Annotated in this window: 37 protein-coding genes; 23 read left to right on the forward strand and 14 right to left on the reverse strand. The window is 33.0% G+C overall.

The genetic code is table 11. The annotated features are described in order from the left end of the window. The first annotated feature begins 302 nt into the window (after nucleotides 1-302). The 6 genes from ileS (at nucleotide 303) to F0000_RS19980 (ending at nucleotide 7072) form a co-directional block, all read left to right on the forward strand. A complete protein-coding gene (gene ileS, locus F0000_RS19955; RefSeq protein WP_149626491.1) occupies nucleotides 303-3707 on the forward strand; it encodes an isoleucine--tRNA ligase in 3405 nt (1134 codons plus the stop codon). Nucleotides 3708-3711: 4 nt separating this feature from the next. Next, entirely contained in the window at nucleotides 3712-4095 is a 384-nt protein-coding gene (locus F0000_RS19960) for a TraR/DksA C4-type zinc finger protein (protein ID WP_149626492.1), read from the forward strand. 124 nt (nucleotides 4096-4219) lie between these two features. Further along, the gene (locus tag F0000_RS19965; RefSeq protein WP_149626493.1) at nucleotides 4220-4753 is read left to right on the forward strand and encodes an RNA polymerase sigma factor; all 534 of its coding nucleotides are present in this window, start codon (nucleotides 4220-4222) and stop codon (nucleotides 4751-4753) included. A gap of 7 nt (nucleotides 4754-4760) precedes the next feature. Next, nucleotides 4761-5552 (forward strand): zf-HC2 domain-containing protein, encoded by a 792-nt coding sequence (locus tag F0000_RS19970; protein ID WP_149626527.1) that lies wholly within the window; start codon nucleotides 4761-4763, stop codon nucleotides 5550-5552. A gap of 20 nt (nucleotides 5553-5572) precedes the next feature. Continuing rightward, nucleotides 5573-6334, forward strand: coding sequence for a DUF4097 family beta strand repeat-containing protein (locus F0000_RS19975; RefSeq protein ID WP_149626494.1), 762 nt, complete (start codon nucleotides 5573-5575; stop codon nucleotides 6332-6334). 33 nt (nucleotides 6335-6367) lie between these two features. Further along, on the forward strand, nucleotides 6368-7072 hold the full coding sequence (locus F0000_RS19980; protein WP_149626495.1) for a DUF4097 family beta strand repeat-containing protein: 705 nt from the start codon (nucleotides 6368-6370) through the stop codon (nucleotides 7070-7072). Between the two features lie 220 nt (nucleotides 7073-7292). Here the strand turns inward: F0000_RS19980 and F0000_RS19985 are convergent, their stop codons facing one another. The 5 genes from F0000_RS19985 to F0000_RS20005 form a co-directional block, all read right to left on the reverse strand. Then, nucleotides 7293-7730, reverse strand: coding sequence for a hypothetical protein (locus tag F0000_RS19985; protein ID WP_149626496.1), 438 nt, complete (start codon nucleotides 7728-7730; stop codon nucleotides 7293-7295). Nucleotides 7731-8110: 380 nt separating this feature from the next. Continuing rightward, nucleotides 8111-10681: a TonB-dependent receptor plug domain-containing protein gene (locus tag F0000_RS19990; RefSeq protein ID WP_149626497.1), complete on the reverse strand. Its 2571-nt coding sequence runs from the start codon at nucleotides 10679-10681 to the stop codon at nucleotides 8111-8113. Between the two features lie 6 nt (nucleotides 10682-10687). Beyond that, a complete protein-coding gene (locus F0000_RS19995) occupies nucleotides 10688-11575 on the reverse strand; it encodes a FecR family protein (protein ID WP_149626498.1) in 888 nt (295 codons plus the stop codon). Nucleotides 11576-11675: 100 nt separating this feature from the next. Beyond that, a complete protein-coding gene (locus F0000_RS20000; protein ID WP_149626499.1) occupies nucleotides 11676-12197 on the reverse strand; it encodes an RNA polymerase sigma factor in 522 nt (173 codons plus the stop codon). A gap of 867 nt (nucleotides 12198-13064) precedes the next feature. Then, the gene (locus F0000_RS20005) at nucleotides 13065-13316 is read right to left on the reverse strand and encodes a hypothetical protein (RefSeq protein ID WP_149626500.1); all 252 of its coding nucleotides are present in this window, start codon (nucleotides 13314-13316) and stop codon (nucleotides 13065-13067) included. A gap of 515 nt (nucleotides 13317-13831) precedes the next feature. Between F0000_RS20005 and F0000_RS20010 the strand changes: the two genes are divergently transcribed. Further along, a complete protein-coding gene (locus F0000_RS20010; protein WP_149626501.1) occupies nucleotides 13832-14533 on the forward strand; it encodes a hypothetical protein in 702 nt (233 codons plus the stop codon). A 979-nt stretch (nucleotides 14534-15512) separates the two neighbouring features. After that, nucleotides 15513-16118 carry a lipoprotein signal peptidase gene (locus F0000_RS20015; protein WP_149626502.1) on the forward strand — a complete coding sequence of 202 codons (606 nt, stop codon included), beginning with the start codon at nucleotides 15513-15515 and terminating at the stop codon, nucleotides 16116-16118. Nucleotides 16119-16129: 11 nt separating this feature from the next. Here F0000_RS20015 and F0000_RS20020 read toward each other — a convergent pair whose 3' ends face one another. The 5 genes from F0000_RS20020 to F0000_RS20040 all read right to left on the reverse strand — a co-directional run bounded on the left by F0000_RS20020 (nucleotide 16130) and on the right by F0000_RS20040 (nucleotide 19447). Beyond that, nucleotides 16130-16522 (reverse strand): response regulator, encoded by a 393-nt coding sequence (locus F0000_RS20020; RefSeq protein ID WP_149626503.1) that lies wholly within the window; start codon nucleotides 16520-16522, stop codon nucleotides 16130-16132. A 67-nt stretch (nucleotides 16523-16589) separates the two neighbouring features. Beyond that, on the reverse strand, nucleotides 16590-17159 hold the full coding sequence (locus F0000_RS20025; protein WP_149626504.1) for a 5-formyltetrahydrofolate cyclo-ligase: 570 nt from the start codon (nucleotides 17157-17159) through the stop codon (nucleotides 16590-16592). Between the two features lie 6 nt (nucleotides 17160-17165). Beyond that, the gene (locus tag F0000_RS20030; RefSeq protein WP_149626505.1) at nucleotides 17166-18140 is read right to left on the reverse strand and encodes a succinylglutamate desuccinylase/aspartoacylase family protein; all 975 of its coding nucleotides are present in this window, start codon (nucleotides 18138-18140) and stop codon (nucleotides 17166-17168) included. Nucleotides 18141-18146: 6 nt separating this feature from the next. After that, nucleotides 18147-19019: a 30S ribosomal protein S6--L-glutamate ligase gene (rimK, locus tag F0000_RS20035; protein ID WP_149626506.1), complete on the reverse strand. Its 873-nt coding sequence runs from the start codon at nucleotides 19017-19019 to the stop codon at nucleotides 18147-18149. Then, on the reverse strand, nucleotides 19016-19447 hold the full coding sequence (locus F0000_RS20040; protein ID WP_149626507.1) for a RimK/LysX family protein: 432 nt from the start codon (nucleotides 19445-19447) through the stop codon (nucleotides 19016-19018). Before F0000_RS20040 ends, rimK begins: the two co-directional genes overlap by 4 nt. A 163-nt stretch (nucleotides 19448-19610) precedes the next feature. Here F0000_RS20040 and uvrC point away from each other — a divergent pair, with 163 nt between their 5' ends. The 10 genes from uvrC (at nucleotide 19611) to F0000_RS20090 (ending at nucleotide 35377) form a co-directional block, all read left to right on the forward strand. Then, nucleotides 19611-21410 carry an excinuclease ABC subunit UvrC gene (uvrC, locus tag F0000_RS20045; protein WP_149626508.1) on the forward strand — a complete coding sequence of 600 codons (1800 nt, stop codon included), beginning with the start codon at nucleotides 19611-19613 and terminating at the stop codon, nucleotides 21408-21410. 7 nt (nucleotides 21411-21417) lie between these two features. Further along, nucleotides 21418-23697, forward strand: a complete 2280-nt coding sequence (locus tag F0000_RS20050; RefSeq protein WP_149626509.1) for a patatin-like phospholipase family protein — start codon at nucleotides 21418-21420, stop codon at nucleotides 23695-23697. A 181-nt stretch (nucleotides 23698-23878) separates the two neighbouring features. Further along, the gene (locus F0000_RS20055) at nucleotides 23879-25039 is read left to right on the forward strand and encodes a homogentisate 1,2-dioxygenase (RefSeq protein ID WP_149626510.1); all 1161 of its coding nucleotides are present in this window, start codon (nucleotides 23879-23881) and stop codon (nucleotides 25037-25039) included. A 210-nt stretch (nucleotides 25040-25249) separates the two neighbouring features. Continuing rightward, the gene (hppD, locus tag F0000_RS20060; protein WP_149626511.1) at nucleotides 25250-26389 is read left to right on the forward strand and encodes a 4-hydroxyphenylpyruvate dioxygenase; all 1140 of its coding nucleotides are present in this window, start codon (nucleotides 25250-25252) and stop codon (nucleotides 26387-26389) included. A 397-nt stretch (nucleotides 26390-26786) separates the two neighbouring features. After that, entirely contained in the window at nucleotides 26787-27563 is a 777-nt protein-coding gene (locus F0000_RS20065; protein WP_149626512.1) for a DUF3108 domain-containing protein, read from the forward strand. After that, nucleotides 27563-28528, forward strand: coding sequence for a tryptophan 2,3-dioxygenase family protein (locus F0000_RS20070; RefSeq protein WP_149626513.1), 966 nt, complete (start codon nucleotides 27563-27565; stop codon nucleotides 28526-28528). Before F0000_RS20065 ends, F0000_RS20070 begins: the two co-directional genes overlap by 1 nt. 6 nt (nucleotides 28529-28534) lie before the next feature. After that, nucleotides 28535-29791: a peptidoglycan DD-metalloendopeptidase family protein gene (locus F0000_RS20075; protein ID WP_368668121.1), complete on the forward strand. Its 1257-nt coding sequence runs from the start codon at nucleotides 28535-28537 to the stop codon at nucleotides 29789-29791. 3 nt (nucleotides 29792-29794) lie between these two features. Continuing rightward, a complete protein-coding gene (gene pgi / locus F0000_RS20080) occupies nucleotides 29795-31432 on the forward strand; it encodes a glucose-6-phosphate isomerase (protein ID WP_149626514.1) in 1638 nt (545 codons plus the stop codon). Nucleotides 31433-31608: 176 nt separating this feature from the next. After that, the gene (locus F0000_RS20085; RefSeq protein ID WP_149626515.1) at nucleotides 31609-34845 is read left to right on the forward strand and encodes a carboxypeptidase regulatory-like domain-containing protein; all 3237 of its coding nucleotides are present in this window, start codon (nucleotides 31609-31611) and stop codon (nucleotides 34843-34845) included. Between the two features lie 91 nt (nucleotides 34846-34936). Further along, a complete protein-coding gene (locus tag F0000_RS20090; RefSeq protein WP_149626516.1) occupies nucleotides 34937-35377 on the forward strand; it encodes a hypothetical protein in 441 nt (146 codons plus the stop codon). Here F0000_RS20090 and F0000_RS20095 read toward each other — a convergent pair. Continuing rightward, nucleotides 35374-35796, reverse strand: coding sequence for a secondary thiamine-phosphate synthase enzyme YjbQ (locus tag F0000_RS20095; protein WP_149626517.1), 423 nt, complete (start codon nucleotides 35794-35796; stop codon nucleotides 35374-35376). The genes F0000_RS20090 and F0000_RS20095 overlap by 4 nt on opposite strands. A gap of 563 nt (nucleotides 35797-36359) precedes the next feature. On the opposite strand from F0000_RS20095, the gene F0000_RS20100 reads away from it, so the two are divergent. Next, nucleotides 36360-37178 carry an HAD family hydrolase gene (locus F0000_RS20100; protein ID WP_149626518.1) on the forward strand — a complete coding sequence of 273 codons (819 nt, stop codon included), beginning with the start codon at nucleotides 36360-36362 and terminating at the stop codon, nucleotides 37176-37178. 39 nt (nucleotides 37179-37217) lie between these two features. Here F0000_RS20100 and lepA read toward each other — a convergent pair whose 3' ends face one another. Next, the gene (gene lepA / locus F0000_RS20105) at nucleotides 37218-39014 is read right to left on the reverse strand and encodes a translation elongation factor 4 (protein WP_149626519.1); all 1797 of its coding nucleotides are present in this window, start codon (nucleotides 39012-39014) and stop codon (nucleotides 37218-37220) included. A gap of 689 nt (nucleotides 39015-39703) precedes the next feature. On the opposite strand from lepA, the gene dusB reads away from it, so the two are divergent. The 3 genes from dusB to F0000_RS20120 all read left to right on the forward strand — a co-directional run bounded on the left by dusB (nucleotide 39704) and on the right by F0000_RS20120 (nucleotide 41615). Further along, nucleotides 39704-40696, forward strand: coding sequence for a tRNA dihydrouridine synthase DusB (gene dusB, locus F0000_RS20110; protein WP_149626520.1), 993 nt, complete (start codon nucleotides 39704-39706; stop codon nucleotides 40694-40696). A gap of 24 nt (nucleotides 40697-40720) precedes the next feature. After that, nucleotides 40721-41206: a YqjF family protein gene (locus F0000_RS20115; protein WP_149626521.1), complete on the forward strand. Its 486-nt coding sequence runs from the start codon at nucleotides 40721-40723 to the stop codon at nucleotides 41204-41206. A gap of 142 nt (nucleotides 41207-41348) precedes the next feature. Then, nucleotides 41349-41615 (forward strand): DUF2071 domain-containing protein, encoded by a 267-nt coding sequence (locus F0000_RS20120; RefSeq protein WP_255452818.1) that lies wholly within the window; start codon nucleotides 41349-41351, stop codon nucleotides 41613-41615. Here F0000_RS20120 and F0000_RS20125 read toward each other — a convergent pair. Beyond that, on the reverse strand, nucleotides 41593-42795 hold the full coding sequence (locus tag F0000_RS20125; RefSeq protein WP_149626523.1) for an ABC transporter permease: 1203 nt from the start codon (nucleotides 42793-42795) through the stop codon (nucleotides 41593-41595). The two genes, F0000_RS20120 and F0000_RS20125, sit on opposite strands and share 23 nt — an antisense overlap. A gap of 127 nt (nucleotides 42796-42922) precedes the next feature. Continuing rightward, the gene (gene rbfA / locus F0000_RS20130) at nucleotides 42923-43315 is read right to left on the reverse strand and encodes a 30S ribosome-binding factor RbfA (RefSeq protein WP_149626524.1); all 393 of its coding nucleotides are present in this window, start codon (nucleotides 43313-43315) and stop codon (nucleotides 42923-42925) included. Nucleotides 43316-43419: 104 nt separating this feature from the next. Here rbfA and mce point away from each other — a divergent pair, with 104 nt between their 5' ends. Further along, on the forward strand, nucleotides 43420-43854 hold the full coding sequence (gene mce, locus F0000_RS20135; protein WP_149626525.1) for a methylmalonyl-CoA epimerase: 435 nt from the start codon (nucleotides 43420-43422) through the stop codon (nucleotides 43852-43854). Nucleotides 43855-44056 lie beyond the last annotated feature (202 nt).

Here is a 44056-nt window from a genome sequence, read left to right on the forward strand (position 1 = left end):
TAATCGATAACTTTCTGAAAATAAAGAAGTTGTTCCTGTGCGTTTGTAACTATTCATCTCACCTGTGTTTAGTCAGTAAAATACTATAACTATTTGATTAAAAATAAATTAATTTTAGAGGTAACCTTCATTTGTGAAATTATATTATAGTGTCAGCTATCATACATTTGTTATCAAAAAAAATGAAATAAAAAAAATATTTTTGAAAACACTGATTTAAGTAAACGGATTATTAGCTGTAATCCCTCGACATTTTTATAGAAAATCCTTATTTTCGCAGACTTAACAGAAAGAACGATCCAATGAGCACTAAGTTTCCTGAATACAAAGGACTTGACTTGCCAAAAGTGGCAGACGATATACTAGAATTCTGGCAGCAGAATAATATTTTCGAAAAGAGTATTTCTGAGCGAGAAGGTGCAACTCCTTTTGTCTTTTTTGAAGGACCACCATCTGCAAATGGATTGCCAGGAATTCACCACGTAATGGCTCGTGCTATTAAAGATATCTTTTGTCGTTATAAAACTCAAAAAGGTTATCAAGTAAAGCGTAAAGCTGGATGGGATACGCACGGACTTCCTGTAGAATTAGGAGTCGAGAAAGAATTAGGCATCACAAAAGAAGACATCGGCAAAAAAATTACCGTAGAAGAATATAACGAAGCTTGTAAAAAAGCGGTAATGCGTTATACAGATATCTGGAATGATCTTACAGAAAAAATCGGGTACTGGGTGGATATGGAAGATCCGTATGTTACTTATAAGGCCAAATATATGGAAACGGTATGGTGGTTATTGAAGCAGATTTATAATAAAAATTTATTATACAAAGGGTATACTATTCAGCCTTATTCTCCCAAAGCTGGAACTGGACTTAGTTCTCATGAATTGAATCAACCAGGAACCTATCAGGATGTTACAGATACTACCGTTGTTGCTCAGTTTAAAGCCATAAAAGAAACACTACCATCATTTTTTGCAGATGTAACAGGTGCTATTTATTTCTTAGCCTGGACAACCACTCCCTGGACATTACCTTCTAATACGGCATTAACTGTTGGACCAAAGATTGAGTATGTATTAATAAAAACATTTAATCAATATACGTTTGAACCTATTCAGGTGATTCTTGCTAAAAATCTGGTAGGAAAGCAATTTTCCGGAAAATTTATTTTAGCAGAAAATAAAGAAATGCTTGATTCTTTTAAAGAAGGTGACAAGAAAATTCCTTATCTCGTTCTAAAGGAATTTAAAGGGATCGATCTTGTAGAATCAAGATATGAACAATTACTGGAGTATGTACAACCATACCACACTCCAGAAAATGCATTTAGAGTAATTTCTGGTGATTTTGTAACCACAGAAGATGGAACCGGTATTGTACATACTTCTCCAACATTTGGTGCAGATGATGCCTTTGTAGCAAAACAGGCAAAACCAGAAGTTCCAGCATTACTAGTACTTGACAAGAATGAAAACTTAGTACCTACAGTAGACCTGCAAGGTAAATTCATAGAAGAATTAGGAGAACTGGGAGGCAAATATGTAAAAAATGAATATTATGATGATGGTGAAGCTCCAGAGAAATCTGTGGATGTAGAAATTGCTATCAAACTAAAGATAGAAAATAAAGCTTTTAAAGTAGAAAAATATGTACATAGTTACCCGAACTGCTGGCGTACAGATAAACCTGTACTCTATTACCCATTAGACTCATGGTTTATTAAAGTTACAGACTTTAAGGATCGCATGCACGAACTTAATTTAGGTATTAATTGGAAACCAAAATCCACTGGAGAAGGTCGTTTCGGCAATTGGCTCGCCAATGCTAATGACTGGAACTTATCCAGATCACGTTTCTGGGGAATTCCATTACCGATATGGCGCACAGAAGATGGTAAAGAAGAGATTATCATAGGATCAGTAGAAGAATTGAAAGCTGAAATGAAAAAAGCCGTAGATGCAGGCATTCTGGAAGCTGATATTTTTGCTGATTTTATTGTTGGTGATATGAGTGAAGAAAACTATGACAAAATAGATCTTCATAAAAATGTAGTAGATAAAATCACTTTAGTTTCTGATTCTGGTAAGCCTATGAAACGTGAAACTGATCTTATTGATGTTTGGTTTGACTCTGGCTCTATGCCATATGCACAATGGCATTATCCTTTTGAAAATAAAGAAAAAGTAGAATCCGGGGAGAAAAAAGCTGATTTTATTGCTGAAGGAGTAGATCAAACCCGTGGGTGGTTCTATACCTTACATGCTATCGGAACTATGATTTTTGATGATGTAGCATACAAAAATGTAGTATCTAATGGTCTGGTATTAGATAAAAATGGGCAAAAAATGTCTAAACGATTGGGTAATGCAGCTGATCCATTCGAAACTTTAAAAACATACGGACCTGATGCTACCAGGTGGTATATGATTAGCAATGCAAACCCCTGGGATAACCTAAAATTTGATGCAGAGGGAATTGCAGAAGTACGTCGCAAGTTTTTTGGCACATTATATAATACATATTCCTTTTTTACATTGTACGCTAACATTGATAATTTCTTATATACAGAAACTGATATTCCATTGGCTGAACGTCCAGAGATTGATCGATGGATTCTCAGCGAATTACATACATTAATTAAAAATGTAGATCAATGCTATAATGAGTACGAACCAACCAAAGCTACCAGAGCAATTTCTGATTTTGTTCAGGAAAACCTAAGCAACTGGTTTGTTCGCCTGAGCAGAAGGAGGTTTTGGAAAGGAGATTATCAGCAGGATAAAATTTCTGCCTATCAGACATTATATACTTGTATGCTCACCGTAGCAAAATTAGGAGCTCCTGTTTCACCATTTTTTATGGATCGATTGTATAAAGACCTCGTGTCTAATTCTGGAAAAGAAAACTTTGAAAGTGTTCATTTATCAAACTTCCCGGAATATGATGCTTCATGTGTAGACAAAGAATTAGAGCAGAAGATGCAAAAAGCACAAACCATATGCTCTTTGGCACTTTCATTACGCCAAAAAGAGAAAATAAAAGTTCGCCAGCCACTGCAGCGCATTATGATACCTATTCTGGATAGTGCCGAAGAATCTGAAATCAATGACATTGCTGCACTGATAAAGAGTGAAATAAATGTTAAAGAAATTGAACTTATTGATGATGCATCTGGTATCTTAGTAAAACAAATTAAACCTAATTTCAAAAATTTAGGCCCTCGTTTTGGGAAAGATATGAAACTGATAACCAGTAAGATACAGTCTTTTAATCAAGAAACAATTAAAATTCTTGAGCAAACTGGGAATTTTGATATAGAAATTAATGATAAAATTATTACTTTAGATACCGATGATGTAGAAATCAGTTCTCAGGATATTGAGGGTTGGTTAGTTGCTAATTCGGGATCTCTTACAGTAGCACTGGATATAACCATAACCCCAGAACTTAAAAAAGAAGGTATTGCCAGAGAACTTGTAAATCGAATCCAGAATATGCGTAAGGATAGCGGATTAGAAGTGACTGATCGAATTGGAGTTGTTTTTCAGGAAAATAAAATTGTACGAGAAGCGATTGTAACTAATGAAACATACATCAAGAATGAAACCTTAACCGAAACAATTGAATTTGCAACAGATGTAATAAATGGAACAGAAATTGCGTTTGACGACATTGCAACCCAATTGGTAATTAAAAAACAATAAGAGTATGGCAGAAGATGTAAAAGTAAGGTACAGCGACGCTGATTTAGCAACATTCAAGGAGATTATCCTTGAAAAAGTTGAAAAAGCAAACAAAGATTTAGAATTATTACAAAGTGCTTACAAAAATGATGGTAATAATGGTACAGATGATACCTCTCCCACATTTAAAGCTTTTGAAGAAGGCAGCGAAACCATGTCTAAAGAAGCAAATACACAACTTGCTATTAGACAAGAGAAGTTTGTGCGTGATTTAAAAAATGCACTTTTACGTATCGAAAACAAAACGTACGGTATATGTCGTGTTACTGGAAAGCTAATTAATCCAGAAAGATTAAAGCTCGTTCCTCACGCTACATTAAGTATCGAAGCTAAAAATATGCAAAGTTAACAACTATAAAATATTGTACATTTAAAGTGCTTTCCTTATCGGGAAGCACTTTTTTTATTTCTATATGTAACCTTTTTTTAAAATTCAGGTATTAGTAATAGAGCGTAACCAAAAAGAATGCATCTTGAAAAATTTAACTGATGAGGAAGTAATGATTCTGGTATCTGAAGGAAATTTGGATATGATGGGTGTTTTATTTGATAGATATCATAATAAGATATTTAATTTTCTAATAAAAATGACTCGAGATCGCAATAGCAGTCAGGATATCACTCAAGAAGTGTTCTATAAAGTTATAAAGTATAGAAAATCGTATAAAAAAGGTAAATTTTCTTCCTGGATTTATACAATAGCCAGAAATACGTTTGCTGATCATTATCAAAACAACAAACACAAAGATGAAAGATTAGATAATGTCACATATAAAATTAAGGAAAGTGAACATAATAGCATAGAAAATCAAGAAATTACAGAGCAATTAAATCGTGCATTACTTACCCTTGCTCAAAGTGATAAAGAATTAATAATCATGAATAGGTATCAAGGGATTAAATATCAAGAAATAGCTGAGATCATAGGTTCTACCCCCGGAGCGGTAAAAACAAAAATCCATAGAGCAATACATAAACTAAAGAGTAATTACTTTCAAAATATATAAAGATATCATGGACTGTAATGAGATAAGAAATCAATTGATCGATTATATAGATCGTACACTGGATGAAAAAACACTTCGGGATATACATAAGCATATTAGAGGATGTAAAAATTGTACCAAAGAAGCAGAAGAGCTAAAGAATATTTTTTTAGCTATTAACGATACTCCTCAGGAGTTTCCTGATCAAGATCTGAAAATCAACTTTGATAAAATGCTGGAAAAAGAAAAAGCACTTCTTAGCGATACCAAATTAGTAACATTACATCAGGAATCTAAAAAATATTGGAAGACAGCACTACAATTTGCTGCTACCATCGCATTGATTATCTGTAGTTTCTTCTATGGAAAATATCAAAATGATGCTACTGCAATTGAAAAATTAGCAGTACTCAAAAAAGAAAAAATACAATTAAAGCAACAAATGACCATGGCTATGATAGAAAATGAATCTGCAAGCAAACGTTTACAAGCTGTAAACTATGCAGAGGAATTCAAAAACCCGGGAAATGATATTTTGAATGCTTTAATAAATAAAATGCATTATGACAATCATATCAACGTGCGACTAGCTGCAGCAGAAGCATTAGCTAAATTCTCAGATTTAGAAATGATACGTAAAGCATTTATAAATGCACTGGATATGGAACAAGATCCAGATATGCAATTAGAATTAATTCAAATATTAGTGTCCATTCAGGAAAAACGCGCAGTTCCTCCTATGGAAAAATTACTTCAGAAAGAAGAAACATTAAAGTATGTAAAAGATCAGGTAAAGATTGATCTTCCAAAATTAATTTAAAAATCAAAAAACGAATACTCATGAAAAATATAATAATAGTAACCATATTGTTCATATCGCTTAGTCAGATATCAGCTCAGGATTATACTAAATCCTTACAAGGCATTAAAAAAGTTAAAATATATTCTGCCACAGAAGTAACTCTAAAAGCCCACAATAAGAATGATCTACGTATCATAGGTGGGGAACACATCAAAACTCCCGAAAAAGCAAAAGGACTTAAAGCCGTATATTCCGGTGGGTCTGATAATACCGGACTTGGAGTATCTGTAGAAAGAGAAGGAGATGTCTTAACAGTTACTAATCTCAGAAATATACACGGCCCTCATTTAGATATTTTTGTATCAAAAAGTGTAAATATCCTTATAGAAAATACCCGGATTGGTAGTGTCAACATTGCTGGGTTCTCATCAGAAATAGAAGCAAAAACAAATGTTGGTCATATCATAATCAAAGACGTTACTGGTCCTATTGTTGCCAAAAGTTCTACCGGAGAGATTAATATAATCTTTAATACAATAAGCCAATCCTCTCCTATATCCATAGTCTCTTCTACCGGAGATGTAGATGTCAGTATGCCTTCTAGTACTCCTGCCAATCTCAACTTAAAAACTGCTATGGGAGAAATCTATACAGATTTTGATATAAAATTTCCTGAAGAGGCAAAAAACAATATGAAAATTATAGGCGGTAAAAGGTCTATATCCACTAAGCTCAATAACGGAGGCGTAGATATTACATTACGTTCTTCTACAGGAAGTATATATTTAAGAAAAAAGTAAGAGGTCAAACATCAATCAAAAACAATCAACATCATGAAAATTTTAGCACAACTAATCGTAGTATTTTTTTTAACTTTTCAGATTAATGCTCAGAAAATAATTGAAAAAGAGTTGAGTACTTCTGCAAATCAAATTCTGGTGGAGTTTAAATTCGCTGAACAAATTATTTTAAAAACCTGGGATAAAGATGAAGTATATATCAAAGCTGAAGCAAGCATTAATAATGGAGAATTTGATGAGTATTTCAATCTGAAAATCGATAATACCTCATCAATTCTAGAAATAGAATCAGACTATGGCGACCTATTCAAAAAACGAAAAAAAGATTGGGGAAGCAAGCAAAAATGGGATCCATGTGATCATACTAATATAGAGAGTTTCTATACCTTATATATACCTAAAACAGCTCAATTAAGAGTAAAAAGTATCTCTGGCAATGTAACATCAGAGAATTATATTGGAAATCTGGAGGTAGATATTATAAGCGGAGATATTGACATTAAAAAATATGGAGGCAAGCTTGATCTGAAAACCATTAGTGGTGATATTGATATCAATATTTCTCAATCAAGACTATCAGCAGAAACTATTTCTGGTTTAATTTACTCTGATAAAGAAATGGAATTTGATCGTAGTAAAAATAGTATGGTAGGCAGTAAGGTAACAGGGACTTTTGGGAATGCAAAAAGTAATTTACATTTAAAAACTATTAGCGGAAGCATCTTTCTGAGAAAGTAATACTACCATTTGCCCTTTGAATTTACTGGAATAAAATGGAAAAATGATATAAGCATTTTTTGAAACAGATATGCAAATACAGCCCTGATCAAAACAGGGCTATATTTACATATCCAACTCCTGATTATTGTTTCCAGATTATTGAGTATATCTTATATCACATCTATAGAATATGATACATGACTCATCCTCTATCATCAATATTCTAAAAATTTATTTACTATTCTTCTGATTCTAATGCTTCCTCAGCACACACATCTTCCTGTACATAGTACTCCTCTTCAGAATTCAATACTTTTTGTGCGCCATCTTCTAATGTAGCATTTATAGGATAATTAATTTCTAAGAAAGTAACATCTGAATTGAATAAAGCGATAAAATCTTCATCATTCGCTACTGATTCTGTATCACCACTATCTCCTAGTGCAAATGAAACAGGATAGTTAATTGAAAAACAATCTTCTGATCCATATGCAATATCAATCAATGTTGCTTCTTCATTTATTGATTTAATCTCTAAATATTTAGCTAACTCAGTCTTCAAACTATTAGAGTTTTCAGAAGTTGCTTCTGGAGCGACTTCATCATTGTCTTTGGTACAGGACACTGCTAAAACAGCGATGAATACTATTATGTATACTTTTAATAAATTTTTCATTTTTAATTTAGTTTTATTGTTTATAAATTGTCTTTGTGTTGCAACACATTATATACACAATTCATTACTAAAAAACCCTATGTTTTTTTATACTTTTATTTAAAAAAATAAATAAAAAACTGTAATTCAGTATTTTAAAAAATAAATTTTGTTTCAAAAAATACAATTACTATATAAAGTTTCCCTAAGAATCAAGGTGCAAAAGTCAAAATTTCCCAACTCAAAATCACTCCATTGGATGAGTTCGCCATGCTATTATGAAGAAAAAAAGTAAACTACCTCGTGGCAATCCCACGAGGCATTTATTAGAAAAAAATATTTCGATTTCGAGACAAGCCTCCTTTACATATCGATTGTCAGGTAAAACAAGAATCCGTTTATTAAAACTTAACCCTTACAGAAAAATTGGGTGCTCTACCGAGTGAAAATCTATTCTTTTCCCTAAGCTGAAAAAATGCTTCATCGCTATTTAATACTGCCCTATATGTTCTATTCAAAATATTTTTTTGATTGTAAACATTCACTAGAGAGAATCCATAGGTTGCACTTACATTTTTAAATATTCTTGCCGTATAATTAATAGAAAAATCAAGTCTATGATAATCACTTAAACGATCAGCATTAATTTCTCCATAATTTATGCTGATATTATCTGCATTATCTCCTATTAAACCTAAAGCCCGAGTATAAGGTCGGGCTGTTCTATATTTCCAGGCAAGGGCAACTTTTATATTTTTATAACTATATGAATTAATAAAGGAAAAATAATGTCTAATATCAAAATTTCCAGAGAATGATTGCCCGTTATTCAGGCTAGGGAATATAAATCTATTTTCTGTCAATGAATAACTTATCAAGCTATAAAAATTACGAAATCTTTTTTTTAATAATATATCCAATCCATAAACAGAACGGTCTCCAATCAACAATCGATCGGTTTCTCTATTGAAACCATTCATGAGCGATGATAGGTTCTCATTTTTTTTATAATACGTTTCGGCATCTATAAACCAATTGTTTTTGCTGTAATTTGCTCCAATACTAATTTGCTTACCTTTTAATATCGAAGTTTCTGCACCACCTCCATTGCTCCAGACCTGACTTTCTAACCCAAAATTCTCGGTTTTGAACTCTGTAATCTGATTAATGGACTGGTATCGTAGTTCTGTTGATATATTAAGCCGTATAAGATCATTGATTTTTGTTTCCAGATTAATTTTTGGTTGCGCATACGCTTTAGACAATCTGGGAAAATAATCAGTTCTTAATCCAATAGTAAGTTTCCATTTTGGAGAGACAAAATAATAATCATTATAAAGCGATATGATGGAACTGTCTGTAAAATTGGATTGAATAGATAAATCATCTTCAAACTCAAAATCTGATGTATCTGATATATTATAAAATAGATCTATAAAACTGTAGCTTATCCCGTTTACGAATTGATGCGAAGTATTTAAATTATACTGGGTAAAAAGATCAAAATTAAATTCTGTTATGTAATTTTCCTTAAATATTTCACGCTCAAAAAAATCAACAGTCAGTTCTTTACCATTATACCTGAATGAATATTTTGACATATTGATTTTAAAGTTGGACGTCAGCCTGGAACTCCAATTTTTTTTCCAGGTACCATTTAACCCCAAATTTTCTGTGCGTAACAAATCATCTGTGCGTTGATCAATTTCTTCTAGTTTTGAAATAAAATTTAAATTATTATTAAAATAGATCGTACTAAATGACAGCGTATTTGTCTCATTTACTTTAGATAATACTTTGGTAGTAAAATCGATAAAATAAAAAGTATTATTGGTTTTAGAATTAGAATTATCTATTGCTTCATTAATAACATTATCTGTGATTATTCTTGTGTTTTGCAAAATATGTTCAGAAAACTTATCAAAGGTCTCCGTTTCCAGAATATCTGCATAGGATCTTCTCAGAGACAAGAAAACTGCTGTTTTTTTAGACAATGGTACCTTGGTATACATATCTCCGTACAACATATTTACACCTAGTCCGGTCTCTGTTTTTTTAGGAATTTTAGAATCTGATTTTATATCTATTACACCTGATAAATGATTCCCATATTTTGTTGGAGCTCCATTTCTATATATCTCCACTTCCTCTACAACCTGTGAATTTATTGCCGATATCATACCAAAAAAATGATCATTTTGATACATTTTAATTCCATCCCATAATATCAGGTTTTGATCAACAGTTCCTCCTCTGATATTTAATCCCGTTGCTGTTTCATCTGGGCTCTGAATACCTGGTATTAATTGTAAGCTTTGTAATATATCAGAATTCTCAACTCCTGGTAATATCTCGATTTTATCTGGGTTGATTTTTATAGAACCATCCCTGTTTTTAGAAACCCCATCGGTTAAATAACCTTTAATAATTATTTGATCCAGCGTAACTATAATCTTCTCTAAATAAATATTTTTACAATGGGATTTTTTTAAATCTTTCACACGAATCTCCTTAGGGATATATCCCAATAATTGCATTTTTATTTTTTTGTCTATAGAAATATCAGAAAGCTCAAAAAAACCAGATGCAGTGGTATTTATTCCTTTATTAGAATCTATAACGGTAACATATGCATTGGCTATGGGCAATTTTGTTTTTGAATCAAAAAGGTATCCGCAAATTTTTTTGAACTGATTTGATTTTCTTCTCAAAACATAACTGTCTTTTTTGATTTCTAAAAAAATCAAAGTCGTTTGTTTTTCAATTACTGAAAGAATTTTTTTTAAATCTTTTTGTGTAAAATCAATTGTTACTTGCTTATCGGCAACAATTTTAGAATTATATGAAATAAATATGCCATAATCTTTCTGAATAAGATTCAAAACTACGGCAAGAGGCTGTTCTGATTCTTGCTGTGGAAAAACAAAGGATGAATACGAAAAAAAAACATATAATAAGTAAAATTTTCGCATTCAGAATTATTTGATAATAATAGTTTTATCTTTAATATGGTAGTCTATTTCCATCGCGGTAAATAATATTTTGACAGCTTCTTCTAAATTAGCATTAGAAAAACTACCAGAAAATCGTTCATTCTTGTATTTATCTTCGTTTTCAATTTGTATTTGAAATTGATTTTTTAATGCTAAAAGTACTTTTAGGAAAGGAGTTTCTTCAAAAGACATAACTCCAGATGTCCAAAATGCGTTTTGAGTATTAAAATCCCAGGTTTTACTGGTATCTGCAATGGTTCTGACGGCATTTCCTTTTGTCAGCATTACATTTTTATCATTAGTATTGGTGACATTTACTTTTCCGGAATAACATTTTACTTCAAAAAAATCGGTACTGCTATTTACATTAAACTGTGTTCCTATAACCGTTACACTTCCTTCTGGAGTATTGACTATAAAGGTAGATCCCTTAGTTACTTTAAAATATGCTTCGCCTTGTAAATGCAATCTTCTTTGCTTCTCCCAATTGGCATCAACTGTCAATGAAGAATTAGCATTCAGCAACGCTTCTGAACCATCTGGCAATGCAACAACTAACTGCTCCCCGTAACTTGTGGTGTACGTAGGGTCTTGTGTTTTATAAAAATAAAACAACCCAAATAATACCAAAATTGCAGCAGCATATGCGTACGAATACCTTAATTTTCTTACTTTTTCTTTTTTAAATGTTTTTTCTTCTATCTTAAAAAATAGATCATCTTCTTTGTACTCTGGGGTATCAAGATCATTTGTGATATCAATGATTTCACAATATTCCCGATACTGATCTGAGTTTTCGAATTCTGTTTTTTCTTCTTCAGTAAGTTCATTGGCTATCCACCTAGCTAAAAATCTGTCATCAATATTTTTCATTTTTTTAAACAGTCCTATAATTTACAAACAACTAAATTTTCAAAAACCCTATGTTTTTTCTGGATATTTTTGGATAAATTATAATTTCAAAAATTAAAGATTAAATTTTCCCTATTTTTTCTCTTATCACTACCAGAGCATTATGCATTCTTTTTTCTACTGTTTTAAGAGAAATATCTAATAGTATGGCGATTTCCCTATACTTTATCTTATCAATTCTATTCAATAAAAATACTTCTCTTTCTTTTTCGGGAAGGTCAGCGATAACTTTTTTTACTTTTTGATAAAATTCTTGTTGTTCTAGCACAAAATCAGGACTCACTATATCTGTATTATTTTTTTTGCTTGTGTTTTTATAATGCAAAACAACTTTCTGATGCTTTACACTATTTAAAAATATATTTTTGGCAACACTTTTCAAGAAAAAAAGAGCATTGTCATAATCTACTTTTTTACAATTTTCCCATAACTTGATAAAAGATTCCTGGACTATATCTTCAGCAAGATTTATATCACCACATTTATAATATATATAATTTCGCAAAACTTTAGAGTGTGCTTTAAAAATCAATTCAAAATTCTCTTTTTTGCAAACTGACCTATCTTTTTTTTCATTAAACATCATTTGATAGAAGTTTCAAAAACAAACAAAATGCATTCATAACCAATTAATTAGCATTATTTTTTAAAAAATCGCTAAACTTTTTTACCCTATTTTTTTAAGTTTAAAAACCTTGTTTTCATACTTATATCACAATTTACAGACCGTATTGGAATTATTTGATAGTTACAAATTCTTATATCTTTGTAACTAGCGCGGTTTCTATATCCTTACTCAGAATATATCATCAAAAAAATATTCTAATGTCTCCAAATGATTTTTCTAGGTAGTACACTATCTACCTTGGCATACACAAAACTTGAATAGCGTAGGCAAAGAACTAATAGAAATCATTTTGCCAGGAAAACTCAGCTATCATTAATAATACAGCAAACTGTTTATGATTCATTACAAAAAGTAATCACCATCTACATAAAGGTTTTTTTTAATATATTATTGTGCGTGAAGTGGGTAAATAATAAAACAAGTGAGCAAAATTACAGAGTTGTTAGTCTGAGTTGTAAAGTGCATATAAAAGTATTTGATCATAGTTTGGGAGTACTATTATTTTAATTTTGAAATAGCGTCATTCGTTTATATTCTATCGTTTATAAAATTTTGATTTACTCTACATTAACAACATATAGCATCTAGTCAAGTTTTTCTTCCATTTACAGCTTCTGATTATAAGAAGAGATTTATATTACTCTTTCATGTATTAATTCGAGGATAATACGATTTGTGAATAAGTATTTCGTGTAAATAGGTTGGATTATTTTTTGCTAGTCAAAGGCAGGGCAGCACAATCGTAATGAGCCAGTTGAAGTGATGGAAAAAAAATAGTAAACTACCTCGGGGCAAGCCCACTAGGCGTTTATTAGAAAAAAATCATTTCGATTTCGAGGCAAGCCTCGGAGCATTTAAATCTCGATTATCGAGTAAAGCAAGTGTTCCAAATTGAAATGTATGCTCAAAGAGTTGTACTACGTGATAAAATTTTTCTTTCATCATTAATAGTGATAATACAAATAGGAGAATAGCTCCTATGAGTTGGATAAAATACCATTTTTCTCCTTTTTTATATAAAAGCAATAAACCCAGTAAAATCAGTGCGCTCATTTTTGAAAGTGCTATTTTCAAGACTAAAACTATTAAAATCAAGAAAATAAGTAGGGGGGAACCCAAAGAAACTGTTTATATATATAATAGAGAGAGATTTTATACGATTTATAACTAAAAATTTCGCATATTCATCGTTTCTTTTTCCTTTCTACTTCGTTTAAAAAATAAACCGTAGCTATAGCTATGCTTGATTTTTTTGCCTTGCATAAAGAAAAAATAATTCAATGAATTTATACGAATTTTTTAATCACAAATCGTATTAATTGTTGGTTTTTTATTATAGTTGTTGTTTAAGTGCACGTAAATAACCGTTTTTAATGCTAAGAGTATGTTTAAAAACCCTTCTGCCTGCTGGTCATTACTTTGACAACCTTGACTTTACTTCAAATAAACAACATATCTCGATATGTCGTCGATTTGAAGTGTCGTCAGAACACCAAACTACTGACAATCAGTTTGCATTGTTTTTAAACATGCTCTAAACAAAATTTAAAATCTTCGATTTAACTTTTATTTAACTTAAAATCACGAACATGTCAAAATTTAAATTTATTATTATTATGTTAGCAGTTATGGTAACATCTTGTGAAAAGGAAAATATTACTGACACTCTCAGCAATAGTGAAATTCAATCCGTTGATCCTAACAGTTTAAATTCTGAGGTCGATTTTACCACACTTATATATAAGGACAAGAAATTTACTAGAGAGGAAGTCGCAAATAACCAAGTTCTACAGGAAAAGGTTGAGAACGCTGAATTTTATTTTCAGAATCATATTGAGTATCCTGATTTTATGGAGAAAGAGTTTTACCTCTATGATAGTAAAGAAAAATACAATATACATCAGAAAGTGTTGGATGAGCAGTTTGCATTAGAAGATAAAATTGCAATGGAAGAAGAATCTCAAGATGACGCTAAAAGAAGAAGAAAGAACCGTGTAGCTATTGAATTATTTGGAACTGAAAATTTTAGACAAAAAGTTTTCCGAATAGTATTGCGTTTTGGATTTAGAGACATTCAACCACGTGAAATTAATATTCCAGGAAGAGCTAATTTTAATGTCGAATCCATTAGAATTAGATCAAGACATTTAGCTTCTTGTACATTACGAATTGGAAGTGGGAATGTAATTATAGCTAATTCTAATTTTAATAGAATAAATAATCATATAGTAAGACCTGTTGCTAGGAATGCAAACAGAGGTTCGATGAAAGTTAATAACCATTGGTTCTAGGCTAATGAAGTAATTCTTTTATCTAATAAAATAACTGAGTTCGATTTGAAAAATATCTATTTGGTTAGCCCTTATCATTTCATCGGCTTGTTTTAGAATAGATTTTTTTTGTCCGATCACTCTTAAATTATAGCCTAATAGATTTCATTAGGCTATTTTTTTTGGATTTTTGGTATGTAATAATTCACTTTGTGTAATACCCTTTGCAAAATAATTTTTCGAATATTTACGTATGTGTAAGCATTTATCAGTTGAAGTCTCAGAGTCTTCTCCGCAACTCCGTTCCTTGATTCGTAAGGAATCAAATTCCAAAAATATTTTACGATTACATACAGTACAGTCATTACTTCATATAAAGAAAAGACTTTCAAAACACAATCAGATTTAGCGAGTCATTTAGGTTATAATGTTTGTAGCATAGAATTGTGGTTAAAAGTTTATAAAAACGAAGGGATTGAAACCGTGTTATACGATTTACGGGTGAGAATTTCGTAAAAATAATGGCAAGGATTTTTCGCTAGATTGATGAATCAAATTAAAGAATAGCCATAGCTATTGTTTCATTTTATGAAGAAAATATAGTAGAAAAAGAATGTCATTAGATGCGAAATTTTTAGTTATAAATCGTATGATAGCTTTGGAGGGTTTGAGAGTTATGTTAATGCTCCAGCATGGGTTAAAGAAAATTATTGGTATTAGAAGACTGGTTAAAAGAGTTTGTGGAAAATATGAGTCAAGAAATTATAAAATCTATTATAGGAAATAAACATTATTTGGATGCATTTTATTCGAAATAAAAATCCGTAAATCGTATCATTAGTATTAGTGTATCTAATGTTTCGGGATCAAAGGTGGAAACTATTTCAGAAAATATCAAATAGTGTTCAAGATGATAAGTAAAAATATAAGTCTTTCCAAAACAAAATAAAACACTATTTTTGTGCGTCAGAAAATATACTAAAATTTGTAAATATTACTTATGTCTCTTAAGAAATCTATTTTAATAATAATCTTAGTACTACTGATAGACCAGATTTCTAAAATTTATATCAAAACTCATTTTTCACTTCATGATGAAGTTCCGGTATTTGGTTGGTTTCGTATTATTTTTGTAGAAAACAAGGGAATGGCTTGGGGGTTTGAGCTTCCTGGCAACTATGGCAAGCTCATTCTTACTTTGTTTAGACTGATTGCTATTACAGGTATTGGGTATTGGTTATATGATTCAGTTCGTAAAAATAGTGCGGCTATACTAACATTTTGTATCGCTTTGATTTTTGCCGGAGCATTTGGTAATATTATAGATTCCTTATTATATGGAATCTTATTTAGTGCGAGTACCGTTACACAAATTGCAGAATTCTTGCCAGAAGGTGGAGGTTATGAGACCATATTTTATGGCAAAGTAGTAGATATGATTCAATTTACATTCTATGATGACATTCTGCCAGAATGGATTCCTTTCTGGGGTGGAAAACATTTTTCTTTCTTTGATCCCGTATTCAACATTGCAGATTCTGCCATTAGTATTGGAGTATTCTTGCTGTTAGTTTTTAATAAAAAAGCATTCCCAAAAAATAAATAAGATGTTTTCTATTATACCAGAATTCTTTCAAAATCATCCAGTTTAATAGGTTTTGTTAGATAATCAGATACAACATCTATAGATTTTGCTCTGTTAATATCTCGGTTATCTATAGAGGAACTTACAACATACAGCTCAATATTACTGTTAATTTGTTTTCTTATTTTTCTAAACTCCTGAAGAAATTCCCAACCATCCATAACAGGCATATTAAGATCTAGAAGTATAACCTGAGGGATCGCATCATTTTCAGTGTTTTCTATAGAATATATAAAAAAATCCAATGCCTCTCTACCATTATGAAAGACTAAAACATTTTCTGAAAGCTTCTTTATTTCTATAATTTTGCTAACTAAATTAATATAAATTGTATCATCATCAATGATGCAAATACTTTGGGGCATACGGGGTAGTGTATAAATTTAAAATCCGAATATAGTGCAAACTCTTTTTGAATACAAAAAATGTTAACTATTTCTTAAACTCATAGATATCAAATGGAGTAATGCAGTAGTCCAGGCAGATATCTGTTGGTGAAATTTCATCTATTTCCTGTTCTGCTTTAAAAAATGAAAGACCAATTTTGATAGTTTCTGCAGTGCAATTAGCCAAAAATTTATCATAAAAACCTTTACCATACCCTACTCTGTTACCTTGTACATCAAATGCTAATAGAGGTATGAATACCACTTCTATCATCTGCTCAGAAATCGGAATACCATCTGCGGGTTCAGGAATTCCCAAAGAATTCATGCGAAGTACTGTAGTATCGGTAAGTAAAAAGTGTTCTAATGTGCTATTCTCAAAATTACTCTTTGATACAACTATGTTTTTATCTTTTCCCTGAAGAATATGAAGCACAAATTCTGTATTAATTTCTTTTTGTTTTTCAATACTTAAAAAAATATGATAAAATGATCGTTCCCATATAGGTAATTGAAGTAAGTTATTGGCAATATCCATACTTAGATCTTCAATTGTATCTTCATTAAATTGAGCTCGTAATTCTTTATACTTCTTTCTTAAGTTTTTTTTGTTCACGCTAAATCAAACTAATTCTTTGGTAATATGAAAAATAGCATCTCCTTTATATACAATGGGTGCTTCGTTTAGATTAATAATATATCCTTTATTGGTAGCTTTAACCTCGTGTCTCATTTTTCCGTATGGATCGGTTATAGTAGCAAGAATTTCACCTTTTTCTACACTTTTCCCTATGGGGATTTTTATATGTAATAAGCCACTATATTTTGCTCGTATCCAAAAGCTTTTTTTTATGAATATACTATTTTCTGATTTTGCTGGAATCGTAAATTCCGGGTTTAGCATTGCTAAATGATTCAATATCCGCATCGTTCCTTGTACACCTTCTCTAGCTACTTCTCTATTACTGTTTTGAGATTTTCCTCCTTCAAACAATAAAATATCTATTCCTTTTTTTGCGCAAGTCGAACGGTAAGAGCCATCCAGGTTTTTAGAAAACATAGTAAAAGGAGCATTAAACATTTTGGCATATTCAATCTGCTTTTCATTCTTAAAATCCAATCGTATATGTGGAGCATTAAATCTGCTTCCTCCTCCTGTATGAAAGTCTAAACATAAATCAGCTACGGGTAATATTTCATTAACAAATTGATAGGCAAATCGACTGGCAAGTGATCCATTTTTAGTGCCTGGAAATACTCGATTGAGATCACGACCATCTGGAAAAAATCGATTCATGCTTAAAAAACCAAATACATTCAATAAAGGAATACAGATAATACTCCCTCTAGCTGGTTTATTGATTTTTTTTGCAATAATTTGTCTTACAATTTCTACTCCGTTAATTTCATCACCATGAATTCCTGCTGTTATCAAAACTGTCGGACCGGCTTTTTTTGATCGTTCAATAATTATCGGAATTTCTACCTTTGTAGAAGTATATAATTTAGCAATATTAAAATTTATTATCTTGCTGGATCCCAGAGGTAATTCTTCGCCTAAAATATTTAATATATCTTTTTCAGTTCTTTTTGCCATATGGTTTTATACACTTCTTTCTATAAAGCGGATGATTGATTTTGCAATATCTTTTCCTGTGGCTGTTTGGATACCTTCTAATCCTGGTGAAGAATTTACTTCCAGAATAAGAGGACCACGCTCACTCTGTAACATATCGACCCCAGCCACTCCTAATTTAAGCGCTCTTACAGCTTTTATCGCTGCATTCCCTTCTTCATCAGATAGTTCAATAATTTCTGCACTTCCTCCTCTATGAAGATTAGATCTAAATTCTCCTTCTTTTCCTTGTCGTTTCATCGCTCCTACTACTTGCCCGTCTACAACAAGTACTCGAATATCTGCCCCTTTGGCTTCTTTGATATATTCTTGTACAATTACTCTGGCTTGTAATCCATTAAAGGCTTCTAATACTGATTCTGCCGCTGTTTTTGTCTCAGCCAAAACAACTCCCAACCCTTGAGTTCCCTCTAAGAGTTTAATAATTAGTGGAGCTCCTCCTACGTGTGATATAACTTCTGATACATCTTTAGAATAATTAGTAAAAACTGTCTTAGGCAATCCCAATCCGGCTTTTGATAAAATCTGTAGACTCCTTAATTTATCTCTAGACTGCACCAATGCCTGAGATTGAACAGTTGTAAAGACATTCATCATCTCGAATTGCCTTACCACAGCTGTTCCATAAAAAGTAATAGATGAGCCAATCCTGGGAATCACCGCATCCACATGATCTAATTTTTTACCTCGGTAATAAATCTCTGGTTTTTTCTTTTCAATTACAATATCACAACTTAGCGGATCAATTACCTGTATATTATGATTACGCTTTACTGCCGCTTGAACAAGTGCATCAGTAGAATATAAACTTGCACTACGCGATAATATTTTAATATTCATTGGGATTTTAAGTTATAAGATTGGTTTTCTAATTGAGGGTCTACCAAAAATTTTCCGCTCAGAAACTTACGCCCAATTAGTACAGGAAATCGCATATCATCACGTGAAGACAAGGTAAGGGTTATTGAGTATGTTTTATTAAATACAGTAATTTTTGTTTTTATTGAATATCGTACTTCTACTTCTCCATTACTACTTTTTACTGCCGTAATATCATAATTTTTAAACGTAAATTTTTTACCATTATATTCCGGATGTGTTGGATCCAGAAATCGACATTCCAGAAGCGCACCCACTTCTCTGATTTCTTTACAGTGTATAGAAGACGTGTATGCCCCGGTATCAACCTTAACATCAATACCTTTTAAATCCAAAAGTGAGAAATCCACTTTATCAGTTCTTCCGATTATTTTCTTATGATTTTCCAAAAAACAATATTAAAACAACAAGGCTACTAAAGTAGTAAAAAACCTAGTGTATTCTATATTATAACACTTTTTAATAGTTAAAACCCGCTATTATTTTTAACATAATTTAAATCTAGTATGTATTTAAATAATTATGGCAAAACATTAAATTTACACTTACAATATGCAAAAACTTTCCTTAGATATACAACTTAAAACATTGCCATCCGGTCCTGGCGTATACCAATATTATGACAAGGATGAAAAATTACTGTATGTAGGTAAGGCAAAAAATCTTAAAAAAAGAGTAACCTCCTATTTTACAAAGAATCATGACAATTACAAAACAAAGGTTTTAGTAAAAAAAATCTATACTATAAAACATATTGTAGTAGAGACTGAAACGGATGCATTACTTCTAGAAAACAATTTAATTAAAAAGCACCAACCTCGTTTTAATGTAATGCTCAAGGATGATAAGACTTATCCCTGGATTTGTATTAAAAAAGAACGGTTTCCGAGAATATTTCCTACTCGAAATCTTATCAAAGATGGCTCAGAATATTTTGGCCCTTACACGAATTTTAAAACTGTAAATACGCTTCTCGATCTTATAAAAAGCTTATACCAGTTAAGAACGTGTACCTATGACTTATCACAGGAAAAAATACAAAGTGGTAAATACAAAGTTTGTCTTGAGTATCACATAGGGAATTGTAAGGGAGCTTGTGAAGGATTGCAGAAAGAAAAGGAATACCAGGAAAACATAGAAGCCATTCGCCAAATTGTAAAAGGTAATTTCAAGGATTCTTTGAATCAATTTAGAGAAAAGATGACCGAGCATGCTGTCAAAATGGAATTTGAAGAAGCACAAAGAATTAAAGAAAAAATAGAGGTCTTAGAAAAGTATCAAGCTAAGTCTACTGTAGTCAATCCTAAAATCAGCAATGTAGATGTTTTTTCGATTATTTCTGATGAATCTTATGGATATGTAAATTTTCTTCAGCTTTCTTATGGCGCGATTATCAGATCTCATACCACAGAAATTAAAAAGAAATTAGAAGAAAGTGATAAAGAACTACTGGAGCTGGCTATTATCGAATTAAGACAACGATTTGGTTCTATGTCCAAAGAAATATTTGTTCCGATCCCAATCGATCTGGGAGAAGGTCTTAAAATTACCATTCCGCAACTGGGAGATAAAAAAAAGATTGTGGATCTATCACTCAGAAATGCTAAATATTATCGACAAGAACGGTTTAAACAGATCAAAATTATTGACCCCGATCGGCACGTAAAACGATTGATGGCGCAGATGAAAAAAGATCTTAGATTACCAGAAGAACCAACACACATTGAATGTTTTGATAATTCGAATATACAAGGAACGAATCCTGTTGCTGCTTGTGTTGTATTTAAGAATGGAAAACCAAGTAAAAAAGAATATCGAAAATTCAATATCAAAACGGTAGAAGGGCCTAATGACTTTGCTTCTATGGAGGAAGTTGTCTATCGTCGCTACAAACGATTACTGGATGAAGAACAGCCTCTGCCACAATTAGTAATTGTTGATGGTGGTAAAGGTCAGTTATCTTCTGGGCTAAAAGCATTGGATGACTTAGGCCTCAGAGGTAAAATTACTATTATTGGCATTGCAAAAAGGCTAGAAGAGATTTTTTATCCAGGAGACTCAATACCACTATATTTGGATAAAAAATCTGAAAGTTTAAAGATCATTCAGCATCTTAGAAATGAAGCCCATCGCTTTGGCATTACATTTCATAGGCAAAAGAGAAGTAAAGCAGCACTAGACACTGAACTGGACACAATTCCCGGAATTGGTGAAAAAACGGTAGTAGAATTACTAAAACATTTTAGATCCGTAAAAAGAATACGTGAAGCTTCTAAAAAAGAGCTCATCGAAGTAGTAGGGGATTCTCGCGCAACTAAAGTTTATAATTATTATCTTTCTAAAAAAGAATAGCCATTATATGGATACTACTTCTAAAAATTTTAGCATTTTACTATTCATTAGCTTATTTTTTAGTTGTATAACCTTGTTTTCACAAAAAAAAGAACCGCAAATATCCGCAAACAGCCTTGGTATTGATGAAGATATAAAAGTCGGTTTGGTATTAAGTGGTGGCGGAGCTAAAGGGCTGGCTCATATTGGTGCTCTAAAAATCATTGAACAAGCCGGAGTAAGAATAGATTATATAGGAGGGACAAGTATGGGGGCAATCGTAGGTTCACTATACGCTTCTGGATATACCCCTACACAGCTGGATTCAATATTCAGAACTGTAGATTTTAATAAATTAATTCAGGATGACTTGCCCAGAAGCGTAAAAACATTTTATGAACGCGAAGATTCTGAGAAATATGCATTGACATTACCCTTTGATAATTTTAAAATAGGCTTACCACAAGGGTTGTCCAAAGGGCAAAACTTCTATAATGAATTCTCCAGATTATCAGCTCACGTAAGCGAAATCAGAGATTTTAATAAACTCCCAATTCCTTTTTTTTGTGTTGCTACCAATATCAGCACGGGAGAACAAATTATACTGGATAAAGGATATTTATCAGAAGCGGTCTCTGCTAGTGGAGCATTACCTTCTATTTTTAGCCCTGTCGAATTAAATGGAATTTTAATGACCGATGGTGGTGTGGCGAATAATTACCCAATTAAAGAAATCAGAGAGCGTGGGGCTGAAATTGTTATAGGTATTGATGTACAAGACAGTCTATTGCCAAGGGAACAGTTAAATTCTGCAACTAATATTATGCTGCAAATCAGTAATTTCAGGACAATAAACGCCATGAAAACTAAGATGCCAGATACGGATATATATATAAAACCATCAATTACCGATTTTTCATTGATCTCTTTTGACAAAGCTGACGAAATTATTGCCAACGGAGAAAAAGCTGCTTTTGCCAGTTATGAAAAATTGAAAGCAATCGAAAAGCGTCAAAAAAAAACCAAACCAAAAATAAACATATTAAAAGATGTAGATACAGTTAGAATAAAAAATCTAATAGTCTCAGGAAATCAAAGATATACAAGATCTTATATCAAAGGAAAGCTAAAATTAAAGACTCCAAAAACAACTTCATACAAAAAACTTTATGAGGGAATTAATAACTTATCTGCCACAGGAAATTTTGATAGAGTAAGCCATCATTTATTAGGTAAAGAAGAATCCAAATCTTTAGTCCTTAATCTAAAAGAGTCCAAAAATACAATGTTATTAAGATTTGCATTACATTATGATGACTTATATAAAACGGCAGCACTGATAAATTTTACAAAAAAAAGCCTCCTTTTTAATAACGATATACTCTCATTTGATATAGCACTAGGTGATAACATCAGATATAATTTTGACTATTATATTGACAAAGGATATTATTGGAGTATTGGTCTAAAAAATAGTTTTAATAGATTTAATAGAAATGTCGATTATAATCTCGTGAGAGAAGACTTCAGCCTACCAGATATCGAAGTTAATAAAATTAATCTTGATTTTCTGGATGTCAAAACCCAGTTTTATCTGGAAACCTTATTAAAACAAACTTTTTCTTTAGGTATCGGAGCAGAACATCGGAGATTTAGACTTATTTCTGAAACCATAGGAGAAGATGAAGATCAATTACCCAGAATTGTATTTGATAATAGTGATTATTGGAGTGCTTTTTCTTATCTGAGATTTGATAGCTATGATAATAAATATTTTCCTTCTTCAGGATTTTTATTTGATGGAAACGTCAATTATTATGTTTTTGACAATAATATAAATAGCCAAGACAGTAATTTTGTGGTTGCCAAAGCTAATTTTGGATATGCGTTTAATATAACTGATAAAAGTTCCTTTAATTTCGAGTTGAGTGCCGGAGCAAGAATAGGAGAAGAAAGCTTAAGAAGTCTCAATTTTTTTGTCGGGGGATATGGTACAAAAATAATTAATAATAATATTCCTTTCTATGGCTATGATTTTTTAAGCATTGTCGGAGATAGTTTTGTCAAAGCTGCGGGCACATTTGATTATGAGGTTTTCAGAAAAAATCATATCAATATTTCTGCAAATTATGCAAATGTAGGGAATCAATTATTCGAAAACGGAAGGTGGTTTGAATCTCCAGAATATTCTGGATATGCTATAGGATACGGGTTGGAAACTTTTGCAGGGCCTGTACAGGTAAAATACTCCTACTCTCCAGAACTTGAAGAAGGTGAGTGGTTTTTTAGTATTGGTTTTTGGTTTTAAAACTTCATTCTATTAAAAGATAGAAATATTTCCGATATTTGTAATACTATGAGTCTATTTTGGCAAGATTTATTACTGAAATTACACTACCTTATCAAACGAAATCCAGAATAAGGTAGTAATTGTTATTGCAATGCTTTTACATAAAAAATATCAGTTAATACTTTAATCTTTAAAAATCATGCCTTTTTATCATTCTTTGGGTAATATCCCTCCTAAACGTCATACAATCTTCAAAAAACCTGACGGCACCCTGTACTACGAACAAGTATTCGGAACTATTGGTTTTGATGGAATGTCTACTAATTTATATCACCATCAAAGACCTACGCAGGTAAAAGAAATTAAGGGTAGTCATAAGGTAGCACCCCAGATCGCTATCGAAAACAATATTAAATCGTATCAATTGCACGGATTTAATATCATCCCGGAAAAAGATTATTTATTAAGTAGAAAGAATATACTTATTAATAGTGACGTACGTATTATTTTATCCGCTCCTCAACAATCAACTTCTGAGTATTTTTATAAAAATGCTGATGCAGATGAGCTAATCTTTGTTCATCGGGGAGTTGGTAAATTCAGGAGTCATTTGGGAAATCTCGATTTTAAATATGGAGATTATATTCTGATTCCCAGAGGAACTATCTATAAATTAGATTTTGAGACTACAGACAATCGCCTGTTCATTGTGGAGTCCAGAAGACCTATCTATACACCCAAGAAATATAGAAATTGGTTTGGTCAATTATTAGAGCACTCTCCCTTTTGCGAACGGGATTTTAGAGCTCCTTATGAATTAGAGTCAAATGACGAAAAAGGAGATTTTCTGATCAAGGTAAAAAAACAAGATGAGATTTTTGATATGATATATGCTACTCATCCATTCGATGTAGTAGGATATGACGGTTATAATTTTCCTTATGCCTTTTCGATTCACGATTTTGAACCAATAACAGGAAGAATTCATCAACCTCCGCCAGTACATCAAACTTTTGAGACAGATGCATTTGTCATTTGCTCCTTTGTGCCGCGATTGTATGATTATCATCCTGATAGTATCCCTGCTCCCTATAACCACAGTAATATAGATAGTGATGAAGTATTGTATTATGTAGATGGGGATTTTATGAGTAGAAACGACATTGAGGCCGGTCATATCTCATTACATCCTGCAGGAATACCACACGGACCACATCCTGGTGCCGTAGAAAGAAGTATTGGTAAAACCAAAACAGATGAACTTGCTGTCATGGTAGATACCTTTAAACCTCTTATGCTTACAAAAGAAGCAATAGAAATTGCTGATGAAGACTATTATAAATCCTGGTTAGATTCATAAAAACAAGTTGATCCATGCTTATTTATAGAAAAGATATTACTGCTCATCTTAGAGCAATGTGGTAAGTTTAATTTTCACAAGCTTTCTCTGGAAATAAAAATACTCTTTTCAGAGGTATTCCATTGTAAGCTTATCCCAAAATTGTTGATTTGATCAACATCAAGATTCGTTTTTAAAGAAAATAAAATTCACCATCTAAATTAAAATAATATGTCAACTAATATAACACCTCAACATTTAGAAAAAATAGTACCGCAAGCAGAAGATTTTTTACCACTTCTGGGGACAGATTATGTAGAATTGTATGTAGGCAATGCAAAACAGGCATCCTATTATTATCAGACAGCCTGGGGGTTTCAGCTAATCGCCTATGCAGGACTCGAAACGGGTCTCAAGGACCGTGTATCTTATGTTTTACGACAAGACAAAATAACACTGGTTCTTACCTCTCCATTACAGCCTGATGGAGATATTAATAATCATATCAATGCACATGGAGATGGTGTAAAAGTTGTAGCACTCTGGGTTGAAGATGCTACTAAAAGCTATCAGGAAACAGTAAAAAGAGGTGCCGAATCTTATATGAAACCTTCCATACAAGAAGATGAGTATGGGCGTGTAGTATTTTCTGGCATTCATACGTATGGAGAAACTGTTCACGTATTTATAGAGCGAAAAAATTATACAGGAGTTTTTTTACCTGGATATAAACCTGTAGACAAATCTTATCAGACCAAAACTACAGGTCTCAAGTTTATTGATCACATGGTAGGGAATGTAGGCTGGAATGAAATGAATAAGTGGTGTGAGTTCTATGCTAAAGTTATGGGGTTTGCACAACTCGTATCATTTGACGATAAGGATATTTCTACAGAATATACTGCGCTGATGAGCAAAGTAATGAGTAATGGAAACGGGCGAATTAAATTTCCGATAAATGAACCCGCAGAAGGAAGAAAAAAATCTCAAATAGAAGAATACATCGACTTTTATAATGGTGCCGGCGTACAACATATAGCATTAGCTACAGACAATATAATAGAAACCGTTTCTGAACTTCAAGCCCGTGGAGTAGAATTTCTTACAATCCCCGCTTCATATTATGAAACAGTACTGGAAAGAGTCGGAGAAATTGATGAAGACCTCGAACCATTAAAAAAACTTGGGATTCTTATCGATCGTGATGATGAAGGATATTTGTTACAAATTTTTACTAAACCCGTTTTGGATCGACCAACTATGTTTTTTGAAATTATACAACGTAAAGGGGCTCAATCTTTTGGAAAAGGTAATTTTAAAGCGCTGTTTGAAGCTATCGAAAGAGAACAAAAAGAACGAGGTACATTATAATAGAAACTTAAAAAACTTTTTTTAAGACTAAAAAATTGCTGTCTTATTATCAGAATTCACTAAAAAAAGAGGGTTAATTATTATTTTTTTGTTAAAAATCGCAATAAAAAAACGTTTTCGTTTGATAATTATTCAAAAAAAAGTGTATTTTTGTTACATAGGCGGAGTGGTTACCGCTTATACCAAAAACAATAATTATTCTCATAATTTAAGTTTTTAGTTGGTTAATAAAAGTAAAAGAGAGCTGTGGTGGCTCTCTTTTTTATTATTATTTTTTAAAAATTTAGTAATATCATCAATTTTTAACTGTTTATAGTAAATAGTATTTTTGGAATAGAAGTTGCCAATATCTAAAAAAAAGAAAATTACGTTAAACTAAACAACACCCAAAATAATTATGAAAAAGTATATCCTTATACTGTTAATCTTTCTCACAACTTTTTCTTTTGCGCAAGAGAATCATAGTTCTTTTGATACCGGTGAATGGTTCAAATTTAGAATCCATTATGGATGGTTCACCGCTAGTTATGCTACCTTAGAAGTTAAAAATGAAACACTTAATGGTATGCCGGTACATCATATTGTTGGGATAGGTAAATCCTCCGGTCTTTTGAGTGCTTTTTTTAAAGTAGAAGATTATTATGAAACCTATATTGATAAAAAAGAAGTTAAACCTTATCGTTTTATTCGCAAAATAAATGAAGGCGGACATACAAAAAACATAGAGATTAATTTTGATCACCAAAAAAAAGAAGCTTTTGTAATAGATAAAAAACATAAAACCAAAAACACATTTGCCACTAAGTCCAATGTACAGGACATGATGTCTTCTTTTTACTTCTTAAGAAATAATATTAACGTATCTTCGCTAAAGAAAGGAGACGAGCAATTTGTCAACATGTTTTTTGACAATGAGAACTACTTATTTAAATTGAGATTTCTTGGTAGAGAAACTATTAAAACGAAAGTAGGAAAGATTAGTTGTCTCAAATTTCGCCCTTATGTACAAGCAGAAAGAGTCTTTAAGGAAGAAGAAAGTTTAACCGTATGGGTTAGTGATGATGATAATCGTATGCCTGTAAAAATTAAAGCTGACATTCTTGTTGGTTCTATAGAAGCAGATCTGGATGCTTTTAAAGGTCTTAAGCATCCCTTTAAAATTGTTATAGATTAATGGATGAATCCGTAAAACCCGAAATTGCAGAAAAAATAAGGCAATTAGAAAAAAAATTCAAAAATTCCGGTCAGGATCTGGGATCTTATTTAGATGGTTTGTTACATGATAGATATCTAACTTATTGGGATTATATCCATCTGGACACTCTACTTAGCTTACAGATACCCAGAACACATTTCCCAGATGAGGAAATCTTTATAACGTACCATCAGATTACAGAGCTTTATTTTAAACTGATTATCCATGAGCTTAAACAGATAATCGATGATAAATTACAAACTGCAGAATTTTTTACATCTAAGCTCGATAGGGTAAATAGATATTTTAGAGTACTCATAGATTCCTTTGATGTGATGATTAAGGGAATGGATAGAGAACAATTTCTGAAATACAGAATGTCTCTCCTTCCTGCCAGTGGTTTTCAATCTGTACAATTCAGGATGATAGAAATTTATGCCACTCCTCTTGTTAATTTAGTGAATTCTAAAGAAAAAGACACCTTTTCTGAAGGGGATATACTTGAGGACATATATGAACATTTGTACTGGAAATCAGGCGCTACCGATATAGAAACAGGAGAAAAAACACTAACTCTTAAGCAATTTGAGTATCGTTACACACCCAGAATGATGCGTATTGCCCACCAGGTAAAACATAGCACAATCTATCATAAATACTTAGAACTTCCAGAAAAAGAACAAAATAATGTGCACCTTATTAATGCATTACGTACTTTTGACTCTAATGTGAATATTAACTGGTTATTAATGCATATGGGAGCGGCGTATAGATATCTTAATAAAAATAGAGGTCAAGTATTAGCCACAGGAGGAACTAACTGGAAAAGTTTTTTACCGCCAAGTTTTCAAAAGATTATCTTTTTCCCTAATCTTTGGAGTGCAGAAGAAAAAGAAAACTGGGGACAGCAATGGGTTACCCATCAATTTAATACCGCAAAATAAAGACAGTTGAAGAATATAAGTTATATGCTACTTTTTGCAGTAGTATTGATTTCATGTAAGGAGAAAAAAAAAGAAGTACAAGTTATTGTTCCAGAGATAACTGAAGAAAAAAAAGCACCGCCAGTTATCAGAGAGTTTGGTTACAATCTCAATGATTTTACTGTTTTTAGAGATACTATTCGTCCTGGTGATAGTTTTGGAGCAATACTGGACAGTCACGGTATTGCCAGAGCTAAAGTTTTTGAGATTTCTAATAAAATAAAAGATACTTTTAATGTAGCGAGAATCCGCGCTGGAAAAGCATATACCCTTCTTAAATCAAAAGACACTACAGAAAAAGCACAGGTATTTGTCTATCAAGACGGTCTTATCGACTATACTGTAGTAGATTTTAGGGATAGTATTATTGCCAGAAAAAGTGCAAAACCTGTTACGCTGGTTGAAAAAATTGTATCTGGCACTATAGAAAGTAATTTATCACAAACTTTTGATGATATGAATCTTAGTTTTCTTGTTGCCTATAAAATGGCAGATATCTATGCCTGGACAATAGATTTTACAAGACTGCAAACTGGAGATCAGTTTAAAGTCATCTACACAGAAAAATATATAAATGATACAATTCCCGCAGGGATTGGAGAAATTAAAGCTTCTTATTTTGAACATAGAAGCAAGCCAATTTATGCCTTTAGATTTCAGGATGATACCATCAATAAAACTTCAGATTTTTTTGACGATGAAGCAAACAATCTTCGCAGGGCTTTTTTAAGTGCACCTGTTCAGTTTAGCAGAATATCATCCAGATATAACCTAAAAAGAAGAATTAAATATTATGGTAATAAAATCAGACCTCATCGAGGTACTGATTTTGCCGCACCCATAGGAACACCTATCTTAGCAACAGCAGATGGTATTGTAACCAAATCAGAACGCAAGGGTGGAAATGGTAAATATGTAAAAATAAGACACAATGCTACTTATGATACTCAATATTTACATATGAGCAGACAAGCAGTAAAAGCAGGAGAATATGTACGCCAGGGAGATGTGATCGGATATATAGGTATGACAGGAAACACCGGTGGACCACATGTGTGTTATCGCTTTTGGAAAAACGGTAAAGAAGTAGATCCTTTTAGAGAAGATCTTCCTGCATCAAAACCACTAAATGATAGCCTTAGACCTGCTTTTTTTAAACATATAAAACCTCTAAAAACAAAATTAGACAGTATCATTTTTAAATCTAAACAAGAAATATTATAACTAATGGCACTACCAACTATAAATCCTACCACCACAAAATCCTGGGAAGCATTACAAAACCATTTTAAAAATATTAAGGACACGCATCTGAAAGATCTTTTTTTGCAATCACCGGATCGTGCAGATACTTTTGCCATTAAATGGAATGACTTTTATGTCGATTATTCTAAAAATAGGATAGATGAAACGACAAAAAAACTCCTAATCGATCTAGCCAGAGAGGTAAAACTTGATGAAGCAATCCATAGTTATTTTACTGGAGAGGCTATTAACGCTACCGAAGAAAGATCCGTATTACATACGGCATTAAGAACTCCTTCAAACAATACGGTACTATTGGATAGTAAAAACGTAATCCCAGAAGTTACTGCTGTAAAAAATAAGATCAAAGCTTTCTGTGATAAAGTTATCGGTGGAGAGCTAAAAGGCTACACTGGCAAACCTTTTACTGATATTGTAAATATAGGTATTGGAGGCTCAGATCTTGGTCCCGCCATGATTACCGAATCCTTAGCATACTATAAAAATCATCTCAAGGTACATTTTATTTCTAATGTAGATGGTGATCACGTACATCAACACCTAAAAGATCTGAATCATGAAACTACCCTATTTGTAGTCGTATCTAAAACCTTCTCCACACAAGAAACATTATCTAATGCAACGACAGCCAGAAGTTGGTTTACTAAACGTGCATCTCAAGAAGCAGTAGGCAAACACTTTGTAGCGGTATCCAGTAATATTCCTAATGTAACCAAATTCGGGATTGCAGAAGAAAATATTTTCCCACTCTGGGATTGGGTAGGAGGACGTTTCTCCCTATGGAGTGCGGTAGGACTATCTATAAGCTTATCAGTAGGATATAAGAACTTCGAAGCCTTACTAGAAGGAGCTCACGAAATGGATGAGCATTTTAGAACCGCAAATTTTGAAGACAATATTCCAGTGATTTTAGGAATGCTCAGCATCTGGTACAATAACTTTTTTGGAGCAGAAAGCGAAGCAATAATACCATATTCTCAATACCTTCATAGATTGCCTGCATATCTGCAACAAGGTATTATGGAAAGTAACGGAAAAAGTGTTGACCGCAATGGAAATCCTGTTGATTATCAAACGGGCACCATAATCTGGGGAGAATCTGGTACGAATGCACAGCATGCATTCTTTCAGCTAATCCATCAGGGAACAAAGCTAATCCCGGCAGAATTTATTGGATTTAAGCACTCCTTATTCGCAGATAAAGATCATCAGGATAAATTAATGGCCAACTTCTTTGCACAGACAGAAGCCTTAATGAACGGAAAAACTGAAACTGAAGTGGTAGATGAATTAGCTACTAAGAATCTTTCTGAAAGTAAAGTAAAACAATTAGTCCCCTTTAAAATTTTTACCGGTAACAAACCAACTACAACTTTATTAATAGATAAACTAACTCCTAAAAGTTTGGGTTCATTGGTATCTATGTATGAGCAACGGATTTTTGTTCAGGGAATCGTTTGGAATATATTTAGTTATGATCAATGGGGAGTAGAATTAGGTAAACAATTAGCTACAAATATCCTATCAGAAATCAAAAATTCGCAGATTTCAGCGCATGATTCGTCAACAAAAAAACTGTTAAAACAATACCTGAATTGATTTATTTTTTGGTCATAAATTTTTAGCCATTCATAAAGTCTTAAAAATCAAATAAATACATAACAAAACTACTTTAAAACCATAAAAAATTTATGTAAAAATTTTAACATTAAGATAAACTTAGATTGCTCAAAGATTTGTTCATTTGCGCCAAATAATTAACTCAATTCACTATGATGAAAAAGATTACATTTTTATTTGTAATAATCCTGATAGCAATCGTTGGGGAAACTTTTGCTCAAGGAGTTACTACTTCTTCACTGGGAGGTAAAATAACAGACAATTTAGGAAAACCCTTACCTGGCGCGACTGTTTTAGCAATTCACCAACCTTCAGGCACCAACTATGGTGTAACTACTGATTTTGATGGATATTATAGAATGTCAGGTATGCGAACTGGAGGTCCATATACAGTGGTTATATCCTATGTAGGATTTCAAGAGTTCAAAAAGGAAAATATTTTCCTTCAATTAGGTCAATCCTTTAGAATTAGTCATCAAATGAAGGAATCGTCCACAGCTTTAGAAGAGGTTGTTATTACTGCTACTAATAATGGCGTTTTTAATTCCAATAAGACAGGAGCAGAAACAAACATCAGTCAGAGAGAGATCCAAAACTTACCTCAAACCTCCCGATCTATTGCGGATTTTGTTAGAATCACTCCTCAAGCACAAATTACTGAGGGTGATGATGGTTTTAGTATTTCTTTGGCAGGACAAAATAACAGACTTAATGCTATTTATATAGATGGAGCGATCAATAACGACGTTTTTGGTTTAGCCGGATCAGGTACTAATGGTGGGCAGACGGGTGTTAATCCATTTTCTGTTGATGCTGTAGAAACATTTCAGGTTCAAATTGCTCCTTTTGATGTTCGTATCTCAGGATTTGCAGGTGGCGCTATTAGTGCCGTTACGCGTTCTGGTACCAACAGCGTAGAAGGATCTGTATATAGTTTCTTGAGAAATGAATCTTTAGCTGGAAAAACACCTCCTAGAAGAGTTGATGAAACTATTGGTGAAGAAAGAGAAAAACTTCCAGAGTTTACCGCGTTGACATATGGATTAAGAGTTGGAGGACCTATCATAGAAGATAAATTATTTTATTTTATTAATTATGAAAGAGAAGACAGAGAAGTACCACAACCTTTTAATATCAGCAACTATACCGGTGATACGAATACCTTAGCGGGAATTCAGGATTTTGCTTCAAGGACATTAGCTACTTATGGGTATGATGTAGGAGGGTTTCAAAATAATACAGCTACGCTCATAAGTGATAAAGTAACCTTCAAATTAGACTGGAATATAAACGATAGTAATAAACTATCTTTCAGGCATAGCTATGTGAGAGGAGAAAACCTCGAAGCCAGAAACTCTAACACAAGAAGTATTGGTTTTCTTAACGGTTCAGAAGAATTTATCACTACTACTAATTCTTCTGCTCTAGAAATTAATTCTAGGATAGGCGACAAATTTTCGAATAATTTTATTTTAGGATATACAAGAGTAAGAGACGATAGAGACCCTTCTGGAAATCCATTTCCTACTGTAAGAATTGTGGATGGTCTTGATACGAGAAGATTTGATCAAGGGTTAATTTTTGGAAATGAGCCATTTTCTACTGCAAATCTTTTAGAGCAGGATATTTTCACATTAACTAATAATTTTGAAATATATAAAGGAAGACATACCATTACATTAGGAACTCACAATGAATTTTCTAAAATAAAAAATTTATTTTTTGCTTTTAATAACGGAAATTATACATTTTTAACTGTTGATGATTTCCTCAATGGTGGTCCTGTAGATTTTTATGAACGAAGATATTCACTATCTGGAGGTACGGGTGATGAATCTACTGGTGCGGCAGAATTCGATGTGTTACAATTAGGCTTTTATGCACAAGATGAAGTGCAGTTTTCAGATAATTTCAAAATAACAGCAGGGCTTCGTTTTGATGTTCCTTTCTGGGACGATGGCATAGTCAATGATGATTTCAATAACAGGACAATTCCTTTGCTAGAAAGTGCTGGATATGATCTTCAAGGAACTAGAGTTGGAACAGGTGTAGACACTAGAGTCCTGATATCTCCAAGAGTAGGTTTTAACTGGGACGTAAAAGGAGAACGAAGCACTCAAATAAGAGGAGGGTTTGGTATATTTACCTCAAGACTCCCTTTAGTATGGCCTGCGGCTACCTATAATAATAACGGAATTACAGAAGGAAGGTCTAGAAGTTTTAATTTTGATGATCCTATCGTATTCAATCCAGATGTCAATAATCAACCTGTACATTTACAACCAGGAGATTTAGGTGGAGATATTAATTTATTTACTCCAGATTTCAAACTTCCACAGATTTTTAAATCAAACATTGCAGTAGATCAAAAAATTCCTTTCTGGGGACTCGTCGTTAGTGCTGATTTATTATGGAATGAGAATATCAGTACCATACAATATCAACAATTAAATATTGAACAACCTATAGGCACATTACAAGGTGCAGATGATAGACCTTTTTATAGTGATGATGACATTGATCGTACTTATGGAGATGTCATTCTTGCTTCTAACACGGGAGAAGGTAATTCATGGAATGCTAGTCTAACGTTGAAGAAACCATTTTCAAGAGGCTTTCAAGGGCAGGTATCATACTCTTATGGAGAGTCTAACTCTATATTTGACGGTACTTCATCAAGAAATATTTCGCAATGGACAGGTATTGAAACTGTAAATGGAAAAAACAGACCAGAGTTAAGTCGATCTGATTTTGCACAAGGGCATAGATTTACCTCTAATATTTCATATGAGTATGTTTGGAATAATCATCTAAAATCTACCATTGGACTATTTTATGAAGGCTCTCAATCTCAACCTTTCTCATTTATTTATAATGGAACTTTACTAGGTGATAACAGAAGCGATAATGCCTTAATATATGTACCTAGAAATCGTAGTGAAATTAATCTAGTTGATACAGATGAATTTACTGCTGATCAACAATGGGATGCTTTAGATAACTTTATCAGTAATAATAGCTATTTGAGAGATAGAAGAGGACAGTATGCAGAAAGAAATGGTGCTAGAGGACCGTGGAGCCATATTATAGATCTGCGTTTTGCACAAGATTTTTCTATTAATTTCGGAAATAAAAAGCACTCTATACAGGCAACAATTGATATTAATAATTTCACAAATCTACTTAATAAAGATTGGGGTCAACGCAAATTCATTCCTGGTAGAGTCAGCCTATTAACGGTAGAAGATAGTGGTTCGAGAGCAAATCCTGATTTTTCATTTAACCCTGATAGATTTGGAAACAACGAAGATCTAGAAGATATCGTAGATACTGGTCGCCTGAATTCTTCAAGGTGGCAAATACAGGTTGGATTACGTTACTTATTCAAATAACTTTTTTACAACACAGCTACAAACCTCACTCCATTAGAGTGAGGTTTTTTTATGCATAATGTGTACCTTTGAGCAAATAAAACACACGATTATGTATGAAGCGATAAAAATTGTACATTCCTATTGGGCTTATCTGGTTGTTCTCGTAGTCACGCTGGCTACCATCAATGCATTAATTGGTTTTTTCGGAAAGAAAGAATATGCGCCAAAAGATTTTAGAATTTCACTTTTTGGATTGATAGTCACACACCTGCAACTACTCATTGGTATTGTTATATTTTTTGTATCTCCTACAATCATGTGGTTTACCGATGGAGTCTCTGTAAAAGAAATTATGGGAGACCCGTTACTTCGATTATACAATCTAGAACACCCCTTGATGATGATTCTTATGGTCGTTTTTATCACCATCGGATATTCTAAGCATAAAAAGAAGCTTACCTCTACTCCTAAGTTCAAAATGCTGGCTATTTTTTATACAATAGCGTGGTTAGTCATGTTATCCAGAATTCCGTGGGCAAATTGGTTTTAAGCACCAAAAGCAGTTAATACCAGTTTTCTGGAACCTCCATGATTTCTATGCTCACATAGATAGATCCCTTGCCAGATTCCTAAATTAAGACAACCATCGGTAATAGGTATTTGCAAAGAAGTTCCCATTAATGAAGCTTTGATATGAGCTGGCATATCATCAGGTCCTTCATAGGTATGAGTATAATACATAGCATTTTCGGGGATCATCGTATTGATATGACTTTCAAAATCTTGTCGCACTGTAGGATCAGCATTCTCATTGATAGTCAAACTGGCAGATGTATGTTTAATAAAGACCTGCAACTGCCCTATAGCAATCTTTTTGATCTCTGGTATGGCAGAAAGCACCTCATCAGTAATCAAATGATATCCTCTGGGGTGTGCTGGTAAGTTTATTTCTTTTTGAAAAAAATTCATTAGTACGAATTTATAAGATCCAGTTTAATAGTGAGCACTATAAAATATGCTGTAATCAATCCAAGAATCGAAAACAAAACATCATAGGGGTCATAAACATTTTCTCCACCCAAATTATGAATTTTAACCTCCTGAAGAATAACATAAACCCCTGATAAATCACAGCTGCTCCATAAATAAAACTCTTTTTTATTCTCTTTTTTTGATCAAACAACCTATTATTTACAATCAACATTAGATATGTTACAACCAATGTTCTGGCAACTGCTTCACAAAAATTAGGATATGACAATACAAAAATCATATACAATTCAGGAAACTCGTGACGAAGAACGAATGGGCGAAGTAAAAATTTTACAAGTATAAATGAAATTATGATTCCAATATTGATGCTTAATAACTTCCTTTGTTCATTCATTTAGATACTTTAAAAAAGTATGACCTACCTCCTAATCTTCATGAGTAGGGCAATACATAGTTTCACTAAATTAATACAAATTTCACAGTAATAATAGATCCTATTCCGTAATACTGAATACCTTTGCAAATTAATTTTTGAATGTATGGATTTAGCTCAGATAAAACTTGTAGCAACAGATATGGATGGCACACTTCTTAATTCTAATGGAGAAGTAAGCGATCTTTTCTTTGATCTTTTTTCGCAGTTACAAGAGCTAGGCGTCACCTTTGTAGCAGCTAGCGGAAGACAGTATTACAGTATTATCCACAAACTAGATCGTATCAAAAATGATATTATCGTTATTGCAGAAAACGGTGCCTTGACGATGCAAAAAGACATCGAACTGCAGACTACAGAGATCGATCGCACAACATATTTGCAATTATTGGATATTACCAGAAACCTGGAAGGGTCACAAGTTATTCTTTGTGGTAGAAAAAAAGGATATATCGAAGATTATGGGAAAGATTTTTTAGATATGTTTACCGAGTATTATGGGCGTTTCGAAGTAGTAAAAGATCTATCTCAGGTAATGGATGATCAGTATCTTAAAATAGCTATTTGTAATCTGAAGGGAGCAGAAAAATATCTATATCCTGCACTAAAACATTTGGAAAATCAATTAAAAGTTAAGGTTTCTGGAGAGATCTGGTTAGACCTATCACACGCTAATGCTCATAAAGGGTATGCCTTATCAAAGCTACAAGATTCATTAGGGATCACTCCAGAAGAAACTATGGTTTTTGGGGATTATAATAATGATCTGGAAATGATGGCACAGGCGTCCTATAGTTTTGCTATGGAGAATGCGCATCCTAATATAAAAGCTGCTGCCAAATATACAACCAAGACCAACGATCAAAATGGTGTAGAATATATGCTAGCCAAGATGATAGAAGCAAAGAAAAAGTTATACGTTTAACAAAAATCAGATTTGTAAAGCCAACCGCCGAGAGACTAATTAGTCATTCAGCTTTAACACTGCCATAAACGCTTCCTGCGGTATCTCTACATTACCTACCTGACGCATACGTTTCTTTCCTTTTTTCTGCTTTTCCAGTAATTTACGTTTACGAGAAATATCACCACCATAACACTTGGCTGTCACATCTTTCCGCAACGCTTTTACTGTTTCTCGAGCAATAAACTTAGCACCTATTGCAGCCTGGATCGGAATATCAAATTGTTGACGTGGAATCAATTCTTTTAGCTTTTCGCAGATTTTTTTACCAATAGAATAAGCATTATCCTTATGTAACAAAGCAGATAATGCATCTACGATATTTCCATTCAATAATACATCTACTTTCACCAGCTTAGAAGCCCGCAAACCAATTGGAGCGTAGTCAAAAGAAGCATACCCTTTGGACACCGTTTTGAGTCGATCATAAAAATCAAAAACAATTTCTGCCAGAGGCATATCAAATGTTAATTCTACCCGTTCAGTAGTGAGATATGTCTGATTAGTAATCTCACCTCGTTTTTCTATACATAATGACATCACAGACCCAACAAAATCAGCTTTGGTAATAATAGAAGCCTTTATAAACGGTTCTTCTACCCTATTCATTGAAGAAGGATCAGGCAAATCAGATGGATTATTTACAACGATAATATCATCCGGATGTTTATTAGTAAATGCATGATAAGATACATTAGGTACTGTAGTGATCACGGTCATATTAAACTCACGCTCCAATCGTTCCTGTATAATCTCCATATGCAACATTCCCAAAAACCCACAACGGAAACCAAAACCCAAAGCCGCAGAACTCTCTGGTACAAAAACCAGCGAAGCATCATTCAACTGTAACTTTTCCATAGAAGCTCTCAACTCCTCATAATCCTCAGTATCCACAGGATAGATACCCGCAAATACCATTGGTTTTACATCCTCAAACCCTTCAATCGCATTCTGAGTTGGCGTTTTTGCATCTGTGATAGTATCACCTACCTTTACCTCTCTGGCATCTTTAATACCCGTAATCAGATATCCTACATCACCCGTTTTTATTTCTTTTTTTACAACCTGATTCAATTTCAATGTTCCTACCTCATCTGCAAAATAATTTTTTCCGGTAGCAACAAACTTAATTTGCTGTCCTTTTTTTATTTCTCCATTAACTACCTTAAAATAGGTTTCTACTCCTCTGAAAGAATTATAAACTGAATCAAAAATTAATGCCTGTAGTGGTTCATCAGGATTTCCTTTTGGAGCAGGTACTTTTTCTATAATTGCAGTAAGGATTTCTTCAATACCAATTCCCGTTTTCGCGCTCGCAGGAATTACTTCTTCTGGATCACAACCCAAAAGATCTACAATATCATCCGTTACTTCTTCTGGATTGGCACTGGGTAAATCTACCTTATTTAATACCGGAATAATCTCCAGATCATTATCCAATGCCAGGTATAAATTAGAAATTGTTTGCGCCTGTATGCTTTGAGCAGCATCCACGATTAATAATGCTCCCTCGCAAGCAGCGATAGATCTGGAAACCTCATAAGAAAAATCCACGTGCCCTGGAGTATCAATAAGATTCAGGATATACTCTTCCCCTTTATGAGTATATTCCATCTGTATTGCATGACTTTTAATCGTAATACCACGTTCACGTTCCAGATCCATACTATCCAATAATTGTGCCTGTGCTTCGCGAGCTGTTACAGATCCTGTGAAATCCAACAGCCGATCCGCTAATGTGCTCTTACCGTGATCAATATGCGCAATAATGCAAAAATTTCTTATGTTCTTCATGCTATTTTTTCAATTAGTCTTCAGGGCGTGACCCACAAGGGGTCGGGCTTTCCGTTATATCTTTTTTAGTTGTCTGGATCAACAAACTCAATACGACAACTAAAAAAGGATGCCACTGCAATCTCTCACGCAGTTTCCACTACTGTAATGACTTGCAAATATAATCGATTTTAGAAGCTTTCCCCCTCTAAGGTTAAGATTAATTTATTACGAGTAATTACAAGCCTCTCTTTTAAAATATATTTCCATTATTTTTTAAGAATTCTTCTCCATTACAAGAGTTAAAATTATAGCATCTCATACAATATCAATGAGTTTTAAACATCTTTAATCTTTATACCCATCTTACAAAAACTTTTACCTGCTTTCTTTTTTAGTGAACCTATCTTTCTTGCTTATTTTTTTGAATGAACTCATCTTGAGTAATACTTCGATCTACAAAATTTACATGTTACACGCTAATTTTGTTGGTTTTTTAACCGTGGCTATGGCTACGCTGAAAAAAAATCCACATCATTACAGTACAAAAGCCAAACTTTTTCGGTTGAAAACCACTACTCAAGATGAGTTCAATAACAAAATAACATGCATACATTAACATATGTATTAGGCTATTTTATGACTTTCAGGATTTTAGAAACCCTGAAGGTTTTAAAGAATTCGTACTTTTGTCTAAAATATCAATCGTTGTGGCAAAAATTGGAGACATAGATGTAGGAGAATTTCCGTTATTATTAGCACCCATGGAAGATGTAAGCGACCCACCCTTTCGTGCTTTATGTAAAGAGCAGGGAGCCGACGTGGTATATACAGAATTTATATCCAGTGAAGGATTGATTCGAGATGCTGCAAAGAGCGTGATGAAACTGGATATCTATGAAAAAGAACGCCCGGTTGGGATTCAGATTTTTGGAGCCAATCTGGAATCCATGCTTAAATCTGTAGAAATAGTAGAAGCTTCTGGTCCTGACATTATCGATATTAATTTTGGTTGTCCTGTAAAAAAAGTAGTGAGCAAAGGTGCTGGAGCAGGAATTCTAAAAGATATTGATCTGATGGTTTCCTTAACCAAAGCGATGGTAGAACATACTAAATTACCTGTAACAGTAAAAACACGGTTAGGCTGGGATCATGATTCTATTAAAATTGTAGAAGTTGCAGAACGGCTGCAGGATGTGGGAGCAAAAGCAATAGCTATTCACGGTCGTACCCGCGCCCAAATGTATAAAGGAAATGCTGATTGGAAACCTATTGCAGCTGTAAAAAATAACCAGCGAATGCATATTCCTGTTTTTGGAAATGGAGATGTAGATAGCCCGGAACGTGCTGTAGAAATGAGGGATCAGTATGGGTTGGATGGCGCCATGATTGGTCGTGCTACGATTGGATATCCATGGTTTTTTAAAGAAATAAAACATTATTTTAAGACTGGGAAACACTTGCCAAGTCCTACAATAGAAGAACGCGTAATTGCAGCCCGCAGGCATCTGGAGATGGCAATAGATTGGAAAGGAGAAAAATTAGGAGTCTTTGAAACCCGCAGACATTATACAAATTACTTTAAAGGAATTCCACACTTTAAAGAATACAGAATGAAAATGGTAACCAGCGATGACTCAGCAGATGTTTTTGCAGCTTTTGATGAAATCCAGGAAAAATTTGCAGGATTCGAATTTGTGTAAAATCGCCATCAGGTACTACTACAAATGACGATAAATGAAATTATAAACACCACCAAACATCGCCCCTGGGAAATACCTGCTAGAAATTGGAGTTTCTATCAGGAATGGAATCAGGTGATCTTTTTGCATTGGAAAGTTGAATATCAGGAACTCAGAAAAATCATTCCTGATCATTTACAAATTGATTTATTTGAAGGAAGTCCATGGGTTTCGCTAGTTGCCTTCTCTATGGAGAAAATAAGACCTGGAAATTTTCCTTCTTTTAATCCTATTTCTAATTTTCATGAGATTAACATCAGAACATATGTTAAATTAAAAAATAAGGCTGGTGTCTATTTTTTAAGTATTGAAGCTGCAAACAAAATTTCCTGTAAAATCTCCAGAATCCTGTCCAGACTACCCTGTAGATATTCTAAAATGAATAGAAATCATCAATATTATTCTTCTAGTAATACACGTTTTGGAGACAGTTTTGAAATCATACGATTTGTGATTAAAAAATTCGTATAAATTCATTGAATTATTTTTTCTTTATGCAAGGCAAAAAAATCAAACATAGCTATAGCTACGGTTTATTTTTTAAACGAAGTAGAAAGGAAAAAGAAACGATGAATATGCGAAATTTTTAGTTATAAATCGTATCAAATATAGTATAGGAGAAATGTTAAAAACTAAAACCAATCTCGATTATTGGCTAACAGAACGGTATGCTCTTTTTCAGGATTCTAAAGAAACAATGAACAAGTTCGAAATACATCATATCGAATGGTCTATACAAGAACTCAAAATAGATCTATTACAGAGTACCTATCCCAGATTTGACAAATTAATCTCTAATACTCCTGATAAAACACACTATTCAAAAGGCGTTCAGGTAATCGCCTGGGATAAGGAAATTATCTCACCAAACGCTGATTGATTCTACTAGAGGCCAACAATGAAGCAACAATACCAATAACTGTAATTGTTAAGAATACAATAACAAAGCTTGAAACTGTAATCCGCGTTGGGTATGGTAAAGAGGGCGTGATCATTAATAACCCAAATTGTTCTTGTAATGTAATAATAACAAAGCCTAACAAAAGGCCTAGCAATGTCCCTAATAGGGTCATTAAGGATCCTTGAAACAAAAATATCTTCCTGATATTCTGCAATGATGCTCCTACATTATGTAAGGTCTTGATATTGTTTCTTTTATCAATAATCATCATAATGATAGCACCCGCCACATTAAATAAGGCAATAATTGCAATCAAAGTAATCACTAAATAAGCCGCCAGGTTTTCAGTATTTAACATCTTATATAAAGTATCATTGAGCTGTACCCTATTCTTAACAATTACTGTATTATCAAATATGGGTAATAATTCATCTAATACTAATTGTTCATCAATACTTGGTGTAATCTTAAGCTCAATGTGAGTTACCTGATCATCTGCCAGTGCAAGTAACTTCCTGGCAAATGCCATTGTTGAAAAAATATATTTACTATCAAGGTCTTCATTTACAGAAAAAATACCAATATTAACGGCTGTTTTTTTTCTAAATGCCCTAGATGGGTTTGTTGGAATTCCTTTTCCAGGTTTGGGTACATAAATATTCAAAAAATTGGTGTATACCTGTTCCACTCCCATCCCCAACTCTCTGCTAATACCCATTCCTGCTACTATTTGAGAATCGTTATCTGTCAGCCAACTTCCATACACTAGAATGCTATCTGTTTGAACTACCTTTTTATAATTAGTATCTACTCCCTTAATAAAAGCCATTTTTTGCTTATCCTTAAACTCCAGAAACACTTTTTCTTCTATGATTTCAGAAAAACTGATAACATTGTCCAGCTGTGTTAATTTTTCTTTTTGAACCTCAGAAAATGTAAATGTCTTTCCTCTGGCAGGAAAAATCTTGAGATCCGGGTCAAAATAAGAAGAAAACTGGAGACTAAAATCTTTGAGACCGGCAAAACCACATAATACTATAAATAATGACATAGCTCCGATTACCACTCCAGCTGCTGCAATACCTGTAATAATATTGATCGCATTGCTACTACCGGGAGAAAAGAGGTATCGCTTAGCGATGTAATATGAGAAGTTCAATTTTTTTTATAAAGATTTTATAAGATCTGTATTACTTATATTGGATTAAAGATACTAGAATATGTAATGAATAAGAAAGCAACTGTTTTTTTCTTTTCAATTATTTTTTTTTTAATATTCTTTCTTCTTATTTTTTCTTTCTGTTTTCTAATAAATCAGGATCGTTAATTGGATTTTGCTCTCCTTTTATGGCTTTTTCTATAGAATCTATATATTCTAAAGAATCATCAATAAAATATGATAATTCCGGCATGCGACGTAATTGATTTTTGGTACGCTGAGCAACCTGATGCTTGATCTGAGATTTTACGGTATTCACTTCTGACAATACGCGCGCTCCTTCTGCAGGCGGAAAAACACTCATATATACTTTGGCGATTGATAAATCTGTGGTTACATTTACTTTGGTAACAGAAACCAAAATCCCCTGTACTCCAGCTTCGCGCAACGCATGCTGTATTACATCTGCTACATCTCGTTGCAATACACCACCAATTTTTTTCTGTCTGTTTGTTTCCATGCTACAAAAGTAGGCAATTATCTATTTATTATTTTCTTTTATATCAAAATCCCGCCATTGTTCTATTTTGTAATTTTACGTGCAACTGATAAAATAAAATAGTTATGAATCACATTAACAAAATAGAACATTTGGGAATCGCTGTCAAAAACATTGATCAGGCAAATTTTTTATATGAGAAATTGCTGGGCGTTCCTCCATATAAACAGGAATCGGTAGAAAGCGAAGCCGTCATCACTTCTTTCTTTAAAGTAGGAGACAGTAAAATTGAACTATTAGCCAGTACTGAAGAGGATGGACCTATAGGAAAGTTTATTGCCAAAAAGGGCGAAGGGATTCACCATATTGCTTTTGATGTAGATGATATTAAGACAGAATTAAAACGGTTAGAGCAAGAGGGGTTTCAATTAATTAATGAAACACCAAAAAAAGGAGCTGATAACAAGTTAGTGGCTTTTATACATCCTAAAAGTACGAATGGTGTTTTGATCGAGCTATGTCAGGAGGTGCCTTACGTTGAAACCTTTTTTGACGAATGATTGCATCACAAAATTCACGATATTATGCAGTCATAAATAATGACCCGTCCTGAAATATGTATACAAAAAACCAATGTATATGTATAAAAATGATGGATATGTGAGACGCTATAGCGAAAGCTTTAAACTCAAAGTTCTAGCAGAACTTACCAAAGGAAACCACTCCAAAAGACAAATTGCCTTAACTTACGGAATACAATCC

This window comes from Aquimarina sp. RZ0 (assembly GCF_008370685.1).
GTDB lineage: Bacteria > Bacteroidota > Bacteroidia > Flavobacteriales > Flavobacteriaceae > Aquimarina.

Bases quoted from the DNA above. Each gene is read 5' to 3' on its own strand.
- ileS (WP_149626491.1), top strand. From the start codon at position 303: ATGAGCACTAAGTTTCCTGAATACAAAGGACTTGACTTGCCAAAAGTG.
- F0000_RS19960 (WP_149626492.1), top strand. From the start codon at position 3,712: ATGGCAGAAGATGTAAAAGTAAGGTACAGCGACGCTGATTTAGCAACA.
- F0000_RS19970 (WP_149626527.1), top strand. From the start codon at position 4,761: ATGGACTGTAATGAGATAAGAAATCAATTGATCGATTATATAGATCGT.
- F0000_RS19975 (WP_149626494.1), top strand. From the start codon at position 5,573: ATGAAAAATATAATAATAGTAACCATATTGTTCATATCGCTTAGTCAG.
- F0000_RS19980 (WP_149626495.1), top strand. From the start codon at position 6,368: ATGAAAATTTTAGCACAACTAATCGTAGTATTTTTTTTAACTTTTCAG.
- F0000_RS19985 (WP_149626496.1), bottom strand. From the start codon at position 7,730: ATGAAAAATTTATTAAAAGTATACATAATAGTATTCATCGCTGTTTTA.
- F0000_RS19990 (WP_149626497.1), bottom strand. From the start codon at position 10,681: ATGCGAAAATTTTACTTATTATATGTTTTTTTTTCGTATTCATCCTTT.
- F0000_RS19995 (WP_149626498.1), bottom strand. From the start codon at position 11,575: ATGAAAAATATTGATGACAGATTTTTAGCTAGGTGGATAGCCAATGAA.
- F0000_RS20000 (WP_149626499.1), bottom strand. From the start codon at position 12,197: ATGTTTAATGAAAAAAAAGATAGGTCAGTTTGCAAAAAAGAGAATTTT.
- F0000_RS20010 (WP_149626501.1), top strand. From the start codon at position 13,832: ATGTCAAAATTTAAATTTATTATTATTATGTTAGCAGTTATGGTAACA.
- F0000_RS20015 (WP_149626502.1), top strand. From the start codon at position 15,513: ATGTCTCTTAAGAAATCTATTTTAATAATAATCTTAGTACTACTGATA.
- F0000_RS20020 (WP_149626503.1), bottom strand. From the start codon at position 16,522: ATGCCCCAAAGTATTTGCATCATTGATGATGATACAATTTATATTAAT.
- F0000_RS20030 (WP_149626505.1), bottom strand. From the start codon at position 18,140: ATGGCAAAAAGAACTGAAAAAGATATATTAAATATTTTAGGCGAAGAA.
- rimK (WP_149626506.1), bottom strand. From the start codon at position 19,019: ATGAATATTAAAATATTATCGCGTAGTGCAAGTTTATATTCTACTGAT.
- uvrC (WP_149626508.1), top strand. From the start codon at position 19,611: ATGCAAAAACTTTCCTTAGATATACAACTTAAAACATTGCCATCCGGT.
- F0000_RS20050 (WP_149626509.1), top strand. From the start codon at position 21,418: ATGGATACTACTTCTAAAAATTTTAGCATTTTACTATTCATTAGCTTA.
- F0000_RS20055 (WP_149626510.1), top strand. From the start codon at position 23,879: ATGCCTTTTTATCATTCTTTGGGTAATATCCCTCCTAAACGTCATACA.
- hppD (WP_149626511.1), top strand. From the start codon at position 25,250: ATGTCAACTAATATAACACCTCAACATTTAGAAAAAATAGTACCGCAA.
- F0000_RS20065 (WP_149626512.1), top strand. From the start codon at position 26,787: ATGAAAAAGTATATCCTTATACTGTTAATCTTTCTCACAACTTTTTCT.
- F0000_RS20070 (WP_149626513.1), top strand. From the start codon at position 27,563: ATGGATGAATCCGTAAAACCCGAAATTGCAGAAAAAATAAGGCAATTA.
- pgi (WP_149626514.1), top strand. From the start codon at position 29,795: ATGGCACTACCAACTATAAATCCTACCACCACAAAATCCTGGGAAGCA.
- F0000_RS20085 (WP_149626515.1), top strand. From the start codon at position 31,609: ATGAAAAAGATTACATTTTTATTTGTAATAATCCTGATAGCAATCGTT.
- F0000_RS20090 (WP_149626516.1), top strand. From the start codon at position 34,937: ATGTATGAAGCGATAAAAATTGTACATTCCTATTGGGCTTATCTGGTT.
- F0000_RS20095 (WP_149626517.1), bottom strand. From the start codon at position 35,796: ATGAATTTTTTTCAAAAAGAAATAAACTTACCAGCACACCCCAGAGGA.
- F0000_RS20100 (WP_149626518.1), top strand. From the start codon at position 36,360: ATGGATTTAGCTCAGATAAAACTTGTAGCAACAGATATGGATGGCACA.
- lepA (WP_149626519.1), bottom strand. From the start codon at position 39,014: ATGAAGAACATAAGAAATTTTTGCATTATTGCGCATATTGATCACGGT.
- F0000_RS20115 (WP_149626521.1), top strand. From the start codon at position 40,721: ATGACGATAAATGAAATTATAAACACCACCAAACATCGCCCCTGGGAA.
- rbfA (WP_149626524.1), bottom strand. From the start codon at position 43,315: ATGGAAACAAACAGACAGAAAAAAATTGGTGGTGTATTGCAACGAGAT.
- mce (WP_149626525.1), top strand. From the start codon at position 43,420: ATGAATCACATTAACAAAATAGAACATTTGGGAATCGCTGTCAAAAAC.